Origin of the sequence: Streptomyces sp. f51 (assembly GCF_037940415.1) — a bacterium.
Lineage (GTDB): Bacteria > Actinomycetota > Actinomycetes > Streptomycetales > Streptomycetaceae > Streptomyces.
In genome coordinates this window covers 1-57,671 of the sequence record NZ_CP149799.1, presented here as the reverse complement: position 1 = coordinate 57,671, position 57,671 = coordinate 1, and the positions used below count along the sequence as shown (strand labels likewise).

Genomic DNA, 57,671 nt, shown 5'->3' with positions numbered 1-57,671 from the left:
TAACAACATTGATACATTGTGTAACAACATTGATACATTGTGTAACAACATTGATACATTGTGTAACAACATTGATACATTGTGTAACAACATTGATACATTGTGTAACAACATTGATACATTGTGTAACAACATTGATACATTGTGTAACAACATTGATACATTGTGTAACAACATTGATACATTGTGTAACAACATTGATACATTGTGTAACAACATTGATACATTGTGTAACAACATTGATACATTGTGTAACAACATTGATACATTGTGTAACAACATTGATACATTGTGTAACAACATTGATACATTGTGTAACAACATTGATACATTGTGTAACAACATTGATACATTGTGTAACAACATTGATACATTGTGTAACAACATTGATACATTGTGTAACAACATTGATACATTGTGTAACAACATTGATACATTGTGTAACAACATTGATACATTGTGTAACAACATTGATACATTGTGTAACAACATTGATACATTGTGTAACAACATTGATACATTGTGTAACAACATTGATACATTGTGTAACAACATTGATACATTGTGTAACAACATTGATACATTGTGTAACAACATTGATACATTGTGTAACAACATTGATACATTGTGTAACAACATTGATACATTGTGTAACAACATTGATACATTGTGTAACAACATTGATACATTGTGTAACAACATTGATACATTGTGTAACAACATTGATACATTGTGTAACAACATTGATACATTGTGTAACAACATTGATACATTGTGTAACAACATTGATACATTGTGTAACAACATTGATACATTGTGTAACAACATTGATACATTGTGTAACAACATTGATACATTGTGTAACAACATTGATACATTGTGTAACAACATTGATACATTGTGTAACAACATTGATACATTGTGTAACAACATTGATACATTGTGTAACAACATTGATACATTGTGTAACAACATTGATACATTGTGTAACAACATTGATACATTGTGTAACAACATTGATACATTGTGTAACAACATTGATACATTGTGTAACAACATTGATACATTGTGTAACAACATTGATACATTGTGTAACAACATTGATACATTGTGTAACAACATTGATACATTGTGTAACAACATTGATACATTGTGTAACAACATTGATACATTGTGTAACAACATTGATACATTGTGTAACAACATTGATACATTGTGTAACAACATTGATACATTGTGTAACAACATTGATACATTGTGTAACAACATTGATACATTGTGTAACAACATTGATACATTGTGTAACAACATTGATACATTGTGTAACAACATTGATACATTGTGTAACAACATTGATACATTGTGTAACAACATTGATACATTGTGTAACAACATTGATACATTGTGTAACAACATTGATACATTGTGTAACAACATTGATACATTGTGTAACAACATTGATACATTGTGTAACAACATTGATACATTGTGTAACAACATTGATACATTGTGTAACAACATTGATACATTGTGTAACAACATTGATACATTGTGTAACAACATTGATACATTGTGTAACAACATTGATACATTGTGTAACAACATTGATACATTGTGTAACAACATTGATACATTGTGTAACAACATTGATACATTGTGTAACAACATTGATACATTGTGTAACAACATTGATACATTGTGTAACAACATTGATACATTGTGTAACAACATTGATACATTGTGTAACAACATTGATACATTGTGTAACAACATTGATACATTGTGTAACAACATTGATACATTGTGTAACAACATTGATACATTGTGTAACAACATTGATACATTGTGTAACAACATTGATACATTGTGTAACAACATTGATACATTGTGTAACAACATTGATACATTGTGTAACAACATTGATACATTGTGTAACAACATTGATACATTGTGTAACAACATTGATACATTGTGTAACAACATTGATACATTGTGTAACAACATTGATACATTGTGTAACAACATTGATACATTGTGTAACAACATTGATACATTGTGTAACAACATTGATACATTGTGTAACAACATTGATACATTGTGTAACAACATTGATACATTGTGTAACAACATTGATACATTGTGTAACAACATTGATACATTGTGTAACAACATTGATACATTGTGTAACAACATTGATACATTGTGTAACAACATTGATACATTGTGTAACAACATTGATACATTGTGTAACAACATTGATACATTGTGTAACAACATTGATACATTGTGTAACAACATTGATACATTGTGTAACAACATTGATACATTGTGTAACAACATTGATACATTGTGTAACAACATTGATACATTGTGTAACAACATTGATACATTGTGTAACAACATTGATACATTGTGTAACAACATTGATACATTGTGTAACAACATTGATACATTGTGTAACAACATTGATACATTGTGTAACAACATTGATACATTGTGTAACAACATTGATACATTGTGTAACAACATTGATACATTGTGTAACAACATTGATACATTGTGTAACAACATTGATACATTGTGTAACAACATTGATACATTGTGTAACAACATTGATACATTGTGTAACAACATTGATACATTGTGTAACAACATTGATACATTGTGTAACAACATTGATACATTGTGTAACAACATTGATACATTGTGTAACAACATTGATACATTGTGTAACAACATTGATACATTGTGTAACAACATTGATACATTGTGTAACAACATTGATACATTGTGTAACAACATTGATACATTGTGTAACAACATTGATACATTGTGTAACAACATTGATACATTGTGTAACAACATTGATACATTGTGTAACAACATTGATACATTGTGTAACAACATTGATACATTGTGTAACAACATTGATACATTGTGTAACAACATTGATACATTGTGTAACAACATTGATACATTGTGTAACAACATTGATACATTGTGTAACAACATTGATACATTGTGTAACAACATTGATACATTGTGTAACAACATTGATACATTGTGTAACAACATTGATACATTGTGTAACAACATTGATACATTGTGTAACAACATTGATACATTGTGTAACAACATTGATACATTGTGTAACAACATTGATACATTGTGTAACAACATTGATACATTGTGTAACAACATTGATACATTGTGTAACAACATTGATACATTGTGTAACAACATTGATACATTGTGTAACAACATTGATACATTGTGTAACAACATTGATACATTGTGTAACAACATTGATACATTGTGTAACAACATTGATACATTGTGTAACAACATTGATACATTGTGTAACAACATTGATACATTGTGTAACAACATTGATACATTGTGTAACAACATTGATACATTGTGTAACAACATTGATACATTGTGTAACAACATTGATACATTGTGTAACAACATTGATACATTGTGTAACAACATTGATACATTGTGTAACAACATTGATACATTGTGTAACAACATTGATACATTGTGTAACAACATTGATACATTGTGTAACAACATTGATACATTGTGTAACAACATTGATACATTGTGTAACAACATTGATACATTGTGTAACAACATTGATACATTGTGTAACAACATTGATACATTGTGTAACAACATTGATACATTGTGTAACAACATTGATACATTGTGTAACAACATTGATACATTGTGTAACAACATTGATACATTGTGTAACAACATTGATACATTGTGTAACAACATTGATACATTGTGTAACAACATTGATACATTGTGTAACAACATTGATACATTGTGTAACAACATTGATACATTGTGTAACAACATTGATACATTGTGTAACAACATTGATACATTGTGTAACAACATTGATACATTGTGTAACAACATTGATACATTGTGTAACAACATTGATACATTGTGTAACAACATTGATACATTGTGTAACAACATTGATACATTGTGTAACAACATTGATACATTGTGTAACAACATTGATACATTGTGTAACAACATTGATACATTGTGTAACAACATTGATACATTGTGTAACAACATTGATACATTGTGTAACAACATTGATACATTGTGTAACAACATTGATACATTGTGTAACAACATTGATACATTGTGTAACAACATTGATACATTGTGTAACAACATTGATACATTGTGTAACAACATTGATACATTGTGTAACAACATTGATACATTGTGTAACAACATTGATACATTGTGTAACAACATTGATACATTGTGTAACAACATTGATACATTGTGTAACAACATTGATACATTGTGTAACAACATTGATACATTGTGTAACAACATTGATACATTGTGTAACAACATTGATACATTGTGTAACAACATTGATACATTGTGTAACAACATTGATACATTGTGTAACAACATTGATACATTGTGTAACAACATTGATACATTGTGTAACAACATTGATACATTGTGTAACAACATTGATACATTGTGTAACAACATTGATACATTGTGTAACAACATTGATACATTGTGTAACAACATTGATACATTGTGTAACAACATTGATACATTGTGTAACAACATTGATACATTGTGTAACAACATTGATACATTGTGTAACAACATTGATACATTGTGTAACAACATTGATACATTGTGTAACAACATTGATACATTGTGTAACAACATTGATACATTGTGTAACAACATTGATACATTGTGTAACAACATTGATACATTGTGTAACAACATTGATACATTGTGTAACAACATTGATACATTGTGTAACAACATTGATACATTGTGTAACAACATTGATACATTGTGTAACAACATTGATACATTGTGTAACAACATTGATACATTGTGTAACAACATTGATACATTGTGTAACAACATTGATACATTGTGTAACAACATTGATACATTGTGTAACAACATTGATACATTGTGTAACAACATTGATACATTGTGTAACAACATTGATACATTGTGTAACAACATTGATACATTGTGTAACAACATTGATACATTGTGTAACAACATTGATACATTGTGTAACAACATTGATACATTGTGTAACAACATTGATACATTGTGTAACAACATTGATACATTGTGTAACAACATTGATACATTGTGTAACAACATTGATACATTGTGTAACAACATTGATACATTGTGTAACAACATTGATACATTGTGTAACAACATTGATACATTGTGTAACAACATTGATACATTGTGTAACAACATTGATACATTGTGTAACAACATTGATACATTGTGTAACAACATTGATACATTGTGTAACAACATTGATACATTGTGTAACAACATTGATACATTGTGTAACAACATTGATACATTGTGTAACAACATTGATACATTGTGTAACAACATTGATACATTGTGTAACAACATTGATACATTGTGTAACAACATTGATACATTGTGTAACAACATTGATACATTGTGTAACAACATTGATACATTGTGTAACAACATTGATACATTGTGTAACAACATTGATACATTGTGTAACAACATTGATACATTGTGTAACAACATTGATACATTGTGTAACAACATTGATACATTGTGTAACAACATTGATACATTGTGTAACAACATTGATACATTGTGTAACAACATTGATACATTGTGTAACAACATTGATACATTGTGTAACAACATTGATACATTGTGTAACAACATTGATACATTGTGTAACAACATTGATACATTGTGTAACAACATTGATACATTGTGTAACAACATTGATACATTGTGTAACAACATTGATACATTGTGTAACAACATTGATACATTGTGTAACAACATTGATACATTGTGTAACAACATTGATACATTGTGTAACAACATTGATACATTGTGTAACAACATTGATACATTGTGTAACAACATTGATACATTGTGTAACAACATTGATACATTGTGTAACAACATTGATACATTGTGTAACAACATTGATACATTGTGTAACAACATTGATACATTGTGTAACAACATTGATACATTGTGTAACAACATTGATACATTGTGTAACAACATTGATACATTGTGTAACAACATTGATACATTGTGTAACAACATTGATACATTGTGTAACAACATTGATACATTGTGTAACAACATTGATACATTGTGTAACAACATTGATACATTGTGTAACAACATTGATACATTGTGTAACAACATTGATACATTGTGTAACAACATTGATACATTGTGTAACAACATTGATACATTGTGTAACAACATTGATACATTGTGTAACAACATTGATACATTGTGTAACAACATTGATACATTGTGTAACAACATTGATACATTGTGTAACAACATTGATACATTGTGTAACAACATTGATACATTGTGTAACAACATTGATACATTGTGTAACAACATTGATACATTGTGTAACAACATTGATACATTGTGTAACAACATTGATACATTGTGTAACAACATTGATACATTGTGTAACAACATTGATACATTGTGTAACAACATTGATACATTGTGTAACAACATTGATACATTGTGTAACAACATTGATACATTGTGTAACAACATTGATACATTGTGTAACAACATTGATACATTGTGTAACAACATTGATACATTGTGTAACAACATTGATACATTGTGTAACAACATTGATACATTGTGTAACAACATTGATACATTGTGTAACAACATTGATACATTGTGTAACAACATTGATACATTGTGTAACAACATTGATACATTGTGTAACAACATTGATACATTGTGTAACAACATTGATACATTGTGTAACAACATTGATACATTGTGTAACAACATTGATACATTGTGTAACAACATTGATACATTGTGTAACAACATTGATACATTGTGTAACAACATTGATACATTGTGTAACAACATTGATACATTGTGTAACAACATTGATACATTGTGTAACAACATTGATACATTGTGTAACAACATTGATACATTGTGTAACAACATTGATACATTGTGTAACAACATTGATACATTGTGTAACAACATTGATACATTGTGTAACAACATTGATACATTGTGTAACAACATTGATACATTGTGTAACAACATTGATACATTGTGTAACAACATTGATACATTGTGTAACAACATTGATACATTGTGTAACAACATTGATACATTGTGTAACAACATTGATACATTGTGTAACAACATTGATACATTGTGTAACAACATTGATACATTGTGTAACAACATTGATACATTGTGTAACAACATTGATACATTGTGTAACAACATTGATACATTGTGTAACAACATTGATACATTGTGTAACAACATTGATACATTGTGTAACAACATTGATACATTGTGTAACAACATTGATACATTGTGTAACAACATTGATACATTGTGTAACAACATTGATACATTGTGTAACAACATTGATACATTGTGTAACAACATTGATACATTGTGTAACAACATTGATACATTGTGTAACAACATTGATACATTGTGTAACAACATTGATACATTGTGTAACAACATTGATACATTGTGTAACAACATTGATACATTGTGTAACAACATTGATACATTGTGTAACAACATTGATACATTGTGTAACAACATTGATACATTGTGTAACAACATTGATACATTGTGTAACAACATTGATACATTGTGTAACAACATTGATACATTGTGTAACAACATTGATACATTGTGTAACAACATTGATACATTGTGTAACAACATTGATACATTGTGTAACAACATTGATACATTGTGTAACAACATTGATACATTGTGTAACAACATTGATACATTGTGTAACAACATTGATACATTGTGTAACAACATTGATACATTGTGTAACAACATTGATACATTGTGTAACAACATTGATACATTGTGTAACAACATTGATACATTGTGTAACAACATTGATACATTGTGTAACAACATTGATACATTGTGTAACAACATTGATACATTTGTAACAACATTGATACATTGTGTAACAACATTGATACATTGTGTAACAACATTGATACATTGTGTAACAACATTGATACATTGTGTAACAACATTGATACATTGTGTAACAACATTGATACATTGTGTAACAACATTGATACATTGTGTAACAACATTGATACATTGTGTAACAACATTGATACATTGTGTAACAACATTGATACATTGTGTAACAACATTGATACATTGTGTAACAACATTGATACATTGTGTAACAACATTGATACATTGTGTAACAACATTGATACATTGTGTAACAACATTGATACATTGTGTAACAACATTGATACATTGTGTAACAACATTGATACATTGTGTAACAACATTGATACATTGTGTAACAACATTGATACATTGTGTAACAACATTGATACATTGTGTAACAACATTGATACATTGTGTAACAACATTGATACATTGTGTAACAACATTGATACATTGTGTAACAACATTGATACATTGTGTAACAACATTGATACATTGTGTAACAACATTGATACATTGTGTAACAACATTGATACATTGTGTAACAACATTGATACATTGTGTAACAACATTGATACATTGTGTAACAACATTGATACATTGTGTAACAACATTGATACATTGTGTAACAACATTGATACATTGTGTAACAACATTGATACATTGTGTAACAACATTGATACATTGTGTAACAACATTGATACATTGTGTAACAACATTGATACATTGTGTAACAACATTGATACATTGTGTAACAACATTGATACATTGTGTAACAACATTGATACATTGTGTAACAACATTGATACATTGTGTAACAACATTGATACATTGTGTAACAACATTGATACATTGTGTAACAACATTGATACATTGTGTAACAACATTGATACATTGTGTAACAACATTGATACATTGTGTAACAACATTGATACATTGTGTAACAACATTGATACATTGTGTAACAACATTGATACATTGTGTAACAACATTGATACATTGTGTAACAACATTGATACATTGTGTAACAACATTGATACATTGTGTAACAACATTGATACATTGTGTAACAACATTGATACATTGTGTAACAACATTGATACATTGTGTAACAACATTGATACATTGTGTAACAACATTGATACATTGTGTAACAACATTGATACATTGTGTAACAACATTGATACATTGTGTAACAACATTGATACATTGTGTAACAACATTGATACATTGTGTAACAACATTGATACATTGTGTAACAACATTGATACATTGTGTAACAACATTGATACATTGTGTAACAACATTGATACATTGTGTAACAACATTGATACATTGTGTAACAACATTGATACATTGTGTAACAACATTGATACATTGTGTAACAACATTGATACATTGTGTAACAACATTGATACATTGTGTAACAACATTGATACATTGTGTAACAACATTGATACATTGTGTAACAACATTGATACATTGTGTAACAACATTGATACATTGTGTAACAACATTGATACATTGTGTAACAACATTGATACATTGTGTAACAACATTGATACATTGTGTAACAACATTGATACATTGTGTAACAACATTGATACATTGTGTAACAACATTGATACATTGTGTAACAACATTGATACATTGTGTAACAACATTGATACATTGTGTAACAACATTGATACATTGTGTAACAACATTGATACATTGTGTAACAACATTGATACATTGTGTAACAACATTGATACATTGTGTAACAACATTGATACATTGTGTAACAACATTGATACATTGTGTAACAACATTGATACATTGTGTAACAACATTGATACATTGTGTAACAACATTGATACATTGTGTAACAACATTGATACATTGTGTAACAACATTGATACATTGTGTAACAACATTGATACATTGTGTAACAACATTGATACATTGTGTAACAACATTGATACATTGTGTAACAACATTGATACATTGTGTAACAACATTGATACATTGTGTAACAACATTGATACATTGTGTAACAACATTGATACATTGTGTAACAACATTGATACATTGTGTAACAACATTGATACATTGTGTAACAACATTGATACATTGTGTAACAACATTGATACATTGTGTAACAACATTGATACATTGTGTAACAACATTGATACATTGTGTAACAACATTGATACATTGTGTAACAACATTGATACATTGTGTAACAACATTGATACATTGTGTAACAACATTGATACATTGTGTAACAACATTGATACATTGTGTAACAACATTGATACATTGTGTAACAACATTGATACATTGTGTAACAACATTGATACATTGTGTAACAACATTGATACATTGTGTAACAACATTGATACATTGTGTAACAACATTGATACATTGTGTAACAACATTGATACATTGTGTAACAACATTGATACATTGTGTAACAACATTGATACATTGTGTAACAACATTGATACATTGTGTAACAACATTGATACATTGTGTAACAACATTGATACATTGTGTAACAACATTGATACATTGTGTAACAACATTGATACATTGTGTAACAACATTGATACATTGTGTAACAACATTGATACATTGTGTAACAACATTGATACATTGTGTAACAACATTGATACATTGTGTAACAACATTGATACATTGTGTAACAACATTGATACATTGTGTAACAACATTGATACATTGTGTAACAACATTGATACATTGTGTAACAACATTGATACATTGTGTAACAACATTGATACATTGTGTAACAACATTGATACATTGTGTAACAACATTGATACATTGTGTAACAACATTGATACATTGTGTAACAACATTGATACATTGTGTAACAACATTGATACATTGTGTAACAACATTGATACATTGTGTAACAACATTGATACATTGTGTAACAACATTGATACATTGTGTAACAACATTGATACATTGTGTAACAACATTGATACATTGTGTAACAACATTGATACATTGTGTAACAACATTGATACATTGTGTAACAACATTGATACATTGTGTAACAACATTGATACATTGTGTAACAACATTGATACATTGTGTAACAACATTGATACATTGTGTAACAACATTGATACATTGTGTAACAACATTGATACATTGTGTAACAACATTGATACATTGTGTAACAACATTGATACATTGTGTAACAACATTGATACATTGTGTAACAACATTGATACATTGTGTAACAACATTGATACATTGTGTAACAACATTGATACATTGTGTAACAACATTGATACATTGTGTAACAACATTGATACATTGTGTAACAACATTGATACATTGTGTAACAACATTGATACATTGTGTAACAACATTGATACATTGTGTAACAACATTGATACATTGTGTAACAACATTGATACATTGTGTAACAACATTGATACATTGTGTAACAACATTGATACATTGTGTAACAACATTGATACATTGTGTAACAACATTGATACATTGTGTAACAACATTGATACATTGTGTAACAACATTGATACATTGTGTAACAACATTGATACATTGTGTAACAACATTGATACATTGTGTAACAACATTGATACATTGTGTAACAACATTGATACATTGTGTAACAACATTGATACATTGTGTAACAACATTGATACATTGTGTAACAACATTGATACATTGTGTAACAACATTGATACATTGTGTAACAACATTGATACATTGTGTAACAACATTGATACATTGTGTAACAACATTGATACATTGTGTAACAACATTGATACATTGTGTAACAACATTGATACATTGTGTAACAACATTGATACATTGTGTAACAACATTGATACATTGTGTAACAACATTGATACATTGTGTAACAACATTGATACATTGTGTAACAACATTGATACATTGTGTAACAACATTGATACATTGTGTAACAACATTGATACATTGTGTAACAACATTGATACATTGTGTAACAACATTGATACATTGTGTAACAACATTGATACATTGTGTAACAACATTGATACATTGTGTAACAACATTGATACATTGTGTAACAACATTGATACATTGTGTAACAACATTGATACATTGTGTAACAACATTGATACATTGTGTAACAACATTGATACATTGTGTAACAACATTGATACATTGTGTAACAACATTGATACATTGTGTAACAACATTGATACATTGTGTAACAACATTGATACATTGTGTAACAACATTGATACATTGTGTAACAACATTGATACATTGTGTAACAACATTGATACATTGTGTAACAACATTGATACATTGTGTAACAACATTGATACATTGTGTAACAACATTGATACATTGTGTAACAACATTGATACATTGTGTAACAACATTGATACATTGTGTAACAACATTGATACATTGTGTAACAACATTGATACATTGTGTAACAACATTGATACATTGTGTAACAACATTGATACATTGTGTAACAACATTGATACATTGTGTAACAACATTGATACATTGTGTAACAACATTGATACATTGTGTAACAACATTGATACATTGTGTAACAACATTGATACATTGTGTAACAACATTGATACATTGTGTAACAACATTGATACATTGTGTAACAACATTGATACATTGTGTAACAACATTGATACATTGTGTAACAACATTGATACATTGTGTAACAACATTGATACATTGTGTAACAACATTGATACATTGTGTAACAACATTGATACATTGTGTAACAACATTGATACATTGTGTAACAACATTGATACATTGTGTAACAACATTGATACATTGTGTAACAACATTGATACATTGTGTAACAACATTGATACATTGTGTAACAACATTGATACATTGTGTAACAACATTGATACATTGTGTAACAACATTGATACATTGTGTAACAACATTGATACATTGTGTAACAACATTGATACATTGTGTAACAACATTGATACATTGTGTAACAACATTGATACATTGTGTAACAACATTGATACATTGTGTAACAACATTGATACATTGTGTAACAACATTGATACATTGTGTAACAACATTGATACATTGTGTAACAACATTGATACATTGTGTAACAACATTGATACATTGTGTAACAACATTGATACATTGTGTAACAACATTGATACATTGTGTAACAACATTGATACATTGTGTAACAACATTGATACATTGTGTAACAACATTGATACATTGTGTAACAACATTGATACATTGTGTAACAACATTGATACATTGTGTAACAACATTGATACATTGTGTAACAACATTGATACATTGTGTAACAACATTGATACATTGTGTAACAACATTGATACATTGTGTAACAACATTGATACATTGTGTAACAACATTGATACATTGTGTAACAACATTGATACATTGTGTAACAACATTGATACATTGTGTAACAACATTGATACATTGTGTAACAACATTGATACATTGTGTAACAACATTGATACATTGTGTAACAACATTGATACATTGTGTAACAACATTGATACATTGTGTAACAACATTGATACATTGTGTAACAACATTGATACATTGTGTAACAACATTGATACATTGTGTAACAACATTGATACATTGTGTAACAACATTGATACATTGTGTAACAACATTGATACATTGTGTAACAACATTGATACATTGTGTAACAACATTGATACATTGTGTAACAACATTGATACATTGTGTAACAACATTGATACATTGTGTAACAACATTGATACATTGTGTAACAACATTGATACATTGTGTAACAACATTGATACATTGTGTAACAACATTGATACATTGTGTAACAACATTGATACATTGTGTAACAACATTGATACATTGTGTAACAACATTGATACATTGTGTAACAACATTGATACATTGTGTAACAACATTGATACATTGTGTAACAACATTGATACATTGTGTAACAACATTGATACATTGTGTAACAACATTGATACATTGTGTAACAACATTGATACATTGTGTAACAACATTGATACATTGTGTAACAACATTGATACATTGTGTAACAACATTGATACATTGTGTAACAACATTGATACATTGTGTAACAACATTGATACATTGTGTAACAACATTGATACATTGTGTAACAACATTGATACATTGTGTAACAACATTGATACATTGTGTAACAACATTGATACATTGTGTAACAACATTGATACATTGTGTAACAACATTGATACATTGTGTAACAACATTGATACATTGTGTAACAACATTGATACATTGTGTAACAACATTGATACATTGTGTAACAACATTGATACATTGTGTAACAACATTGATACATTGTGTAACAACATTGATACATTGTGTAACAACATTGATACATTGTGTAACAACATTGATACATTGTGTAACAACATTGATACATTGTGTAACAACATTGATACATTGTGTAACAACATTGTAACAACATTGATACATTCTGTAACAACATTGATACATTCTGTAACAACATTGATACATTCTGTAACAACATTGATACATTCTGTAACAACATTGATACATTCTGTAACAACATTGATACATTCTCTGTAACAACATTGATACATTCTGTAACAACATTGATACATTCTGTAACAACATTGATACATTCTGTAACAACATTGATACATTCTGTAACAACATTGATACATTCTGTAACAACATTCATACATTCTGTAACAACATTGATACATTCTGTAACAACATTGATACATTCTGTAACAACATTGATACATTCTGTAACAACATTGATACATTCTGTAACAACATTGATACATTCTGTAACAACATTCATACATTCTGTAACAACATTGATACATTCTGTAACAACATTGATACATTCTGTAACAACATTGATACATTCTGTAACAACATTGATACATTCTGTAACAACATTGATACATTCTGTAACAACATTGATACATTCTGTAACAACATTGATACATTCTGTAACAACATTGATACATTCTGTAACAACATTGATACATTCTGTAACAACATTGATACATTCTGTAACAACATTGATACATTCTGTAACAACATTGATACATTCTGTAACAACATTGATACATTCTGTAACAACATTGATACATTCTGTAACAACATTGATACATTCTGTAACAACATTGATACATTCTGTAACAACATTGATACATTCTGTAACAACATTGATACATTCTGTAACAACATTGATACATTCTGTAACAACATTGATACATTCTGTAACAACATTGATACATTCTGTAACAACATTGATACATTCTGTAACAACATTGATACATTCTGTAACAACATTGATACATTCTGTAACAACATTGATACATTCTGTAACAACATTGATACATTCTGTAACAACATTGATACATTCTGTAACAACATTGATACATTCTGTAACAACATTGATACATTCTGTAACAACATTGATACATTCTGTAACAACATTGATACATTCTGTAACAACATTGATACATTCTGTAACAACATTGATACATTCTGTAACAACATTGATACATTCTGTAACAACATTGATACATTCTGTAACAACATTGATACATTCTGTAACAACATTGATACATTCTGTAACAACATTGATACATTCTGTAACAACATTGATACATTCTGTAACAACATTGATACATTCTGTAACAACATTGATACATTCTGTAACAACATTGATACATTCTGTAACAACATTGATACATTCTGTAACAACATTGATACATTCTGTAACAACATTGATACATTCTGTAACAACATTGATACATTCTGTAACAACATTGATACATTCTGTAACAACATTGATACATTCTGTAACAACATTGATACATTCTGTAACAACATTGATACATTCTGTAACAACATTGATACATTCTGTAACAACATTGATACATTCTGTAACAACATTGATACATTCTGTAACAACATTGATACATTCTGTAACAACATTGATACATTCTGTAACAACATTGATACATTCTGTAACAACATTGATACATTCTGTAACAACATTGATACATTCTGTAACAACATTGATACATTCTGTAACAACATTGATACATTCTGTAACAACATTGATACATTCTGTAACAACATTGATACATTCTGTAACAACATTGATACATTCTGTAACAACATTGATACATTCTGTAACAACATTGATACATTCTGTAACAACATTGATACATTCTGTAACAACATTGATACATTCTGTAACAACATTGATACATTCTGTAACAACATTGATACATTCTGTAACAACATTGATACATTCTGTAACAACATTGATACATTCTGTAACAACATTGATACATTCTGTAACAACATTGATACATTCTGTAACAACATTGATACATTCTGTAACAACATTGATACATTCTGTAACAACATTGATACATTCTGTAACAACATTGATACATTCTGTAACAACATTGATACATTCTGTAACAACATTGATACATTCTGTAACAACATTGATACATTCTGTAACAACATTGATACATTCTGTAACAACATTGATACATTCTGTAACAACATTGATACATTCTGTAACAACATTGATACATTCTGTAACAACATTGATACATTCTGTAACAACATTGATACATTCTGTAACAACATTGATACATTCTGTAACAACATTGATACATTCTGTAACAACATTGATACATTCTGTAACAACATTGATACATTCTGTAACAACATTGATACATTCTGTAACAACATTGATACATTCTGTAACAACATTGATACATTCTGTAACAACATTGATACATTCTGTAACAACATTGATACATTCTGTAACAACATTGATACATTCTGTAACAACATTGATACATTCTGTAACAACATTGATACATTCTGTAACAACATTGATACATTCTGTAACAACATTGATACATTCTGTAACAACATTGATACATTCTGTAACAACATTGATACATTCTGTAACAACATTGATACATTCTGTAACAACATTGATACATTCTGTAACAACATTGATACATTCTGTAACAACATTGATACATTCTGTAACAACATTGATACATTCTGTAACAACATTGATACATTCTGTAACAACATTGATACATTCTGTAACAACATTGATACATTCTGTAACAACATTGATACATTCTGTAACAACATTGATACATTCTGTAACAACATTGATACATTCTGTAACAACATTGATACATTCTGTAACAACATTGATACATTCTGTAACAACATTGATACATTCTGTAACAACATTGATACATTCTGTAACAACATTGATACATTCTGTAACAACATTGATACATTCTGTAACAACATTGATACATTCTGTAACAACATTGATACATTCTGTAACAACATTGATACATTCTGTAACAACATTGATACATTCTGTAACAACATTGATACATTCTGTAACAACATTGATACATTCTGTAACAACATTGATACATTCTGTAACAACATTGATACATTCTGTAACAACATTGATACATTCTGTAACAACATTGATACATTCTGTAACAACATTGATACATTCTGTAACAACATTGATACATTCTGTAACAACATTGATACATTCTGTAACAACATTGATACATTCTGTAACAACATTGATACATTCTGTAACAACATTGATACATTCTGTAACAACATTGATACATTCTGTAACAACATTGATACATTCTGTAACAACATTGATACATTCTGTAACAACATTGATACATTCTGTAACAACATTGATACATTCTGTAACAACATTGATACATTCTGTAACAACATTGATACATTCTGTAACAACATTGATACATTCTGTAACAACATTGATACATTCTGTAACAACATTGATACATTCTGTAACAACATTGATACATTCTGTAACAACATTGATACATTCTGTAACAACATTGATACATTCTGTAACAACATTGATACATTCTGTAACAACATTGATACATTCTGTAACAACATTGATACATTCTGTAACAACATTGATACATTCTGTAACAACATTGATACATTCTGTAACAACATTGATACATTCTGTAACAACATTGATACATTCTGTAACAACATTGATACATTCTGTAACAACATTGATACATTCTGTAACAACATTGATACATTCTGTAACAACATTGATACATTCTGTAACAACATTGATACATTCTGTAACAACATTGATACATTCTGTAACAACATTGATACATTCTGTAACAACATTGATACATTCTGTAACAACATTGATACATTCTGTAACAACATTGATACATTCTGTAACAACATTGATACATTCTGTAACAACATTGATACATTCTGTAACAACATTGATACATTCTGTAACAACATTGATACATTCTGTAACAACATTGATACATTCTGTAACAACATTGATACATTCTGTAACAACATTGATACATTCTGTAACAACATTGATACATTCTGTAACAACATTGATACATTCTGTAACAACATTGATACATTCTGTAACAACATTGATACATTCTGTAACAACATTGATACATTCTGTAACAACATTGATACATTCTGTAACAACATTGATACATTCTGTAACAACATTGATACATTCTGTAACAACATTGATACATTCTGTAACAACATTGATACATTCTGTAACAACATTGATACATTCTGTAACAACATTGATACATTCTGTAACAACATTGATACATTCTGTAACAACATTGATACATTCTGTAACAACATTGATACATTCTGTAACAACATTGATACATTCTGTAACAACATTGATACATTCTGTAACAACATTGATACATTCTGTAACAACATTGATACATTCTGTAACAACATTGATACATTCTGTAACAACATTGATACATTCTGTAACAACATTGATACATTCTGTAACAACATTGATACATTCTGTAACAACATTGATACATTCTGTAACAACATTGATACATTCTGTAACAACATTGATACATTCTGTAACAACATTGATACATTCTGTAACAACATTGATACATTCTGTAACAACATTGATACATTCTGTAACAACATTGATACATTCTGTAACAACATTGATACATTCTGTAACAACATTGATACATTCTGTAACAACATTGATACATTCTGTAACAACATTGATACATTCTGTAACAACATTGATACATTCTGTAACAACATTGATACATTCTGTAACAACATTGATACATTCTGTAACAACATTGATACATTCTGTAACAACATTGATACATTCTGTAACAACATTGATACATTCTGTAACAACATTGATACATTCTGTAACAACATTGATACATTCTGTAACAACATTGATACATTCTGTAACAACATTGATACATTCTGTAACAACATTGATACATTCTGTAACAACATTGATACATTCTGTAACAACATTGATACATTCTGTAACAACATTGATACATTCTGTAACAACATTGATACATTCTGTAACAACATTGATACATTCTGTAACAACATTGATACATTCTGTAACAACATTGATACATTCTGTAACAACATTGATACATTCTGTAACAACATTGATACATTCTGTAACAACATTGATACATTCTGTAACAACATTGATACATTCTGTAACAACATTGATACATTCTGTAACAACATTGATACATTCTGTAACAACATTGATACATTCTGTAACAACATTGATACATTCTGTAACAACATTGATACATTCTGTAACAACATTGATACATTCTGTAACAACATTGATACATTCTGTAACAACATTGATACATTCTGTAACAACATTGATACATTCTGTAACAACATTGATACATTCTGTAACAACATTGATACATTCTGTAACAACATTGATACATTCTGTAACAACATTGATACATTCTGTAACAACATTGATACATTCTGTAACAACATTGATACATTCTGTAACAACATTGATACATTCTGTAACAACATTGATACATTCTGTAACAACATTGATACATTCTGTAACAACATTGATACATTCTGTAACAACATTGATACATTCTGTAACAACATTGATACATTCTGTAACAACATTGATACATTCTGTAACAACATTGATACATTCTGTAACAACATTGATACATTCTGTAACAACATTGATACATTCTGTAACAACATTGATACATTCTGTAACAACATTGATACATTCTGTAACAACATTGATACATTCTGTAACAACATTGATACATTCTGTAACAACATTGATACATTCTGTAACAACATTGATACATTCTGTAACAACATTGATACATTCTGTAACAACATTGATACATTCTGTAACAACATTGATACATTCTGTAACAACATTGATACATTCTGTAACAACATTGATACATTCTGTAACAACATTGATACATTCTGTAACAACATTGATACATTCTGTAACAACATTGATACATTCTGTAACAACATTGATACATTCTGTAACAACATTGATACATTCTGTAACAACATTGATACATTCTGTAACAACATTGATACATTCTGTAACAACATTGATACATTCTGTAACAACATTGATACATTCTGTAACAACATTGATACATTCTGTAACAACATTGATACATTCTGTAACAACATTGATACATTCTGTAACAACATTGATACATTCTGTAACAACATTGATACATTCTGTAACAACATTGATACATTCTGTAACAACATTGATACATTCTGTAACAACATTGATACATTCTGTAACAACATTGATACATTCTGTAACAACATTGATACATTCTGTAACAACATTGATACATTCTGTAACAACATTGATACATTCTGTAACAACATTGATACATTCTGTAACAACATTGATACATTCTGTAACAACATTGATACATTCTGTAACAACATTGATACATTCTGTAACAACATTGATACATTCTGTAACAACATTGATACATTCTGTAACAACATTGATACATTCTGTAACAACATTGATACATTCTGTAACAACATTGATACATTCTGTAACAACATTGATACATTCTGTAACAACATTGATACATTCTGTAACAACATTGATACATTCTGTAACAACATTGATACATTCTGTAACAACATTGATACATTCTGTAACAACATTGATACATTCTGTAACAACATTGATACATTCTGTAACAACATTGATACATTCTGTAACAACATTGATACATTCTGTAACAACATTGATACATTCTGTAACAACATTGATACATTCTGTAACAACATTGATACATTCTGTAACAACATTGATACATTCTGTAACAACATTGATACATTCTGTAACAACATTGATACATTCTGTAACAACATTGATACATTCTGTAACAACATTGATACATTCTGTAACAACATTGATACATTCTGTAACAACATTGATACATTCTGTAACAACATTGATACATTCTGTAACAACATTGATACATTCTGTAACAACATTGATACATTCTGTAACAACATTGATACATTCTGTAACAACATTGATACATTCTGTAACAACATTGATACATTCTGTAACAACATTGATACATTCTGTAACAACATTGATACATTCTGTAACAACATTGATACATTCTGTAACAACATTGATACATTCTGTAACAACATTGATACATTCTGTAACAACATTGATACATTCTGTAACAACATTGATACATTCTGTAACAACATTGATACATTCTGTAACAACATTGATACATTCTGTAACAACATTGATACATTCTGTAACAACATTGATACATTCTGTAACAACATTGATACATTCTGTAACAACATTGATACATTCTGTAACAACATTGATACATTCTGTAACAACATTGATACATTCTGTAACAACATTGATACATTCTGTAACAACATTGATACATTCTGTAACAACATTGATACATTCTGTAACAACATTGATACATTCTGTAACAACATTGATACATTCTGTAACAACATTGATACATTCTGTAACAACATTGATACATTCTGTAACAACATTGATACATTCTGTAACAACATTGATACATTCTGTAACAACATTGATACATTCTGTAACAACATTGATACATTCTGTAACAACATTGATACATTCTGTAACAACATTGATACATTCTGTAACAACATTGATACATTCTGTAACAACATTGATACATTCTGTAACAACATTGATACATTCTGTAACAACATTGATACATTCTGTAACAACATTGATACATTCTGTAACAACATTGATACATTCTGTAACAACATTGATACATTCTGTAACAACATTGATACATTCTGTAACAACATTGATACATTCTGTAACAACATTGATACATTCTGTAACAACATTGATACATTCTGTAACAACATTGACACATTCTGTAACAACATTGATACATTCTGTAACAACATTGATACATTCTGTAACAACATTGATACATTCTGTAACAACATTGATACATTCTGTAACAACATTGATACATTCTGTAACAACATTGATACATTCTGTAACAACATTGATACATTCTGTAACAACATTGATACATTCTGTAACAACATTGATACATTCTGTAACAACATTGATACATTCTGTAACAACATTGATACATTCTGTAACAACATTGATACATTCTGTAACAACATTGATACATTCTGTAACAACATTGATACATTCTGTAACAACATTGATACATTCTGTAACAACATTGATACATTCTGTAACAACATTGATACATTCTGTAACAACATTGATACATTCTGTAACAACATTGATACATTCTGTAACAACATTGATACATTCTGTAACAACATTGATACATTCTGTAACAACATTGATACATTCTGTAACAACATTGATACATTCTGTAACAACATTGATACATTCTGTAACAACATTGATACATTCTGTAACAACATTGATACATTCTGTAACAACATTGATACATTCTGTAACAACATTGATACATTCTGTAACAACATTGATACATTCTGTAACAACATTGATACATTCTGTAACAACATTGATACATTCTGTAACAACATTGATACATTCTGTAACAACATTGATACATTCTGTAACAACATTGATACATTCTGTAACAACATTGATACATTCTGTAACAACATTGATACATTCTGTAACAACATTGATACATTCTGTAACAACATTGATACATTCTGTAACAACATTGATACATTCTGTAACAACATTGATACATTCTGTAACAACATTGATACATTCTGTAACAACATTGATACATTCTGTAACAACATTGATACATTCTGTAACAACATTGATACATTCTGTAACAACATTGATACATTCTGTAACAACATTGATACATTCTGTAACAACATTGATACATTCTGTAACAACATTGATACATTCTGTAACAACATTGATACATTCTGTAACAACATTGATACATTCTGTAACAACATTGATACATTCTGTAACAACATTGATACATTCTGTAACAACATTGATACATTCTGTAACAACATTGATACATTCTGTAACAACATTGATACATTCTGTAACAACATTGATACATTCTGTAACAACATTGATACATTCTGTAACAACATTGATACATTCTGTAACAACATTGATACATTCTGTAACAACATTGATACATTCTGTAACAACATTGATACATTCTGTAACAACATTGATACATTCTGTAACAACATTGATACATTCTGTAACAACATTGATACATTCTGTAACAACATTGATACATTCTGTAACAACATTGATACATTCTGTAACAACATTGATACATTCTGTAACAACATTGATACATTCTGTAACAACATTGATACATTCTGTAACAACATTGATACATTCTGTAACAACATTGATACATTCTGTAACAACATTGATACATTCTGTAACAACATTGACACATTCTGTAACAACATTGATACATTCTGTAACAACATTGATACATTCTGTAACAACATTGATACATTCTGTAACAACATTGATACATTCTGTAACAACATTGATACATTCTGTAACAACATTGATACATTCTGTAACAACATTGATACATTCTGTAACAACATTGATACATTCTGTAACAACATTGATACATTCTGTAACAACATTGATACATTCTGTAACAACATTGATACATTCTGTAACAACATTGATACATTCTGTAACAACATTGATACATTCTGTAACAACATTGATACATTCTGTAACAACATTGATACATTCTGTAACAACATTGATACATTCTGTAACAACATTGATACATTCTGTAACAACATTGATACATTCTGTAACAACATTGATACATTCTGTAACAACATTGATACATTCTGTAACAACATTGATACATTCTGTAACAACATTGATACATTCTGTAACAACATTGATACATTCTGTAACAACATTGATACATTCTGTAACAACATTGATACATTCTGTAACAACATTGATACATTCTGTAACAACATTGATACATTCTGTAACAACATTGATACATTCTGTAACAACATTGATACATTCTGTAACAACATTGATACATTCTGTAACAACATTGATACATTCTGTAACAACATTGATACATTCTGTAACAACATTGATACATTCTGTAACAACATTGATACATTCTGTAACAACATTGATACATTCTGTAACAACATTGATACATTCTGTAACAACATTGATACATTCTGTAACAACATTGATACATTCTGTAACAACATTGATACATTCTGTAACAACATTGATACATTCTGTAACAACATTGATACATTCTGTAACAACATTGATACATTCTGTAACAACATTGATACATTCTGTAACAACATTGATACATTCTGTAACAACATTGATACATTCTGTAACAACATTGATACATTCTGTAACAACATTGATACATTCTGTAACTACATTGATACATTCTGTAACAACATTGATACATTCTGTAACAACATTGATACATTCTGTAACAACATTGATACATTCTGTAACTACATTGATACATTCTGTAACAACATTGATACATTCTGTAACAACATTGACACATTCTGTAACTACATTGATACATTCTGTAACAACATTGATACATTCTGTAACAACATTGATACATTCTGTAACAACATTGATACATTCTGTAACAACATTGATACATTCTGTAACAACATTGATACATTCTGTAACTACACATTCTGTAACAACATTGACATTCTGTAACAACATTGACACATTCTGTAACAACATTGATACATTCTGTAACAACATTGATACATTCTGTAACAACATTGATACATTCTGTAACAACATTGATACATTCTGTAACTACATTCTGTGATACATTCTGTAACTACAGTGATACATTCTGTAACAACATTGATACATTCTGTAACAACATTGACACATTCTGTAACTACAGTGATACATTCTGTAACAACATTGATACATTCTGTAACAACATTGATACATTCTGTAACAACATTGACACATTCTGTAACTACATTGATACATTCTGTAACAACATTGATACATTCTGTAACAACATTGATACATTCTGTAACAACATTGATACATTCTGTAACAACATTGATACATTCTGTAACAACATTGATACATTCTGTAACAACATTGATACATTCTGTAACAACATTGATACATTCTGTAACAACATTGATACATTCTGTAACAACATTGATACATTCTGTAACAACATTGATACATTCTGTAACAACATTGATACATTCTGTAACAACATTGATACATTCTGTAACAACATTGATACATTCTGTAACAACATTGATACATTCTGTAACAACATTGATACATTCTGTAACAACATTGATACATTCTGTAACAACATTGATACATTCTGTAACAACATTGATACATTCTGTAACAACATTGATACATTCTGTAACAACATTGATACATTCTGTAACAACATTGATACATTCTGTAACAACATTGATACATTCTGTAACAACATTGATACATTCTGTAACAACATTGATACATTCTGTAACAACATTGATACATTCTGTAACAACATTGATACATTCTGTAACAACATTGATACATTCTGTAACAACATTGATACATTCTGTAACAACATTGATACATTCTGTAACAACATTGATACATTCTGTAACAACATTGATACATTCTGTAACAACATTGATACATTCTGTAACAACATTGATACATTCTGTAACAACATTGATACATTCTGTAACAACATTGATACATTCTGTAACAACATTGATACATTCTGTAACAACATTGATACATTCTGTAACAACATTGATACATTCTGTAACAACATTGATACATTCTGTAACAACATTGATACATTCTGTAACAACATTGATACATTCTGTAACAACATTGATACATTCTGTAACAACATTGATACATTCTGTAACAACATTGATACATTCTGTAACAACATTGATACATTCTGTAACAACATTGATACATTCTGTAACAACATTGATACATTCTGTAACAACATTGACACATTCTGTAACTACATTGATACATTCTGTAACAACATTGATACATTCTGTAACAACATTGACACATTCTGTAACAACATTGACACATTCTGTAACTACATTGATACATTCTGTAACAACATTGATACATTCTGTAACAACATTGATACATTCTGTAACAACATTGATACATTCTGTAACAACATTGATACATTCTGTAACAACATTGATACATTCTGTAACAACATTGACACATTCTGTAACAACATTGATACATTCTGTAACAACATTGATACATTCTGTAACAACATTGATACATTCTGTAACAACATTGATACATTCTGTAACAACATTGATACATTCTGTAACAACATTGATACATTCTGTAACAACATTGATACATTCTGTAACAACATTGATACATTCTGTAACAACATTGATACATTCTGTAACAACATTGATACATTCTGTAACAACATTGATACATTCTGTAACAACATTGATACATTCTGTAACAACATTGATACATTCTGTAACAACATTGATACATTCTGTAACAACATTGATACATTCTGTAACAACATTGATACATTCTGTAACAACATTGATACATTCTGTAACAACATTGATACATTCTGTAACAACATTGATACATTCTGTAACAACATTGATACATTCTGTAACAACATTGATACATTCTGTAACAACATTGATACATTCTGTAACAACATTGATACATTCTGTAACAACATTGATACATTCTGTAACAACATTGATACATTCTGTAACAACATTGATACATTCTGTAACAACATTGATACATTCTGTAACTACATTGATACATTCTGTAACAACATTGATACATTCTGTAACAACATTGATACATTCTGTAACAACATTGATACATTCTGTAACAACATTGATACATTCTGTAACAACATTGATACATTCTGTAACAACATTGATACATTCTGTAACAACATTGATACATTCTGTAACAACATTGATACATTCTGTAACAACATTGATACATTCTGTAACAACATTGATACATTCTGTAACAACATTGATACATTCTGTAACAACATTGATACATTCTGTAACAACATTGATACATTCTGTAACAACATTGATACATTCTGTAACAACATTGATACATTCTGTAACAACATTGATACATTCTGTAACAACATTGATACATTCTGTAACAACATTGATACATTCTGTAACAACATTGATACATTCTGTAACAACATTGATACATTCTGTAACAACATTGATACATTCTGTAACAACATTGATACATTCTGTAACAACATTGATACATTCTGTAACAACATTGATACATTCTGTAACAACATTGATACATTCTGTAACAACATTGATACATTCTGTAACAACATTGATACATTCTGTAACAACATTGATACATTCTGTAACAACATTGATACATTCTGTAACAACATTGATACATTCTGTAACAACATTGATACATTCTGTAACAACATTGATACATTCTGTAACAACATTGATACATTCTGTAACAACATTGATACATTCTGTAACAACATTGATACATTCTGTAACAACATTGATACATTCTGTAACAACATTGATACATTCTGTAACAACATTGATACATTCTGTAACAACATTGATACATTCTGTAACAACATTGATACATTCTGTAACAACATTGATACATTCTGTAACAACATTGATACATTCTGTAACAACATTGATACATTCTGTAACAACATTGATACATTCTGTAACAACATTGATACATTCTGTAACAACATTGATACATTCTGTAACAACATTGATACATTCTGTAACAACATTGATACATTCTGTAACAACATTGATACATTCTGTAACAACATTGATACATTCTGTAACAACATTGATACATTCTGTAACAACATTGATACATTCTGTAACAACATTGATACATTCTGTAACAACATTGATACATTCTGTAACAACATTGATACATTCTGTAACAACATTGATACATTCTGTAACAACATTGATACATTCTGTAACAACATTGATACATTCTGTAACAACATTGATACATTCTGTAACAACATTGATACATTCTGTAACAACATTGATACATTCTGTAACAACATTGATACATTCTGTAACAACATTGATACATTCTGTAACAACATTGATACATTCTGTAACAACATTGATACATTCTGTAACAACATTGATACATTCTGTAACAACATTGATACATTCTGTAACAACATTGATACATTCTGTAACAACATTGATACATTCTGTAACAACATTGATACATTCTGTAACAACATTGATACATTCTGTAACAACATTGATACATTCTGTAACAACATTGATACATTCTGTAACAACATTGATACATTCTGTAACAACATTGATACATTCTGTAACAACATTGATACATTCTGTAACAACATTGATACATTCTGTAACAACATTGATACATTCTGTAACAACATTGATACATTCTGTAACAACATTGATACATTCTGTAACAACATTGATACATTCTGTAACAACATTGATACATTCTGTAACAACATTGATACATTCTGTAACAACATTGATACATTCTGTAACAACATTGATACATTCTGTAACAACATTGATACATTCTGTAACAACATTGATACATTCTGTAACAACATTGATACATTCTGTAACAACATTGATACATTCTGTAACAACATTGATACATTCTGTAACAACATTGATACATTCTGTAACAACATTGATACATTCTGTAACAACATTGATACATTCTGTAACAACATTGATACATTCTGTAACAACATTGATACATTCTGTAACAACATTGATACATTCTGTAACAACATTGATACATTCTGTAACAACATTGATACATTCTGTAACAACATTGATACATTCTGTAACAACATTGATACATTCTGTAACAACATTGATACATTCTGTAACAACATTGATACATTCTGTAACAACATTGATACATTCTGTAACAACATTGATACATTCTGTAACAACATTGATACATTCTGTAACAACATTGATACATTCTGTAACAACATTGATACATTCTGTAACAACATTGATACATTCTGTAACAACATTGATACATTCTGTAACAACATTGATACATTCTGTAACAACATTGATACATTCTGTAACAACATTGATACATTCTGTAACAACATTGATACATTCTGTAACAACATTGATACATTCTGTAACAACATTGATACATTCTGTAACAACATTGATACATTCTGTAACAACATTGATACATTCTGTAACAACATTGATACATTCTGTAACAACATTGATACATTCTGTAACAACATTGATACATTCTGTAACAACATTGATACATTCTGTAACAACATTGATACATTCTGTAACAACATTGATACATTCTGTAACAACATTGATACATTCTGTAACAACATTGATACATTCTGTAACAACATTGATACATTCTGTAACAACATTGATACATTCTGTAACAACATTGACACATTCTGTAACTACATTGATACATTCTGTAACAACATTGATACATTCTGTAACAACATTGATACATTCTGTAACAACATTGATACATTCTGTAACAACATTGATACATTCTGTAACAACATTGATACATTCTGTAACAACATTGATACATTCTGTAACAACATTGATACATTCTGTAACAACATTGATACATTCTGTAACAACATTGATACATTCTGTAACAACATTGATACATTCTGTAACAACATTGATACATTCTGTAACAACATTGATACATTCTGTAACAACATTGATACATTCTGTAACAACATTGATACATTCTGTAACAACATTGATACATTCTGTAACAACATTGATACATTCTGTAACAACATTGATACATTCAACAACATTGATACATTCTGTAACAACATTGATACATTCTGTAACAACATTGATACATTCTGTAACAACATTGATACATTCTGTAACAACATTGATACATTCTGTAACAACATTGATACATTCTGTAACAACATTGATACATTCTGTAACAACATTGATACATTCTGTAACAACATTGATACATTCTGTAACAACATTGATACATTCTGTAACAACATTGATACATTCTGTAACAACATTGATACATTCTGTAACAACATTGATACATTCTGTAACAACATTGATACATTCTGTAACAACATTGATACATTCTGTAACAACATTGATACATTCTGTAACAACATTGATACATTCTGTAACAACATTGATACATTCTGTAACAACATTGATACATTCTGTAACAACATTGATACATTCTGTAACAACATTGATACATTCTGTAACAACATTGATACATTCTGTAACAACATTGATACATTCTGTAACAACATTGATACATTCTGTAACAACATTGATACATTCTGTAACAACATTGATACATTCTGTAACAACATTGATACATTCTGTAACAACATTGATACATTCTGTAACAACATTGATACATTCTGTAACAACATTGATACATTCTGTAACAACATTGATACATTCTGTAACAACATTGATACATTCTGTAACAACATTGATACATTCTGTAACAACATTGATACATTCTGTAACAACATTGATACATTCTGTAACAACATTGATACATTCTGTAACAACATTGATACATTCTGTAACAACATTGATACATTCTGTAACAACATTGATACATTCTGTAACAACATTGATACATTCTGTAACAACATTGATACATTCTGTAACAACATTGATACATTCTGTAACAACATTGATACATTCTGTAACAACATTGATACATTCTGTAACAACATTGATACATTCTGTAACAACATTGATACATTCTGTAACAACATTGATACATTCTGTAACAACATTGATACATTCTGTAACAACATTGATACATTCTGTAACAACATTGATACATTCTGTAACAACATTGATACATTCTGTAACAACATTGATACATTCTGTAACAACATTGATACATTCTGTAACAACATTGATACATTCTGTAACAACATTGATACATTCTGTAACAACATTGATACATTCTGTAACAACATTGATACATTCTGTAACAACATTGATACATTCTGTAACAACATTGATACATTCTGTAACAACATTGATACATTCTGTAACAACATTGATACATTCTGTAACAACATTGATACATTCTGTAACAACATTGATACATTCTGTAACAACATTGATACATTCTGTAACAACATTGATACATTCTGTAACAACATTGATACATTCTGTAACAACATTGACACATTCTGTAACAACATTGATACATTCTGTAACAACATTGATACATTCTGTAACAACATTGACACATTCTGTAACAACATTGATACATTCTGTAACAACATTGATACATTCTGTAACAACATTGATACATTCTGTAACAACATTGATACATTCTGTAACAACATTGATACATTCTGTAACAACATTGATACATTCTGTAACAACATTGATACATTCTGTAACAACATTGATACATTCTGTAACAACATTGATACATTCTGTAACAACATTGATACATTCTGTAACAACATTGATACATTCTGTAACAACATTGATACATTCTGTAACTACATTGATACATTCTGTAACAACATTGATACATTCTGTAACAACATTGATACATTCTGTAACTACATTGATACATTCTGTAACAACATTGATACATTCTGTAACAACATTGACACATTCTGTAACAACATTGACACATTCTGTAACTACATTGATACATTCTGTAACAACATTGATACATTCTGTAACAACATTGATACATTCTGTAACAACATTGATACATTCTGTAACTACATTGATACATTCTGTAACAACATTGATACATTCTGTAACAACATTGATACATTCTGTAACAACATTGATACATTCTGTAACAACATTGATACATTCTGTAACAACATTGATACATTCTGTAACAACATTGATACATTCTGTAACAACATTGATACATTCTGTAACAACATTGATACATTCTGTAACAACATTGATACATTCTGTAACAACATTGATACATTCTGTAACAACATTGATACATTCTGTAACAACATTGATACATTCTGTAACAACATTGATACATTCTGTAACAACATTGATACATTCTGTAACAACATTGATACATTCTGTAACAACATTGATACATTCTGTAACAACATTGATACATTCTGTAACTACATTGATACATTCTGTAACAACATTGATACATTCTGTAACAACATTGATACATTCTGTAACAACATTGATACATTCTGTAACAACATTGATACATTCTGTAACAACATTGATACATTCTGTAACAACATTGATACATTCTGTAACAACATTGATACATTCTGTAACAACATTGATACATTCTGTAACAACATTGATACATTCTGTAACAACATTGATACATTCTGTAACAACATTGATACATTCTGTAACAACATTGATACATTCTGTAACAACATTGATACATTCTGTAACAACATTGATACATTCTGTAACAACATTGATACATTCTGTAACAACATTGATACATTCTGTAACAACATTGATACATTCTGTAACAACATTGATACATTCTGTAACAACATTGATACATTCTGTAACAACATTGATACATTCTGTAACAACATTGACACATTCTGTAACAACATTGATACATTCTGTAACAACATTGATACATTCTGTAACAACATTGATACATTCTGTAACAACATTGATACATTCTGTAACAACATTGATACATTCTGTAACAACATTGATACATTCTGTAACAACATTGATACATTCTGTAACAACATTGATACATTCTGTAACAACATTGATACATTCTGTAACAACATTGATACATTCTGTAACAACATTGATACATTCTGTAACAACATTGATACATTCTGTAACAACATTGATACATTCTGTAACAACATTGATACATTCTGTAACAACATTGATACATTCTGTAACAACATTGACACATTCTGTAACAACATTGATACATTCTGTAACAACATTGATACATTCTGTAACAACATTGATACATTCTGTAACAACATTGATACATTCTGTAACAACATTGATACATTCTGTAACAACATTGATACATTCTGTAACAACATTGATACATTCTGTAACAACATTGATACATTCTGTAACAACATTGATACATTCTGTAACAACATTGATACATTCTGTAACAACATTGATACATTCTGTAACTACATTGATACATTCTGTAACAACATTGATACATTCTGTAACAACATTGATACATTCTGTAACAACATTGATACATTCTGTAACAACATTGATACATTCTGTAACAACATTGATACATTCTGTAACAACATTGACACATTCTGTAACAACATTGATACATTCTGTAACAACATTGATACATTCTGTAACAACATTGATACATTCTGTAACAACATTGATACATTCTGTAACAACATTGATACATTCTGTAACAACATTGATACATTCTGTAACAACATTGATACATTCTGTAACAACATTGACACATTCTGTAACTACATTGATACATTCTGTAACAACATTGATACATTCTGTAACAACATTGATACATTCTGTAACAACATTGATACATTCTGTAACAACATTGATACATTCTGTAACAACATTGATACATTCTGTAACAACATTGATACATTCTGTAACAACATTGATACATTCTGTAACAACATTGACACATTCTGTAACAACATTGATACATTCTGTAACAACATTGATACATTCTGTAACAACATTGATACATTCTGTAACAACATTGATACATTCTGTAACAACATTGACACATTCTGTAACAACATTGACACATTCTGTAACAACATTGATACATTCTGTAACAACATTGATACATTCTGTAACAACATTGACACATTCTGTAACTACATTGATACATTCTGTAACAACATTGATACATTCTGTAACAACATTGATACATTCTGTAACAACATTGACACATTCTGTAACTACAGTGATACATTCTGTAACAACATTGATACATTCTGTAACAACATTGACACATTCTGTAACAACATTGATACATTCTGTAACAACATTGATACATTCTGTAACAACATTGACACATTCTGTAACAACATTGATACATTCTGTAACAACATTGACACATTCTGTAACTACATTGATACATTCTGTAACAACATTGATACATTCTGTAACAACATTGATACATTCTGTAACTACAGTGATACATTCTGTAACAACATTGATACATTCTGTAACAACATTGATACATTCTGTAACAACATTGATACATTCTGTAACAACATTGATACATTCTGTAACAACATTGATACATTCTGTAACAACATTGACACATTCTGTAACAACATTGATACATTCTGTAACAACATTGATACATTCTGTAACAACATTGATACATTCTGTAACAACATTGATACATTCTGTAACAACAGTGATACATTCTGTAACAACATTGAACAACATTGATACATTGTGTAACAACATTGATACATTGTGTAACAACATTGATACATTGTGTAACAACATTGATACATTGTGTAACAACATTGATACATTGTGTAACAACATTGATACATTGTGTAACAACATTGATACATTGTGTAACAACATTGATACATTGTGTAACAACATTGATACATTGTGTAACAACATTGATACATTGTGTAACAACATTGATACATTGTGTAACAACATTGATACATTGTGTAACAACATTGATACATTGTGTAACAACATTGATACATTGTGTAACAACATTGATACATTGTGTAACAACATTGATACATTGTGTAACAACATTGATACATTGTGTAACAACATTGATACATTGTGTAACAACATTGATACATTGTGTAACAACATTGATACATTGTGTAACAACATTGATACATTGTGTAACAACATTGATACATTGTGTAACAACATTGATACATTGTGTAACAACATTGATACATTGTGTAACAACATTGATACATTGTGTAACAACATTGATACATTGTGTAACAACATTGATACATTGTGTAACAACATTGATACATTGTGTAACAACATTGATACATTGTGTAACAACATTGATACATTGTGTAACAACATTGATACATTGTGTAACAACATTGATACATTGTGTAACAACATTGATACATTGTGTAACAACATTGATACATTGTGTAACAACATTGATACATTGTGTAACAACATTGATACATTGTGTAACAACATTGATACATTGTGTAACAACATTGATACATTGTGTAACAACATTGATACATTGTGTAACAACATTGATACATTGTGTAACAACATTGATACATTGTGTAACAACATTGATACATTGTGTAACAACATTGATACATTGTGTAACAACATTGATACATTGTGTAACAACATTGATACATTGTGTAACAACATTGATACATTGTGTAACAACATTGATACATTGTGTAACAACATTGATACATTGTGTAACAACATTGATACATTGTGTAACAACATTGATACATTGTGTAACAACATTGATACATTGTGTAACAACATTGATACATTGTGTAACAACATTGATACATTGTGTAACAACATTGATACATTGTGTAACAACATTGATACATTGTGTAACAACATTGATACATTGTGTAACAACATTGATACATTGTGTAACAACATTGATACATTGTGTAACAACATTGATACATTGTGTAACAACATTGATACATTGTGTAACAACATTGATACATTGATACATTGTGTAACAACATTGATACATTGTGTAACAACATTGATACATTGTGTAACAACATTGATACATTGTGTAACAACATTGATACATTGTGTAACAACATTGATACATTGTGTAACAACATTGATACATTGTGTAACAACATTGATACATTGTGTAACAACATTGATACATTGTGTAACAACATTGATACATTGTGTAACAACATTGATACATTGTGTAACAACATTGATACATTGTGTAACAACATTGATACATTGTGTAACAACATTGATACATTGTGTAACAACATTGATACATTGTGTAACAACATTGATACATTGTGTAACAACATTGATACATTGTGTAACAACATTGATACATTGTGTAACAACATTGATACATTGTGTAACAACATTGATACATTGTGTAACAACATTGATACATTGTGTAACAACATTGATACATTGTGTAACAACATTGATACATTGTGTAACAACATTGATACATTGTGTAACAACATTGATACATTGTGTAACAACATTGATACATTGTGTAACAACATTGATACATTGTGTAACAACATTGATACATTGTGTAACAACATTGATACATTGTGTAACAACATTGATACATTGTGTAACAACATTGATACATTGTGTAACAACATTGATACATTGTGTAACAACATTGATACATTGTGTAACAACATTGATACATTGTGTAACAACATTGATACATTGTGTAACAACATTGATACATTGTGTAACAACATTGATACATTGTGTAACAACATTGATACATTGTGTAACAACATTGATACATTGTGTAACAACATTGATACATTGTGTAACAACATTGATACATTGTGTAACAACATTGATACATTGTGTAACAACATTGATACATTGTGTAACAACATTGATACATTGTGTAACAACATTGATACATTGTGTAACAACATTGATACATTGTGTAACAACATTGATACATTGTGTAACAACATTGATACATTGTGTAACAACATTGATACATTGTGTAACAACATTGATACATTGTGTAACAACATTGATACATTGTGTAACAACATTGATACATTGTGTAACAACATTGATACATTGTGTAACAACATTGATACATTGTGTAACAACATTGATACATTGTGTAACAACATTGATACATTGTGTAACAACATTGATACATTGTGTAACAACATTGATACATTGTGTAACAACATTGATACATTGTGTAACAACATTGATACATTGTGTAACAACATTGATACATTGTGTAACAACATTGATACATTGTGTAACAACATTGATACATTGTGTAACAACATTGATACATTGTGTAACAACATTGATACATTGTGTAACAACATTGATACATTGTGTAACAACATTGATACATTGTGTAACAACATTGATACATTGTGTAACAACATTGATACATTGTGTAACAACATTGATACATTGTGTAACAACATTGATACATTGTGTAACAACATTGATACATTGTGTAACAACATTGATACATTGTGTAACAACATTGATACATTGTGTAACAACATTGATACATTGTGTAACAACATTGATACATTGTGTAACAACATTGATACATTGTGTAACAACATTGATACATTGTGTAACAACATTGATACATTGTGTAACAACATTGATACATTGTGTAACAACATTGATACATTGTGTAACAACATTGATACATTGTGTAACAACATTGATACATTGTGTAACAACATTGATACATTGTGTAACAACATTGATACATTGTGTAACAACATTGATACATTGTGTAACAACATTGATACATTGTGTAACAACATTGATACATTGTGTAACAACATTGATACATTGTGTAACAACATTGATACATTGTGTAACAACATTGATACATTGTGTAACAACATTGATACATTGTGTAACAACATTGATACATTGTGTAACAACATTGATACATTGTGTAACAACATTGATACATTGTGTAACAACATTGATACATTGTGTAACAACATTGATACATTGTGTAACAACATTGATACATTGTGTAACAACATTGATACATTGTGTAACAACATTGATACATTGTGTAACAACATTGATACATTGTGTAACAACATTGATACATTGTGTAACAACATTGATACATTGTGTAACAACATTGATACATTGTGTAACAACATTTACATTGTGTAACAACATTGATACATTGTGTAACAACATTGATACATTGTGTAACAACATTGATACATTGTGTAACAACATTGATACATTGTGTAACAACATTGATACATTGTGTAACAACATTGATACATTGTGTAACAACATTGATACATTGTGTAACAACATTGATACATTGTGTAACAACATTGATACATTGTGTAACAACATTGATACATTGTGTAACAACATTGATACATTGTGTAACAACATTGATACATTGTGTAACAACATTGATACATTGTGTAACAACATTGATACATTGTGTAACAACATTGATACATTGTGTAACAACATTGATACATTGTGTAACAACATTGATACATTGTGTAACAACATTGATACATTGTGTAACAACATTGATACATTGTGTAACAACATTGATACATTGTGTAACAACATTGATACATTGTGTAACAACATTGATACATTGTGTAACAACATTGATACATTGTGTAACAACATTGATACATTGTGTAACAACATTGATACATTGTGTAACAACATTGATACATTGTGTAACAACATTGATACATTGTGTAACAACATTGATACATTGTGTAACAACATTGATACATTGTGTAACAACATTGATACATTGTGTAACAACATTGATACATTGTGTAACAACATTGATACATTGTGTAACAACATTGATACATTGTGTAACAACATTGATACATTGTGTAACAACATTGATACATTGTGTAACAACATTGATACATTGTGTAACAACATTGATACATTGTGTAACAACATTGATACATTGTGTAACAACATTGATACATTGTGTAACAACATTGATACATTGTGTAACAACATTGATACATTGTGTAACAACATTGATACATTGTGTAACAACATTGATACATTGTGTAACAACATTGATACATTGTGTAACAACATTGATACATTGTGTAACAACATTGATACATTGTGTAACAACATTGATACATTGTGTAACAACATTGATACATTGTGTAACAACATTGATACATTGTGTAACAACATTGATACATTGTGTAACAACATTGATACATTGTGTAACAACATTGATACATTGTGTAACAACATTGATACATTGTGTAACAACATTGATACATTGTGTAACAACATTGATACATTGTGTAACAACATTGATACATTGTGTAACAACATTGATACATTGTGTAACAACATTGATACATTGTGTAACAACATTGATACATTGTGTAACAACATTGATACATTGTGTAACAACATTGATACATTGTGTAACAACATTGATACATTGTGTAACAACATTGATACATTGTGTAACAACATTGATACATTGTGTAACAACATTGATACATTGTGTAACAACATTGATACATTGTGTAACAACATTGATACATTGTGTAACAACATTGATACATTGTGTAACAACATTGATACATTGTGTAACAACATTGATACATTGTGTAACAACATTGATACATTGTGTAACAACATTGATACATTGTGTAACAACATTGATACATTGTGTAACAACATTGATACATTGTGTAACAACATTGATACATTGTGTAACAACATTGATACATTGTGTAACAACATTGATACATTGTGTAACAACATTGATACATTGTGTAACAACATTGATACATTGTGTAACAACATTGATACATTGTGTAACAACATTGATACATTGTGTAACAACATTGATACATTGTGTAACAACATTGATACATTGTGTAACAACATTGATACATTGTGTAACAACATTGATACATTGTGTAACAACATTGATACATTGTGTAACAACATTGATACATTGTGTAACAACATTGATACATTGTGTAACAACATTGATACATTGTGTAACAACATTGATACATTGTGTAACAACATTGATACATTGTGTAACAACATTGATACATTGTGTAACAACATTGATACATTGTGTAACAACATTGATACATTGTGTAACAACATTGATACATTGTGTAACAACATTGATACATTGTGTAACAACATTGATACATTGTGTAACAACATTGATACATTGTGTAACAACATTGATACATTGTGTAACAACATTGATACATTGTGTAACAACATTGATACATTGTGTAACAACATTGATACATTGTGTAACAACATTGATACATTGTGTAACAACATTGATACATTGTGTAACAACATTGATACATTGTGTAACAACATTGATACATTGTGTAACAACATTGATACATTGTGTAACAACATTGATACATTGTGTAACAACATTGATACATTGTGTAACAACATTGATACATTGTGTAACAACATTGATACATTGTGTAACAACATTGATACATTGTGTAACAACATTGATACATTGTGTAACAACATTGATACATTGTGTAACAACATTGATACATTGTGTAACAACATTGATACATTGTGTAACAACATTGATACATTGTGTAACAACATTGATACATTGTGTAACAACATTGATACATTGTGTAACAACATTGATACATTGTGTAACAACATTGATACATTGTGTAACAACATTGATACATTGTGTAACAACATTGATACATTGTGTAACAACATTGATACATTGTGTAACAACATTGATACATTGTGTAACAACATTGATACATTGTGTAACAACATTGATACATTGTGTAACAACATTGATACATTGTGTAACAACATTGATACATTGTGTAACAACATTGATACATTGTGTAACAACATTGATACATTGTGTAACAACATTGATACATTGTGTAACAACATTGATACATTGTGTAACAACATTGATACATTGTGTAACAACATTGATACATTGTGTAACAACATTGATACATTGTGTAACAACATTGATACATTGTGTAACAACATTGATACATTGTGTAACAACATTGATACATTGTGTAACAACATTGATACATTGTGTAACAACATTGATACATTGTGTAACAACATTGATACATTGTGTAACAACATTGATACATTGTGTAACAACATTGATACATTGTGTAACAACATTGATACATTGTGTAACAACATTGATACATTGTGTAACAACATTGATACATTGTGTAACAACATTGATACATTGTGTAACAACATTGATACATTGTGTAACAACATTGATACATTGTGTAACAACATTGATACATTGTGTAACAACATTGATACATTGTGTAACAACATTGATACATTGTGTAACAACATTGATACATTGTGTAACAACATTGATACATTGTGTAACAACATTGATACATTGTGTAACAACATTGATACATTGTGTAACAACATTGATACATTGTGTAACAACATTGATACATTGTGTAACAACATTGATACATTGTGTAACAACATTGATACATTGTGTAACAACATTGATACATTGTGTAACAACATTGATACATTGTGTAACAACATTGATACATTGTGTAACAACATTGATACATTGTGTAACAACATTGATACATTGTGTAACAACATTGATACATTGTGTAACAACATTGATACATTGTGTAACAACATTGATACATTGTGTAACAACATTGATACATTGTGTAACAACATTGATACATTGTGTAACAACATTGATACATTGTGTAACAACATTGATACATTGTGTAACAACATTGATACATTGTGTAACAACATTGATACATTGTGTAACAACATTGATACATTGTGTAACAACATTGATACATTGTGTAACAACATTGATACATTGTGTAACAACATTGATACATTGTGTAACAACATTGATACATTGTGTAACAACATTGATACATTGTGTAACAACATTGATACATTGTGTAACAACATTGATACATTGTGTAACAACATTGATACATTGTGTAACAACATTGATACATTGTGTAACAACATTGATACATTGTGTAACAACATTGATACATTGTGTAACAACATTGATACATTGTGTAACAACATTGATACATTGTGTAACAACATTGATACATTGTGTAACAACATTGATACATTGTGTAACAACATTGATACATTGTGTAACAACATTGATACATTGTGTAACAACATTGATACATTGTGTAACAACATTGATACATTGTGTAACAACATTGATACATTGTGTAACAACATTGATACATTGTGTAACAACATTGATACATTGTGTAACAACATTGATACATTGTGTAACAACATTGATACATTGTGTAACAACATTGATACATTGTGTAACAACATTGATACATTGTGTAACAACATTGATACATTGTGTAACAACATTGATACATTGTGTAACAACATTGATACATTGTGTAACAACATTGATACATTCTGTAACAACATTGATACATTGTGTAACAACATTGATACATTGTGTAACAACATTGATACATTGTGTAACAACATTGATACATTGTGTAACAACATTGATACATTGTGTAACAACATTGATACATTGTGTAACAACATTGATACATTGTGTAACAACATTGATACATTGTGTAACAACATTGATACATTGTGTAACAACATTGATACATTGTGTAACAACATTGATACATTGTGTAACAACATTGATACATTGTGTAACAACATTGATACATTGTGTAACAACATTGATACATTGTGTAACAACATTGATACATTGTGTAACAACATTGATACATTGTGTAACAACATTGATACATTGTGTAACAACATTGATACATTGTGTAACAACATTGATACATTGTGTAACAACATTGATACATTGTGTAACAACATTGATACATTGTGTAACAACATTGATACATTGTGTAACAACATTGATACATTGTGTAACAACATTGATACATTGTGTAACAACATTGATACATTGTGTAACAACATTGATACATTGTGTAACAACATTGATACATTGTGTAACAACATTGATACATTGTGTAACAACATTGATACATTGTGTAACAACATTGATACATTGTGTAACAACATTGATACATTGTGTAACAACATTGATACATTGTGTAACAACATTGATACATTGTGTAACAACATTGATACATTGTGTAACAACATTGATACATTGTGTAACAACATTGATACATTGTGTAACAACATTGATACATTGTGTAACAACATTGATACATTGTGTAACAACATTGATACATTGTGTAACAACATTGATACATTGTGTAACAACATTGATACATTGTGTAACAACATTGATACATTGTGTAACAACATTGATACATTGTGTAACAACATTGATACATTGTGTAACAACATTGATACATTGTGTAACAACATTGATACATTGTGTAACAACATTGATACATTGTGTAACAACATTGATACATTGTGTAACAACATTGATACATTGTGTAACAACATTGATACATTGTGTAACAACATTGATACATTGTGTAACAACATTGATACATTGTGTAACAACATTGATACATTGTGTAACAACATTGATACATTGTGTAACAACATTGATACATTGTGTAACAACATTGATACATTGTGTAACAACATTGATACATTGTGTAACAACATTGATACATTGTGTAACAACATTGATACATTGTGTAACAACATTGATACATTGTGTAACAACATTGATACATTGTGTAACAACATTGATACATTGTGTAACAACATTGATACATTGTGTAACAACATTGATACATTGTGTAACAACATTGATACATTGTGTAACAACATTGATACATTGTGTAACAACATTGATACATTGTGTAACAACATTGATACATTGTGTAACAACATTGATACATTGTGTAACAACATTGATACATTGTGTAACAACATTGATACATTGTGTAACAACATTGATACATTGTGTAACAACATTGATACATTGTGTAACAACATTGATACATTGTGTAACAACATTGATACATTGTGTAACAACATTGATACATTGTGTAACAACATTGATACATTGTGTAACAACATTGATACATTGTGTAACAACATTGATACATTGTGTAACAACATTGATACATTGTGTAACAACATTGATACATTGTGTAACAACATTGATACATTGTGTAACAACATTGATACATTGTGTAACAACATTGATACATTGTGTAACAACATTGATACATTGTGTAACAACATTGATACATTGTGTAACAACATTGATACATTGTGTAACAACATTGATACATTGTGTAACAACATTGATACATTGTGTAACAACATTGATACATTGTGTAACAACATTGATACATTGTGTAACAACATTGATACATTGTGTAACAACATTGATACATTGTGTAACAACATTGATACATTGTGTAACAACATTGATACATTGTGTAACAACATTGATACATTGTGTAACAACATTGATACATTGTGTAACAACATTGATACATTGTGTAACAACATTGATACATTGTGTAACAACATTGATACATTGTGTAACAACATTGATACATTGTGTAACAACATTGATACATTGTGTAACAACATTGATACATTGTGTAACAACATTGATACATTGTGTAACAACATTGATACATTGTGTAACAACATTGATACATTGTGTAACAACATTGATACATTGTGTAACAACATTGATACATTGTGTAACAACATTGATACATTGTGTAACAACATTGATACATTGTGTAACAACATTGATACATTGTGTAACAACATTGATACATTGTGTAACAACATTGATACATTGTGTAACAACATTGATACATTGTGTAACAACATTGATACATTGTGTAACAACATTGATACATTGTGTAACAACATTGATACATTGTGTAACAACATTGATACATTGTGTAACAACATTGATACATTGTGTAACAACATTGATACATTGTGTAACAACATTGATACATTGTGTAACAACATTGATACATTGTGTAACAACATTGATACATTGTGTAACAACATTGATACATTGTGTAACAACATTGATACATTGTGTAACAACATTGATACATTGTGTAACAACATTGATACATTGTGTAACAACATTGATACATTGTGTAACAACATTGATACATTGTGTAACAACATTGATACATTGTGTAACAACATTGATACATTGTGTAACAACATTGATACATTGTGTAACAACATTGATACATTGTGTAACAACATTGATACATTGTGTAACAACATTGATACATTGTGTAACAACATTGATACATTGTGTAACAACATTGATACATTGTGTAACAACATTGATACATTGTGTAACAACATTGATACATTGTGTAACAACATTGATACATTGTGTAACAACATTGATACATTGTGTAACAACATTGATACATTGTGTAACAACATTGATACATTGTGTAACAACATTGATACATTGTGTAACAACATTGATACATTGTGTAACAACATTGATACATTGTGTAACAACATTGATACATTGTGTAACAACATTGATACATTGTGTAACAACATTGATACATTGTGTAACAACATTGATACATTGTGTAACAACATTGATACATTGTGTAACAACATTGATACATTGTGTAACAACATTGATACATTGTGTAACAACATTGATACATTGTGTAACAACATTGATACATTGTGTAACAACATTGATACATTGTGTAACAACATTGATACATTGTGTAACAACATTGATACATTGTGTAACAACATTGATACATTGTGTAACAACATTGATACATTGTGTAACAACATTGATACATTGTGTAACAACATTGATACATTGTGTAACAACATTGATACATTGTGTAACAACATTGATACATTGTGTAACAACATTGATACATTGTGTAACAACATTGATACATTGTGTAACAACATTGATACATTGTGTAACAACATTGATACATTGTGTAACAACATTGATACATTGTGTAACAACATTGATACATTGTGTAACAACATTGATACATTGTGTAACAACATTGATACATTGTGTAACAACATTGATACATTGTGTAACAACATTGATACATTGTGTAACAACATTGATACATTGTGTAACAACATTGATACATTGTGTAACAACATTGATACATTGTGTAACAACATTGATACATTGTGTAACAACATTGATACATTGTGTAACAACATTGATACATTGTGTAACAACATTGATACATTGTGTAACAACATTGATACATTGTGTAACAACATTGATACATTGTGTAACAACATTGATACATTGTGTAACAACATTGATACATTGTGTAACAACATTGATACATTGTGTAACAACATTGATACATTGTGTAACAACATTGATACATTGTGTAACAACATTGATACATTGTGTAACAACATTGATACATTGTGTAACAACATTGATACATTGTGTAACAACATTGATACATTGTGTAACAACATTGATACATTGTGTAACAACATTGATACATTGTGTAACAACATTGATACATTGTGTAACAACATTGATACATTGTGTAACAACATTGATACATTGTGTAACAACATTGATACATTGTGTAACAACATTGATACATTGTGTAACAACATTGATACATTGTGTAACAACATTGATACATTGTGTAACAACATTGATACATTGTGTAACAACATTGATACATTGTGTAACAACATTGATACATTGTGTAACAACATTGATACATTGTGTAACAACATTGATACATTGTGTAACAACATTGATACATTGTGTAACAACATTGATACATTGTGTAACAACATTGATACATTGTGTAACAACATTGATACATTGTGTAACAACATTGATACATTGTGTAACAACATTGATACATTGTGTAACAACATTGATACATTGTGTAACAACATTGATACATTGTGTAACAACATTGATACATTGTGTAACAACATTGATACATTGTGTAACAACATTGATACATTGTGTAACAACATTGATACATTGTGTAACAACATTGATACATTGTGTAACAACATTGATACATTGTGTAACAACATTGATACATTGTGTAACAACATTGATACATTGTGTAACAACATTGATACATTGTGTAACAACATTGATACATTGTGTAACAACATTGATACATTGTGTAACAACATTGATACATTGTGTAACAACATTGATACATTGTGTAACAACATTGATACATTGTGTAACAACATTGATACATTGTGTAACAACATTGATACATTGTGTAACAACATTGATACATTGTGTAACAACATTGATACATTGTGTAACAACATTGATACATTGTGTAACAACATTGATACATTGTGTAACAACATTGATACATTGTGTAACAACATTGATACATTGTGTAACAACATTGATACATTGTGTAACAACATTGATACATTGTGTAACAACATTGATACATTGTGTAACAACATTGATACATTGTGTAACAACATTGATACATTGTGTAACAACATTGATACATTGTGTAACAACATTGATACATTGTGTAACAACATTGATACATTGTGTAACAACATTGATACATTGTGTAACAACATTGATACATTGTGTAACAACATTGATACATTGTGTAACAACATTGATACATTGTGTAACAACATTGATACATTGTGTAACAACATTGATACATTGTGTAACAACATTGATACATTGTGTAACAACATTGATACATTGTGTAACAACATTGATACATTGTGTAACAACATTGATACATTGTGTAACAACATTGATACATTGTGTAACAACATTGATACATTGTGTAACAACATTGATACATTGTGTAACAACATTGATACATTGTGTAACAACATTGATACATTGTGTAACAACATTGATACATTGTGTAACAACATTGATACATTGTGTAACAACATTGATACATTGTGTAACAACATTGATACATTGTGTAACAACATTGATACATTGTGTAACAACATTGATACATTGTGTAACAACATTGATACATTGTGTAACAACATTGATACATTGTGTAACAACATTGATACATTGTGTAACAACATTGATACATTGTGTAACAACATTGATACATTGTGTAACAACATTGATACATTGTGTAACAACATTGATACATTGTGTAACAACATTGATACATTGTGTAACAACATTGATACATTGTGTAACAACATTGATACATTGTGTAACAACATTGATACATTGTGTAACAACATTGATACATTGTGTAACAACATTGATACATTGTGTAACAACATTGATACATTGTGTAACAACATTGATACATTGTGTAACAACATTGATACATTGTGTAACAACATTGATACATTGTGTAACAACATTGATACATTGTGTAACAACATTGATACATTGTGTAACAACATTGATACATTGTGTAACAACATTGATACATTGTGTAACAACATTGATACATTGTGTAACAACATTGATACATTGTGTAACAACATTGATACATTGTGTAACAACATTGATACATTGTGTAACAACATTGATACATTGTGTAACAACATTGATACATTGTGTAACAACATTGATACATTGTGTAACAACATTGATACATTGTGTAACAACATTGATACATTGTGTAACAACATTGATACATTGTGTAACAACATTGATACATTGTGTAACAACATTGATACATTGTGTAACAACATTGATACATTGTGTAACAACATTGATACATTGTGTAACAACATTGATACATTGTGTAACAACATTGATACATTGTGTAACAACATTGATACATTGTGTAACAACATTGATACATTGTGTAACAACATTGATACATTGTGTAACAACATTGATACATTGTGTAACAACATTGATACATTGTGTAACAACATTGATACATTGTGTAACAACATTGATACATTGTGTAACAACATTGATACATTGTGTAACAACATTGATACATTGTGTAACAACATTGATACATTGTGTAACAACATTGATACATTGTGTAACAACATTGATACATTGTGTAACAACATTGATACATTGTGTAACAACATTGATACATTGTGTAACAACATTGATACATTGTGTAACAACATTGATACATTGTGTAACAACATTGATACATTGTGTAACAACATTGATACATTGTGTAACAACATTGATACATTGTGTAACAACATTGATACATTGTGTAACAACATTGATACATTGTGTAACAACATTGATACATTGTGTAACAACATTGATACATTGTGTAACAACATTGATACATTGTGTAACAACATTGATACATTGTGTAACAACATTGATACATTGTGTAACAACATTGATACATTGTGTAACAACATTGATACATTGTGTAACAACATTGATACATTGTGTAACAACATTGATACATTGTGTAACAACATTGATACATTGTGTAACAACATTGATACATTGTGTAACAACATTGATACATTGTGTAACAACATTGATACATTGTGTAACAACATTGATACATTGTGTAACAACATTGATACATTGTGTAACAACATTGATACATTGTGTAACAACATTGATACATTGTGTAACAACATTGATACATTGTGTAACAACATTGATACATTGTGTAACAACATTGATACATTGTGTAACAACATTGATACATTGTGTAACAACATTGATACATTGTGTAACAACATTGATACATTGTGTAACAACATTGATACATTGTGTAACAACATTGATACATTGTGTAACAACATTGATACATTGTGTAACAACATTGATACATTGTGTAACAACATTGATACATTGTGTAACAACATTGATACATTGTGTAACAACATTGATACATTGTGTAACAACATTGATACATTGTGTAACAACATTGATACATTGTGTAACAACATTGATACATTGTGTAACAACATTGATACATTGTGTAACAACATTGATACATTGTGTAACAACATTGATACATTGTGTAACAACATTGATACATTGTGTAACAACATTGATACATTGTGTAACAACATTGATACATTGTGTAACAACATTGATACATTGTGTAACAACATTGATACATTGTGTAACAACATTGATACATTGTGTAACAACATTGATACATTGTGTAACAACATTGATACATTGTGTAACAACATTGATACATTGTGTAACAACATTGATACATTGTGTAACAACATTGATACATTGTGTAACAACATTGATACATTGTGTAACAACATTGATACATTGTGTAACAACATTGATACATTGTGTAACAACATTGATACATTGTGTAACAACATTGATACATTGTGTAACAACATTGATACATTGTGTAACAACATTGATACATTGTGTAACAACATTGATACATTGTGTAACAACATTGATACATTGTGTAACAACATTGATACATTGTGTAACAACATTGATACATTGTGTAACAACATTGATACATTGTGTAACAACATTGATACATTGTGTAACAACATTGATACATTGTGTAACAACATTGATACATTGTGTAACAACATTGATACATTGTGTAACAACATTGATACATTGTGTAACAACATTGATACATTGTGTAACAACATTGATACATTGTGTAACAACATTGATACATTGTGTAACAACATTGATACATTGTGTAACAACATTGATACATTGTGTAACAACATTGATACATTGTGTAACAACATTGATACATTGTGTAACAACATTGATACATTGTGTAACAACATTGATACATTGTGTAACAACATTGATACATTGTGTAACAACATTGATACATTGTGTAACAACATTGATACATTGTGTAACAACATTGATACATTGTGTAACAACATTGATACATTGTGTAACAACATTGATACATTGTGTAACAACATTGATACATTGTGTAACAACATTGATACATTGTGTAACAACATTGATACATTGTGTAACAACATTGATACATTGTGTAACAACATTGATACATTGTGTAACAACATTGATACATTGTGTAACAACATTGATACATTGTGTAACAACATTGATACATTGTGTAACAACATTGATACATTGTGTAACAACATTGATACATTGTGTAACAACATTGATACATTGTGTAACAACATTGATACATTGTGTAACAACATTGATACATTGTGTAACAACATTGATACATTGTGTAACAACATTGATACATTGTGTAACAACATTGATACATTGTGTAACAACATTGATACATTGTGTAACAACATTGATACATTGTGTAACAACATTGATACATTGTGTAACAACATTGATACATTGTGTAACAACATTGATACATTGTGTAACAACATTGATACATTGTGTAACAACATTGATACATTGTGTAACAACATTGATACATTGTGTAACAACATTGATACATTGTGTAACAACATTGATACATTGTGTAACAACATTGATACATTGTGTAACAACATTGATACATTGTGTAACAACATTGATACATTGTGTAACAACATTGATACATTGTGTAACAACATTGATACATTGTGTAACAACATTGATACATTGTGTAACAACATTGATACATTGTGTAACAACATTGATACATTGTGTAACAACATTGATACATTGTGTAACAACATTGATACATTGTGTAACAACATTGATACATTGTGTAACAACATTGATACATTGTGTAACAACATTGATACATTGTGTAACAACATTGATACATTGTGTAACAACATTGATACATTGTGTAACAACATTGATACATTGTGTAACAACATTGATACATTGTGTAACAACATTGATACATTGTGTAACAACATTGATACATTGTGTAACAACATTGATACATTGTGTAACAACATTGATACATTGTGTAACAACATTGATACATTGTGTAACAACATTGATACATTGTGTAACAACATTGATACATTGTGTAACAACATTGATACATTGTGTAACAACATTGATACATTGTGTAACAACATTGATACATTGTGTAACAACATTGATACATTGTGTAACAACATTGATACATTGTGTAACAACATTGATACATTGTGTAACAACATTGATACATTGTGTAACAACATTGATACATTGTGTAACAACATTGATACATTGTGTAACAACATTGATACATTGTGTAACAACATTGATACATTGTGTAACAACATTGATACATTGTGTAACAACATTGATACATTGTGTAACAACATTGATACATTGTGTAACAACATTGATACATTGTGTAACAACATTGATACATTGTGTAACAACATTGATACATTGTGTAACAACATTGATACATTGTGTAACAACATTGATACATTGTGTAACAACATTGATACATTGTGTAACAACATTGATACATTGTGTAACAACATTGATACATTGTGTAACAACATTGATACATTGTGTAACAACATTGATACATTGTGTAACAACATTGATACATTGTGTAACAACATTGATACATTGTGTAACAACATTGATACATTGTGTAACAACATTGATACATTGTGTAACAACATTGATACATTGTGTAACAACATTGATACATTGTGTAACAACATTGATACATTGTGTAACAACATTGATACATTGTGTAACAACATTGATACATTGTGTAACAACATTGATACATTGTGTAACAACATTGATACATTGTGTAACAACATTGATACATTGTGTAACAACATTGATACATTGTGTAACAACATTGATACATTGTGTAACAACATTGATACATTGTGTAACAACATTGATACATTGTGTAACAACATTGATACATTGTGTAACAACATTGATACATTGTGTAACAACATTGATACATTGTGTAACAACATTGATACATTGTGTAACAACATTGATACATTGTGTAACAACATTGATACATTGTGTAACAACATTGATACATTGTGTAACAACATTGATACATTGTGTAACAACATTGATACATTGTGTAACAACATTGATACATTGTGTAACAACATTGATACATTGTGTAACAACATTGATACATTGTGTAACAACATTGATACATTGTGTAACAACATTGATACATTGTGTAACAACATTGATACATTGTGTAACAACATTGATACATTGTGTAACAACATTGATACATTGTGTAACAACATTGATACATTGTGTAACAACATTGATACATTGTGTAACAACATTGATACATTGTGTAACAACATTGATACATTGTGTAACAACATTGATACATTGTGTAACAACATTGATACATTGTGTAACAACATTGATACATTGTGTAACAACATTGATACATTGTGTAACAACATTGATACATTGTGTAACAACATTGATACATTGTGTAACAACATTGATACATTGTGTAACAACATTGATACATTGTGTAACAACATTGATACATTGTGTAACAACATTGATACATTGTGTAACAACATTGATACATTGTGTAACAACATTGATACATTGTGTAACAACATTGATACATTGTGTAACAACATTGATACATTGTGTAACAACATTGATACATTGTGTAACAACATTGATACATTGTGTAACAACATTGATACATTGTGTAACAACATTGATACATTGTGTAACAACATTGATACATTGTGTAACAACATTGATACATTGTGTAACAACATTGATACATTGTGTAACAACATTGATACATTGTGTAACAACATTGATACATTGTGTAACAACATTGATACATTGTGTAACAACATTGATACATTGTGTAACAACATTGATACATTGTGTAACAACATTGATACATTGTGTAACAACATTGATACATTGTGTAACAACATTGATACATTGTGTAACAACATTGATACATTGTGTAACAACATTGATACATTGTGTAACAACATTGATACATTGTGTAACAACATTGATACATTGTGTAACAACATTGATACATTGTGTAACAACATTGATACATTGTGTAACAACATTGATACATTGTGTAACAACATTGATACATTGTGTAACAACATTGATACATTGTGTAACAACATTGATACATTGTGTAACAACATTGATACATTGTGTAACAACATTGATACATTGTGTAACAACATTGATACATTGTGTAACAACATTGATACATTGTGTAACAACATTGATACATTGTGTAACAACATTGATACATTGTGTAACAACATTGATACATTGTGTAACAACATTGATACATTGTGTAACAACATTGATACATTGTGTAACAACATTGATACATTGTGTAACAACATTGATACATTGTGTAACAACATTGATACATTGTGTAACAACATTGATACATTGTGTAACAACATTGATACATTGTGTAACAACATTGATACATTGTGTAACAACATTGATACATTGTGTAACAACATTGATACATTGTGTAACAACATTGATACATTGTGTAACAACATTGATACATTGTGTAACAACATTGATACATTGTGTAACAACATTGATACATTGTGTAACAACATTGATACATTGTGTAACAACATTGATACATTGTGTAACAACATTGATACATTGTGTAACAACATTGATACATTGTGTAACAACATTGATACATTGTGTAACAACATTGATACATTGTGTAACAACATTGATACATTGTGTAACAACATTGATACATTGTGTAACAACATTGATACATTGTGTAACAACATTGATACATTGTGTAACAACATTGATACATTGTGTAACAACATTGATACATTGTGTAACAACATTGATACATTGTGTAACAACATTGATACATTGTGTAACAACATTGATACATTGTGTAACAACATTGATACATTGTGTAACAACATTGATACATTGTGTAACAACATTGATACATTGTGTAACAACATTGATACATTGTGTAACAACATTGATACATTGTGTAACAACATTGATACATTGTGTAACAACATTGATACATTGTGTAACAACATTGATACATTGTGTAACAACATTGATACATTGTGTAACAACATTGATACATTGTGTAACAACATTGATACATTGTGTAACAACATTGATACATTGTGTAACAACATTGATACATTGTGTAACAACATTGATACATTGTGTAACAACATTGATACATTGTGTAACAACATTGATACATTGTGTAACAACATTGATACATTGTGTAACAACATTGATACATTGTGTAACAACATTGATACATTGTGTAACAACATTGATACATTGTGTAACAACATTGATACATTGTGTAACAACATTGATACATTGTGTAACAACATTGATACATTGTGTAACAACATTGATACATTGTGTAACAACATTGATACATTGTGTAACAACATTGATACATTGTGTAACAACATTGATACATTGTGTAACAACATTGATACATTGTGTAACAACATTGATACATTGTGTAACAACATTGATACATTGTGTAACAACATTGATACATTGTGTAACAACATTGATACATTGTGTAACAACATTGATACATTGTGTAACAACATTGATACATTGTGTAACAACATTGATACATTGTGTAACAACATTGATACATTGTGTAACAACATTGATACATTGTGTAACAACATTGATACATTGTGTAACAACATTGATACATTGTGTAACAACATTGATACATTGTGTAACAACATTGATACATTGTGTAACAACATTGATACATTGTGTAACAACATTGATACATTGTGTAACAACATTGATACATTGTGTAACAACATTGATACATTGTGTAACAACATTGATACATTGTGTAACAACATTGATACATTGTGTAACAACATTGATACATTGTGTAACAACATTGATACATTGTGTAACAACATTGATACATTGTGTAACAACATTGATACATTGTGTAACAACATTGATACATTGTGTAACAACATTGATACATTGTGTAACAACATTGATACATTGTGTAACAACATTGATACATTGTGTAACAACATTGATACATTGTGTAACAACATTGATACATTGTGTAACAACATTGATACATTGTGTAACAACATTGATACATTGTGTAACAACATTGATACATTGTGTAACAACATTGATACATTGTGTAACAACATTGATACATTGTGTAACAACATTGATACATTGTGTAACAACATTGATACATTGTGTAACAACATTGATACATTGTGTAACAACATTGATACATTGTGTAACAACATTGATACATTGTGTAACAACATTGATACATTGTGTAACAACATTGATACATTGTGTAACAACATTGATACATTGTGTAACAACATTGATACATTGTGTAACAACATTGATACATTGTGTAACAACATTGATACATTGTGTAACAACATTGATACATTGTGTAACAACATTGATACATTGTGTAACAACATTGATACATTGTGTAACAACATTGATACATTGTGTAACAACATTGATACATTGTGTAACAACATTGATACATTGTGTAACAACATTGATACATTGTGTAACAACATTGATACATTGTGTAACAACATTGATACATTGTGTAACAACATTGATACATTGTGTAACAACATTGATACATTGTGTAACAACATTGATACATTGTGTAACAACATTGATACATTGTGTAACAACATTGATACATTGTGTAACAACATTGATACATTGTGTAACAACATTGATACATTGTGTAACAACATTGATACATTGTGTAACAACATTGATACATTGTGTAACAACATTGATACATTGTGTAACAACATTGATACATTGTGTAACAACATTGATACATTGTGTAACAACATTGATACATTGTGTAACAACATTGATACATTGTGTAACAACATTGATACATTGTGTAACAACATTGATACATTGTGTAACAACATTGATACATTGTGTAACAACATTGATACATTGTGTAACAACATTGATACATTGTGTAACAACATTGATACATTGTGTAACAACATTGATACATTGTGTAACAACATTGATACATTGTGTAACAACATTGATACATTGTGTAACAACATTGATACATTGTGTAACAACATTGATACATTGTGTAACAACATTGATACATTGTGTAACAACATTGATACATTGTGTAACAACATTGATACATTGTGTAACAACATTGATACATTGTGTAACAACATTGATACATTGTGTAACA

General features: G+C 28.6%; 4 protein-coding genes (1 of these 4 running past the window's edge). All 4 read right to left on the bottom strand.

Going from position 1 to position 57,671, the window contains the following annotated elements; all coding sequences use genetic code 11:
• Positions 1-14,847 carry part of the coding region annotated (locus WJM95_RS35340; RefSeq protein WP_339136164.1) for a hypothetical protein on the bottom strand (this coding region is incomplete at its 3' end). Its footprint begins 3,036 nt before the window's first position, so 14,847 of the 17,883 annotated nt are shown.
• The gene (locus WJM95_RS35335) at positions 14,848-14,973 is read right to left on the bottom strand and encodes a hypothetical protein (protein WP_339136163.1); all 126 of its coding nucleotides are present in this window, start codon (positions 14,971-14,973) and stop codon (positions 14,848-14,850) included.
• Positions 14,974-25,032, bottom strand: a complete 10,059-nt coding sequence (locus WJM95_RS35330; protein WP_339136162.1) for a hypothetical protein — start codon at positions 25,030-25,032, stop codon at positions 14,974-14,976.
• A 288-nt stretch (positions 25,033-25,320) separates the two neighbouring features.
• Positions 25,321-57,654 carry a hypothetical protein gene (locus WJM95_RS35325; protein ID WP_339136160.1) on the bottom strand — a complete coding sequence of 10,778 codons (32,334 nt, stop codon included), beginning with the start codon at positions 57,652-57,654 and terminating at the stop codon, positions 25,321-25,323.
• Positions 57,655-57,671: the final 17 nt, after the last annotated feature.

Coding starts and splice junctions, on each gene's coding strand:
- WJM95_RS35335 (WP_339136163.1), bottom strand. CDS start 14,973: ATGTTGTTACAGAATGTATCAATGTTGTTACAGAATGTATCAATGTTG.
- WJM95_RS35330 (WP_339136162.1), bottom strand. CDS start 25,032: ATGTTGTTACAGAATGTATCAATGTTGTTACAGAATGTATCAATGTTG.
- WJM95_RS35325 (WP_339136160.1), bottom strand. CDS start 57,654: ATGTTGTTACACAATGTATCAATGTTGTTACACAATGTATCAATGTTG.